The sequence below is a fragment of the Pseudoalteromonas sp. BZB3 genome (assembly GCF_040104455.1).
Lineage (GTDB): Bacteria > Pseudomonadota > Gammaproteobacteria > Enterobacterales > Alteromonadaceae > Pseudoalteromonas.
In genome coordinates this window covers 115,344-173,014 of sequence record NZ_JBECOS010000010.1, presented here as the reverse complement: position 1 = coordinate 173,014, position 57,671 = coordinate 115,344, and the positions used below count along the sequence as shown (strand labels likewise).

58 protein-coding genes and 1 tRNA gene (2 of these 59 cut by a window edge) are annotated in these 57,671 nt (G+C 40.4%); 43 read left to right on the top strand and 16 right to left on the bottom strand.

What is annotated here, in order from left to right; translation table 11 throughout:
• From rppH to ABMY35_RS11040, 22 genes are all read left to right on the top strand, one after another.
• A protein-coding gene (gene rppH, locus ABMY35_RS11145; RefSeq protein ID WP_349286262.1) for an RNA pyrophosphohydrolase crosses the window boundary here: on the top strand, positions 1–80 show its 3' end. The gene continues 448 nt to the left of window position 1, outside the view; only the last 80 of its 528 coding nucleotides appear in the window; its start codon lies beyond the left edge, outside the window; it ends in the stop codon at positions 78–80.
• A gap of 15 nt (positions 81–95) precedes the next feature.
• Positions 96–2,369, top strand: a complete 2,274-nt coding sequence (ptsP, locus tag ABMY35_RS11140; RefSeq protein ID WP_349286261.1) for a phosphoenolpyruvate--protein phosphotransferase — start codon at positions 96–98, stop codon at positions 2,367–2,369.
• A gap of 84 nt (positions 2,370–2,453) precedes the next feature.
• A complete protein-coding gene (locus tag ABMY35_RS11135; RefSeq protein ID WP_349286260.1) occupies positions 2,454–3,266 on the top strand; it encodes a sulfite exporter TauE/SafE family protein in 813 nt (270 codons plus the stop codon).
• Between the two features lie 9 nt (positions 3,267–3,275).
• Positions 3,276–4,064 carry a prolipoprotein diacylglyceryl transferase gene (gene lgt / locus ABMY35_RS11130; RefSeq protein WP_349286259.1) on the top strand — a complete coding sequence of 263 codons (789 nt, stop codon included), beginning with the start codon at positions 3,276–3,278 and terminating at the stop codon, positions 4,062–4,064.
• A 15-nt stretch (positions 4,065–4,079) separates the two neighbouring features.
• Positions 4,080–4,913 carry a thymidylate synthase gene (locus ABMY35_RS11125; protein ID WP_349286258.1) on the top strand — a complete coding sequence of 278 codons (834 nt, stop codon included), beginning with the start codon at positions 4,080–4,082 and terminating at the stop codon, positions 4,911–4,913.
• 638 nt (positions 4,914–5,551) lie between these two features.
• On the top strand, positions 5,552–5,737 hold the full coding sequence (locus tag ABMY35_RS11120; protein ID WP_349286257.1) for a hypothetical protein: 186 nt from the start codon (positions 5,552–5,554) through the stop codon (positions 5,735–5,737).
• Positions 5,737–5,925 (top strand): YrzE family protein, encoded by a 189-nt coding sequence (locus tag ABMY35_RS11115; protein WP_349286256.1) that lies wholly within the window; start codon positions 5,737–5,739, stop codon positions 5,923–5,925. The genes ABMY35_RS11120 and ABMY35_RS11115 overlap by 1 nt, the downstream gene beginning before the upstream one ends.
• 49 nt (positions 5,926–5,974) lie before the next feature.
• Positions 5,975–6,277, top strand: coding sequence for a hypothetical protein (locus ABMY35_RS11110; RefSeq protein WP_349286255.1), 303 nt, complete (start codon positions 5,975–5,977; stop codon positions 6,275–6,277).
• Positions 6,278–7,499: 1,222 nt separating this feature from the next.
• Entirely contained in the window at positions 7,500–8,027 is a 528-nt protein-coding gene (locus ABMY35_RS11105; protein ID WP_349286254.1) for a hypothetical protein, read from the top strand.
• A gap of 162 nt (positions 8,028–8,189) precedes the next feature.
• Positions 8,190–8,807, top strand: coding sequence for a hypothetical protein (locus ABMY35_RS11100; protein WP_349286253.1), 618 nt, complete (start codon positions 8,190–8,192; stop codon positions 8,805–8,807).
• Between the two features lie 14 nt (positions 8,808–8,821).
• Positions 8,822–9,256, top strand: coding sequence for a DUF4402 domain-containing protein (locus tag ABMY35_RS11095; protein ID WP_349286252.1), 435 nt, complete (start codon positions 8,822–8,824; stop codon positions 9,254–9,256).
• Positions 9,257–9,356: 100 nt separating this feature from the next.
• Positions 9,357–10,076: a molecular chaperone gene (locus ABMY35_RS11090; RefSeq protein ID WP_349286251.1), complete on the top strand. Its 720-nt coding sequence runs from the start codon at positions 9,357–9,359 to the stop codon at positions 10,074–10,076.
• 50 nt (positions 10,077–10,126) lie between these two features.
• On the top strand, positions 10,127–13,006 hold the full coding sequence (locus ABMY35_RS11085) for a hypothetical protein (RefSeq protein ID WP_349286250.1): 2,880 nt from the start codon (positions 10,127–10,129) through the stop codon (positions 13,004–13,006).
• The gene (locus ABMY35_RS11080) at positions 12,987–13,772 is read left to right on the top strand and encodes an SPOR domain-containing protein (RefSeq protein WP_349286249.1); all 786 of its coding nucleotides are present in this window, start codon (positions 12,987–12,989) and stop codon (positions 13,770–13,772) included. The genes ABMY35_RS11085 and ABMY35_RS11080 overlap by 20 nt, the downstream gene beginning before the upstream one ends.
• Before the next feature lie 54 nt (positions 13,773–13,826).
• Positions 13,827–14,450 (top strand): FlgO family outer membrane protein, encoded by a 624-nt coding sequence (locus tag ABMY35_RS11075; RefSeq protein WP_349286248.1) that lies wholly within the window; start codon positions 13,827–13,829, stop codon positions 14,448–14,450.
• 67 nt (positions 14,451–14,517) lie between these two features.
• Entirely contained in the window at positions 14,518–15,138 is a 621-nt protein-coding gene (locus ABMY35_RS11070; RefSeq protein ID WP_349286467.1) for a FlgO family outer membrane protein, read from the top strand.
• A gap of 9 nt (positions 15,139–15,147) precedes the next feature.
• Positions 15,148–15,810 carry a FlgO family outer membrane protein gene (locus ABMY35_RS11065; protein WP_349286247.1) on the top strand — a complete coding sequence of 221 codons (663 nt, stop codon included), beginning with the start codon at positions 15,148–15,150 and terminating at the stop codon, positions 15,808–15,810.
• 95 nt (positions 15,811–15,905) lie between these two features.
• A tRNA-Arg gene (locus ABMY35_RS11060) sits at positions 15,906–15,980 on the top strand.
• Between the two features lie 75 nt (positions 15,981–16,055).
• Positions 16,056–16,640: an ATP-binding cassette domain-containing protein gene (locus ABMY35_RS11055; RefSeq protein ID WP_349286246.1), complete on the top strand. Its 585-nt coding sequence runs from the start codon at positions 16,056–16,058 to the stop codon at positions 16,638–16,640.
• A gap of 5 nt (positions 16,641–16,645) precedes the next feature.
• On the top strand, positions 16,646–17,719 hold the full coding sequence (locus ABMY35_RS11050) for a DUF6136 family protein (RefSeq protein WP_349286245.1): 1,074 nt from the start codon (positions 16,646–16,648) through the stop codon (positions 17,717–17,719).
• A 154-nt stretch (positions 17,720–17,873) separates the two neighbouring features.
• Positions 17,874–20,330, top strand: a complete 2,457-nt coding sequence (locus tag ABMY35_RS11045; protein ID WP_349286244.1) for a TonB-dependent receptor — start codon at positions 17,874–17,876, stop codon at positions 20,328–20,330.
• 79 nt (positions 20,331–20,409) lie between these two features.
• The gene (locus ABMY35_RS11040; protein ID WP_130255750.1) at positions 20,410–20,799 is read left to right on the top strand and encodes a MerC domain-containing protein; all 390 of its coding nucleotides are present in this window, start codon (positions 20,410–20,412) and stop codon (positions 20,797–20,799) included.
• 84 nt (positions 20,800–20,883) lie between these two features.
• Here the strand turns inward: ABMY35_RS11040 and fadE are convergent, their stop codons facing one another.
• Positions 20,884–23,334, bottom strand: coding sequence for an acyl-CoA dehydrogenase FadE (gene fadE / locus ABMY35_RS11035; RefSeq protein WP_349286243.1), 2,451 nt, complete (start codon positions 23,332–23,334; stop codon positions 20,884–20,886).
• A 215-nt stretch (positions 23,335–23,549) separates the two neighbouring features.
• On the opposite strand from fadE, the gene ABMY35_RS11030 reads away from it, so the two are divergent.
• From ABMY35_RS11030 to purF, 9 genes are all read left to right on the top strand, one after another.
• Positions 23,550–24,674, top strand: a complete 1,125-nt coding sequence (locus tag ABMY35_RS11030) for a 4-phosphoerythronate dehydrogenase (protein WP_349286242.1) — start codon at positions 23,550–23,552, stop codon at positions 24,672–24,674.
• An 11-nt stretch (positions 24,675–24,685) separates the two neighbouring features.
• Positions 24,686–25,702 (top strand): aspartate-semialdehyde dehydrogenase, encoded by a 1,017-nt coding sequence (locus ABMY35_RS11025; RefSeq protein WP_349286241.1) that lies wholly within the window; start codon positions 24,686–24,688, stop codon positions 25,700–25,702.
• Positions 25,703–25,974: 272 nt separating this feature from the next.
• Entirely contained in the window at positions 25,975–31,398 is a 5,424-nt protein-coding gene (locus tag ABMY35_RS11020) for a FimV/HubP family polar landmark protein (RefSeq protein WP_349286240.1), read from the top strand.
• A 147-nt stretch (positions 31,399–31,545) separates the two neighbouring features.
• Complete coding sequence (gene truA, locus ABMY35_RS11015; protein ID WP_138480924.1) at positions 31,546–32,343, top strand: tRNA pseudouridine(38-40) synthase TruA; 798 nt, start codon at positions 31,546–31,548, stop codon at positions 32,341–32,343.
• A gap of 164 nt (positions 32,344–32,507) precedes the next feature.
• A complete protein-coding gene (accD, locus tag ABMY35_RS11010) occupies positions 32,508–33,389 on the top strand; it encodes an acetyl-CoA carboxylase, carboxyltransferase subunit beta (RefSeq protein WP_138480922.1) in 882 nt (293 codons plus the stop codon).
• Positions 33,390–33,412: 23 nt separating this feature from the next.
• Complete coding sequence (folC, locus tag ABMY35_RS11005; protein WP_349286239.1) at positions 33,413–34,675, top strand: bifunctional tetrahydrofolate synthase/dihydrofolate synthase; 1,263 nt, start codon at positions 33,413–33,415, stop codon at positions 34,673–34,675.
• 11 nt (positions 34,676–34,686) lie between these two features.
• Positions 34,687–35,364 (top strand): SPOR domain-containing protein, encoded by a 678-nt coding sequence (locus ABMY35_RS11000; protein WP_349286238.1) that lies wholly within the window; start codon positions 34,687–34,689, stop codon positions 35,362–35,364.
• Between the two features lie 61 nt (positions 35,365–35,425).
• Positions 35,426–35,920: a CvpA family protein gene (locus tag ABMY35_RS10995; RefSeq protein ID WP_349286237.1), complete on the top strand. Its 495-nt coding sequence runs from the start codon at positions 35,426–35,428 to the stop codon at positions 35,918–35,920.
• A 32-nt stretch (positions 35,921–35,952) separates the two neighbouring features.
• Positions 35,953–37,479 carry an amidophosphoribosyltransferase gene (purF, locus tag ABMY35_RS10990; protein ID WP_349286236.1) on the top strand — a complete coding sequence of 509 codons (1,527 nt, stop codon included), beginning with the start codon at positions 35,953–35,955 and terminating at the stop codon, positions 37,477–37,479.
• 102 nt (positions 37,480–37,581) lie between these two features.
• Here purF and ABMY35_RS10985 read toward each other — a convergent pair whose 3' ends face one another.
• Entirely contained in the window at positions 37,582–38,181 is a 600-nt protein-coding gene (locus tag ABMY35_RS10985; RefSeq protein WP_349286235.1) for a Yip1 family protein, read from the bottom strand.
• 231 nt (positions 38,182–38,412) lie between these two features.
• Here ABMY35_RS10985 and miaE point away from each other — a divergent pair, with 231 nt between their 5' ends.
• Genes miaE through ABMY35_RS10970 form a run of 3 tightly spaced genes read left to right on the top strand, consistent with a single transcriptional unit; the run spans position 38,413 to position 39,723 of the window.
• A complete protein-coding gene (gene miaE, locus ABMY35_RS10980) occupies positions 38,413–39,171 on the top strand; it encodes a tRNA isopentenyl-2-thiomethyl-A-37 hydroxylase MiaE (protein ID WP_349286234.1) in 759 nt (252 codons plus the stop codon).
• 31 nt (positions 39,172–39,202) lie between these two features.
• A complete protein-coding gene (locus ABMY35_RS10975) occupies positions 39,203–39,460 on the top strand; it encodes a hypothetical protein (RefSeq protein ID WP_349286233.1) in 258 nt (85 codons plus the stop codon).
• Positions 39,430–39,723 (top strand): ElyC/SanA/YdcF family protein, encoded by a 294-nt coding sequence (locus ABMY35_RS10970; RefSeq protein WP_349286232.1) that lies wholly within the window; start codon positions 39,430–39,432, stop codon positions 39,721–39,723. The genes ABMY35_RS10975 and ABMY35_RS10970 overlap by 31 nt, the downstream gene beginning before the upstream one ends.
• A gap of 58 nt (positions 39,724–39,781) precedes the next feature.
• Here ABMY35_RS10970 and ABMY35_RS10965 read toward each other — a convergent pair whose 3' ends face one another.
• Entirely contained in the window at positions 39,782–40,525 is a 744-nt protein-coding gene (locus tag ABMY35_RS10965) for a UDP-2,3-diacylglucosamine diphosphatase (protein WP_349286231.1), read from the bottom strand.
• An 89-nt stretch (positions 40,526–40,614) separates the two neighbouring features.
• Positions 40,615–41,106: a peptidylprolyl isomerase gene (locus ABMY35_RS10960; RefSeq protein ID WP_058030227.1), complete on the bottom strand. Its 492-nt coding sequence runs from the start codon at positions 41,104–41,106 to the stop codon at positions 40,615–40,617.
• A 183-nt stretch (positions 41,107–41,289) separates the two neighbouring features.
• Between ABMY35_RS10960 and cysS the strand changes: the two genes are divergently transcribed.
• From cysS to ABMY35_RS10940, 4 genes are all read left to right on the top strand, one after another.
• Positions 41,290–42,669: a cysteine--tRNA ligase gene (cysS, locus tag ABMY35_RS10955; RefSeq protein ID WP_349286230.1), complete on the top strand. Its 1,380-nt coding sequence runs from the start codon at positions 41,290–41,292 to the stop codon at positions 42,667–42,669.
• Between the two features lie 259 nt (positions 42,670–42,928).
• Complete coding sequence (locus tag ABMY35_RS10950) at positions 42,929–43,228, top strand: helix-turn-helix transcriptional regulator (protein WP_349286229.1); 300 nt, start codon at positions 42,929–42,931, stop codon at positions 43,226–43,228.
• Positions 43,228–43,764 carry a hypothetical protein gene (locus ABMY35_RS10945; RefSeq protein WP_349286228.1) on the top strand — a complete coding sequence of 179 codons (537 nt, stop codon included), beginning with the start codon at positions 43,228–43,230 and terminating at the stop codon, positions 43,762–43,764. Before ABMY35_RS10950 ends, ABMY35_RS10945 begins: the two co-directional genes overlap by 1 nt.
• Complete coding sequence (locus ABMY35_RS10940; protein WP_349286227.1) at positions 43,755–43,919, top strand: hypothetical protein; 165 nt, start codon at positions 43,755–43,757, stop codon at positions 43,917–43,919. The genes ABMY35_RS10945 and ABMY35_RS10940 overlap by 10 nt, the downstream gene beginning before the upstream one ends.
• 95 nt (positions 43,920–44,014) lie before the next feature.
• Here the strand turns inward: ABMY35_RS10940 and ABMY35_RS10935 are convergent, their stop codons facing one another.
• The 4 genes from ABMY35_RS10935 to ABMY35_RS10920 all read right to left on the bottom strand — a co-directional run bounded on the left by ABMY35_RS10935 (position 44,015) and on the right by ABMY35_RS10920 (position 46,869).
• Positions 44,015–44,842 (bottom strand): mechanosensitive ion channel family protein, encoded by an 828-nt coding sequence (locus ABMY35_RS10935; protein WP_349286226.1) that lies wholly within the window; start codon positions 44,840–44,842, stop codon positions 44,015–44,017.
• Between the two features lie 113 nt (positions 44,843–44,955).
• Positions 44,956–45,663 (bottom strand): LrgB family protein, encoded by a 708-nt coding sequence (locus ABMY35_RS10930; protein ID WP_349286225.1) that lies wholly within the window; start codon positions 45,661–45,663, stop codon positions 44,956–44,958.
• The gene (locus ABMY35_RS10925) at positions 45,656–46,033 is read right to left on the bottom strand and encodes a CidA/LrgA family protein (RefSeq protein ID WP_349286224.1); all 378 of its coding nucleotides are present in this window, start codon (positions 46,031–46,033) and stop codon (positions 45,656–45,658) included. Before ABMY35_RS10925 ends, ABMY35_RS10930 begins: the two co-directional genes overlap by 8 nt.
• A gap of 44 nt (positions 46,034–46,077) precedes the next feature.
• Entirely contained in the window at positions 46,078–46,869 is a 792-nt protein-coding gene (locus ABMY35_RS10920; RefSeq protein WP_349286223.1) for a crotonase/enoyl-CoA hydratase family protein, read from the bottom strand.
• Positions 46,870–47,014: 145 nt separating this feature from the next.
• On the opposite strand from ABMY35_RS10920, the gene ABMY35_RS10915 reads away from it, so the two are divergent.
• Genes ABMY35_RS10915 through ABMY35_RS10905 form a run of 3 tightly spaced genes read left to right on the top strand, consistent with a single transcriptional unit; the run spans position 47,015 to position 48,791 of the window.
• Positions 47,015–47,347, top strand: a complete 333-nt coding sequence (locus ABMY35_RS10915) for a DUF440 family protein (protein WP_349286222.1) — start codon at positions 47,015–47,017, stop codon at positions 47,345–47,347.
• A 6-nt stretch (positions 47,348–47,353) separates the two neighbouring features.
• The gene (locus ABMY35_RS10910) at positions 47,354–48,244 is read left to right on the top strand and encodes a DUF481 domain-containing protein (protein ID WP_349286221.1); all 891 of its coding nucleotides are present in this window, start codon (positions 47,354–47,356) and stop codon (positions 48,242–48,244) included.
• 13 nt (positions 48,245–48,257) lie between these two features.
• Entirely contained in the window at positions 48,258–48,791 is a 534-nt protein-coding gene (locus ABMY35_RS10905; protein ID WP_349286220.1) for a hypothetical protein, read from the top strand.
• A gap of 106 nt (positions 48,792–48,897) precedes the next feature.
• Here the strand turns inward: ABMY35_RS10905 and ABMY35_RS10900 are convergent, their stop codons facing one another.
• From ABMY35_RS10900 to ABMY35_RS10865, 8 genes are all read right to left on the bottom strand, one after another.
• Positions 48,898–49,383: a peptidylprolyl isomerase gene (locus ABMY35_RS10900; RefSeq protein ID WP_349286219.1), complete on the bottom strand. Its 486-nt coding sequence runs from the start codon at positions 49,381–49,383 to the stop codon at positions 48,898–48,900.
• A 12-nt stretch (positions 49,384–49,395) separates the two neighbouring features.
• Positions 49,396–50,310, bottom strand: coding sequence for a transcriptional regulator (locus ABMY35_RS10895; protein ID WP_349286218.1), 915 nt, complete (start codon positions 50,308–50,310; stop codon positions 49,396–49,398).
• Between the two features lie 84 nt (positions 50,311–50,394).
• Positions 50,395–51,564 (bottom strand): glutathionylspermidine synthase family protein, encoded by a 1,170-nt coding sequence (locus ABMY35_RS10890; RefSeq protein WP_349286217.1) that lies wholly within the window; start codon positions 51,562–51,564, stop codon positions 50,395–50,397.
• 28 nt (positions 51,565–51,592) lie between these two features.
• A complete protein-coding gene (locus ABMY35_RS10885; RefSeq protein ID WP_058030214.1) occupies positions 51,593–52,177 on the bottom strand; it encodes a DUF1190 domain-containing protein in 585 nt (194 codons plus the stop codon).
• A gap of 8 nt (positions 52,178–52,185) precedes the next feature.
• Entirely contained in the window at positions 52,186–52,590 is a 405-nt protein-coding gene (locus ABMY35_RS10880) for a DUF350 domain-containing protein (RefSeq protein WP_349286216.1), read from the bottom strand.
• 41 nt (positions 52,591–52,631) lie between these two features.
• Positions 52,632–52,997, bottom strand: coding sequence for a PilZ domain-containing protein (locus ABMY35_RS10875; RefSeq protein WP_349286215.1), 366 nt, complete (start codon positions 52,995–52,997; stop codon positions 52,632–52,634).
• A gap of 133 nt (positions 52,998–53,130) precedes the next feature.
• The gene (gene ettA / locus ABMY35_RS10870; RefSeq protein WP_058030209.1) at positions 53,131–54,804 is read right to left on the bottom strand and encodes an energy-dependent translational throttle protein EttA; all 1,674 of its coding nucleotides are present in this window, start codon (positions 54,802–54,804) and stop codon (positions 53,131–53,133) included.
• Positions 54,805–54,906: 102 nt separating this feature from the next.
• Positions 54,907–55,794: a DMT family transporter gene (locus ABMY35_RS10865; protein WP_349286214.1), complete on the bottom strand. Its 888-nt coding sequence runs from the start codon at positions 55,792–55,794 to the stop codon at positions 54,907–54,909.
• A 162-nt stretch (positions 55,795–55,956) separates the two neighbouring features.
• On the opposite strand from ABMY35_RS10865, the gene metA reads away from it, so the two are divergent.
• On the top strand, positions 55,957–56,904 hold the full coding sequence (gene metA / locus ABMY35_RS10860) for a homoserine O-succinyltransferase (protein ID WP_138631167.1): 948 nt from the start codon (positions 55,957–55,959) through the stop codon (positions 56,902–56,904).
• Positions 56,894–57,671: the 5' portion of a homocysteine S-methyltransferase family protein gene (locus ABMY35_RS10855; RefSeq protein ID WP_349286213.1), read on the top strand. It continues 278 nt past the right edge of the window; only the first 778 of its 1,056 coding nucleotides appear in the window; the start codon lies at positions 56,894–56,896; the stop codon falls past the right edge of the window. The genes metA and ABMY35_RS10855 overlap by 11 nt, the downstream gene beginning before the upstream one ends.

Below are 57,671 nucleotides of genomic sequence, written 5' to 3'. Positions count from 1 at the left end.
AGTTTGCGCCATTTGCGATGCCTTTTAATCGGAAAGAGCATATACCAAAAGAGCAAAATCATTGGCGACATCGCCGTTAAATTAAGGAGAAGATTGTGCTTGCGACATTACGAGCCATTGTTGAAGAGGTGGCGCAACAGCCCACATTAACTGAAGCACTTAATCGTTTTGTCGTTATGGTCAAAGAAGCACTCGCTACAGAGTGCTGCTCTATTTATTTTGCTGATTACAGCCAAGATAACTTTATCTTGATGGCCAGTGATGGACTCAACCCTCAGGCAATCGGTAATTTTAGAATTGGCTTTACAGAGGGCTTGGTTGGGTTAGTTGCACAACGCGAAGAGCCTATCAATATTGCCCACGCGCAGTCTCACCCAAGATTCAAACTCTCTCCTGAAGTACACGAAGAAGGCTACAACGCTTTTTTATCGGTGCCACTTGTTCATCAGAGAAAAGTCATTGGCGTTATTGTTGTACAGCAAAAGCAAGCGCGTTCATTTAGCAACGACGAAGAATCTTTTCTGATTACTTTATCAGCTCAACTAGCATCTCAACTTGCTAACACCGAAGCAAAATCAATTTTGTCTGTTGAAACAACTGCAAAAAAAACCTCCGTTTTAAAAGGGGTGTCTGGCTCTCCAGGCATTGCTTTAGGGCACGGTTTTGTTGTGATCCCAAAGCTTGATTTTGAAAGCATAGATATGCAAAAAAGCGATAATGTGGAGCAACAGAGAAAGCTTTTTGCACAAGCTGTTTCTGCGACACGGCAAGATTTTCATATTATGGCTTCAACATTCAGTGATTCTATGCCTAAAGAAGCCGTTGCGGTTTTTGAAGTATATCAGCAATTATTGGATGCCCGGAGTTTAGGCCGACAGGTCGAAGCGCAGCTTGAGCAAGGCTGGAGTGCAAAAAGCGCACTAAAATATGTCATTGAAAGTTTGGTGAGCCAATTTAATGCCATGTCTGATCCTTATATAAAAGAGCGGGCAATAGACGTAAAAGAAATAGGGTTACGTGTTTTGCATCACCTTATGAGTACAGAGCAAGCTGTTAAATTCTATCCAAAAGATACTATTTTAATTACGCATACATTGACCCCGACCATGTTGGCCGAAGTGCCAAAAGATCGCTTAAAAGGGGTGATCAGTGTGAATGGCTCTGCAAACTCTCATGCGTCTATACTTACCAGAGCCATGGGTATTCCAGCTGTTTGGGGTATTGAAGACATTCCGCTATTACAATTTGAAAACAAAGACATCATTCTAGATGCTTATGCTGGCCGAGTTTATATTTCGCCCACGCCTGCGCTTAAAAAAGAATATAAACAGTTACATCTTCAAGAAAGTAAACTACACGATAAGTTTGAAGCTGAACATCATTTAGAAGCTGTAACACTAGATGGCGAGCACATTAGCTTGTTAGTGAATGCAGGTTTGGATTTATCGACTGAGCAAGAAATTGCCAAATACTGTGATGGGGTTGGTCTGTACCGGACAGAAGCTTGGTTTATGCAAAAAGGCCAATTTCCGACACAAGCTGAACAAGAGCAATGGTATAGAGCAGTATTGACCCGTTATCACCCAGAAAATGTGGTAATGAGAACGCTCGACATTGGTGGCGATAAAGTACTCGACTATTTTAACTTTACTGAAGAAAATCCGTTTCTGGGTTGGCGTGGGATCAGGATTTCTCTAGATCATCCTGAGCTGTTGTTAGATCAGCTTAAAGCCATGTTAAAGGCCAATACGGGATTAGGTAACCTAAAAATTATGTTACCTATGGTGAGTCATACCGAAGAAGTAGATGAAGCACTTAAATTACTCGAGCAAGCTTACTTTGAATTACAAGAAGAGTGGGCTGATCAATTTATTCAAATCGAGAAACCAGAAATCGGCGTCATGCTTGAAGTGCCTTCTAGTATTTATTTACTGCCTGAGTGGGCTGACAAAGTCGACTTTTGCTCGGTCGGTAGTAATGATTTAACCCAATACTTACTGGCGGTTGATAGAAATAACGCGCAAGTGGCTGATCTTTTTGATCCATTCCATCCCAGTGTATTACGTGTACTTAACCAAGTGGCTACACAATGCCAAAATTTAGAACTGCCCTTTAGCTTATGTGGTGAGTTAGGCGGTGAACCTGAAGGCGCTATTTTATTGATAGCAATGGGTTATCGCCGTTTAAGTATGAATATTTCAACAATGAGTAAGGTGAAGTGGGTACTCAGGCGTTTAAAAGTCGCCGACATGGAAGCGCTTTTAGGTGAATGTTTAAAGCAATCGACTACCAAACAAGTTCACCGTTTACTTAAGAGTTTTATGATTGAGAATGAGTTTAGCGAACTGCTCTACCAATCTAAACACTAACTGTTTGTTAAGGTTTATTTCAGGTGTTTAATCAATTTCAAATCGGGTAAAATAGCGCGCAAATTATAAGAAGAGAATGCGTTCATGAATGACTTGTTACTGCTTGTCCTCTACTGTGCCATTTTGGGCAGTGGTGTAGGCTTTTTAGCCGGATTATTAGGGATAGGTGGTGGCCTTATCATCGTACCTGTATTAAGCGCTATTTTGTTGCATTTTGATGTTCTTCCAGCGGAACAAGTAGTGATTGCAGCGATTGCTACTTCTTTGGCTTCTATTCTATTTACCTCGACGTCTTCAGCTTTAGCTCATCATAAAAATGGTAATGTACCGTGGCAAGTCGCACCTTGGATCATGTCAGGTGTGGCATTAGGGGCTTTAGTGAGTGGCTTTATGGCCTCTTTTCTCCCAGAGGCGGTGGTTAGGATTATTTTCTCTGTTTGCGTGGTTTTAATTGCTTTAAAAATGCTCTACAGCAGCAGGAAAACAGCGACACAGTCTTCGAGAACTTTACCAAATGGCCCTATTTTAACTTTGTTTACCAGTATTACAGGCGGCCTTTCTGCGATGATTGGTATCGGAGGGGGCGCGTTACTTGTACCCTTGTTGACGTTTTTCTCAATGGATATGAAAAAAGCCATCGGCTGTGCATCCGCTTGTGGTATCGTAATCGCTTTATTTGGGTCGCTTGGTTATATCAGTGCAGGAAGTAAGCACTTTGAATTGACACAAGGCTTTGCTGGGTTTATTTATTTACCGGCTCTTGTAGGCATTGTCTCAACCTCTTGGTTTATGGCGCCAATAGGCGCAAAGTCGACGCAATATTTACCTGTTTCAACAATAAAAAAAATCTTTGCAGCGCTGCTCATAGTTATCGCTGCTAACATGATTGTTAATTAAGGAAAGGCTATGGAGTTTCCACAAATTGATCCCATCATTTTTTCGATTGGGCCTTTAAGTGTCCGTTGGTACGGACTCATGTATTTAATCGGCTTTGCGTTTGCAATGTGGTTTGGTAAGCGTCAAGCGGCAAAACCAAACTCAGGTTGGAAAACAGAAGAAGTTGATGACTTATTATTTTACGGCATGATAGGTGTGATATTAGGTGGTCGTGTTGGTTATGTGCTTTTCTATCAATTTTCCTATTTATTAGAAAATCCACTTTACCTCTTCAAAATTTGGGAAGGGGGCATGTCGTTCCATGGTGGTGCCTTAGGTGTGATCACCGCCATTTTCATTTTCGCTTGGCGCACTGAACGCTCACCTTTTGCGGTTGGTGATTTCGTTGTACCTCTTGTCCCTGTTGGACTATTGGCGGGTCGTATTGGTAACTTTATCAATGGTGAACTATGGGGCCGCACGACAGATGTTCCTTGGGCGATGGTATTCCCAACTGGAGGGCCATTACCGCGTCATCCATCGCAATTATACGAAGCTTTCTTCGAAGGCCTAGTGTTATTTATTATGCTCATCTGGTTTGCTAAAAAGCCACGCCCTACGGGCAGTGTCGCTGGCTTATTCTTATTCGGTTATGGTTTCTTTAGATTCTGTATCGAATATTTCCGCGAACCTGATGCCCATATTGGTTTATATGGTGGCCTGATTTCACAAGGTCAAATTCTATCAATGCCAATGATAATTGCTGGTCTTGGTATTATGATTTGGGCATATAAAACCCAACCCGTTGCACAAAAGTAAGAGTTATAAAACGCTATGAAACAATATTTAGAGTTAATGCGCCATGTCAAAGAGAATGGCACTAAAAAAGAAGATAGAACAGGCACAGGTACAATCAGTGTGTTTGGTTATCAGATGCGTTTTAATCTGCAAGAAGGCTTTCCGTTAGTCACCACTAAAAAGTGTCACTTGCGTTCAATTATTCATGAGTTACTTTGGTTTTTGAATGGTGAAACAAATATTCAGTACTTAAAAGATAACGGCGTAAGTATTTGGGATGGTTGGGCAACGGAAGAAGGCGAGCTCGGCCCTGTATATGGCGCTCAATGGCGTTCATGGACTGGCCCAAATGGGGAAGTAGTCGACCAAATTAAAGAGCTGATAGAACAAATTAAAACAAACCCGGATTCACGTCGTTTAATCGTAAGTGCTTGGAACCCGGCATTATTGCCTGATACTCAGTACTCTCCAAGTGAAAATGCGGCTATGGGTAAGCAAGCTCTGCCGCCATGCCATACACTGTTCCAATTCTACGTATTAGACGGCAAGTTGTCGTGCCAGCTTTATCAACGCAGTGCTGATATTTTCTTAGGAGTACCATTTAATATCGCAAGCTATGCGCTGCTAACCATGATGATTGCTCAGGTGTGTGACTTAGAAGTTGGTGACTTTATCCACACTTTTGGTGATGCACATTTATATCTTAATCATTTAGAGCAGGTTGATGAACAATTAAGCCGTACGCCTTTCCCTAAACCAAATATGAAAATAAATCCAGAAGTGAAAGACATTTTCGGCTTCAAGTTTGATGACTTCGAACTTGTTGATTACCAAGCTCACCCGCATATCAAAGCACCAGTTTCTATTTAAAATAATAAAGCTAGGGTTACAATACCCTAGCTTTATTAAAACCATTAAAAACACCTCAAAGTAAAATCTACAAAACTTCTTAATTATCTATTTCAAAGAAACATGTCCCTTAGAATTTAAAACGTTTATTTTTAATAAATGGCAATAATGATTTTGTTTAATTAATCTGTATTTTTATTTGTTAAAAATTACGAGATAATTTTTGTTTTTCTTTATATTGAATTCCTAAAATTTATTTTTAAATTTCATCTTGTAAATATTTCATAGTGTTTTAAAGTTTATTTATTTCATCATCTTACTGCTCGTATTTGCGTTTTTTATGTTTTTTTAAAGGTTTTATTTAAATGCTAATTTGACGTTTTTGTTACAGCATCCTACCTTTTAATTATTCAAGAAGTGGCTTTTTATATTGTAACTTTATTATTGGTCTTCTAGTTATTTATAACTTTTGAGGAAAGTAGTTTTTTTAAAAATGGATTTTCTTTACTCGTTATATTTTTGCGAGTCTAGGAGAAGGGAGGCTAGTTTTAGTCAGCTTAGAATGAAACTAAAACTAGCCAAATTAAACGCTATTAAATAAGGATAGCACTTAACTGTTCCGAGCCTGTCAGAAAGTTCGGATATATGGAGTATATACTATGCGTGAATTAAACGTAAAAGAAATAGAGGAAGTTAATGGGGGCCATCCAATTATTTGGCTAGGTGGTTATGTGGTTCGATATGCAGCGAAAAAGTTATTAAGGCATTCAGCAACAAAGGCTTTTGCAGCAGCCACAGGTGGAGGTTATGCAGGTGCAAAAGGTTATGACATAGGTAATAGCTAATGAAAGAGCTATCTAAAACAGAATTAAGTTATGTAAATGGCGGCTGGGTTTTAGTTATCGCAGGGATTGCCGGAGCTTTCGTTGGTGGCTATATCGCTGGGAGACAAGCTAAAGAGAAGCGGCTAATTAAGGATAGTGGAGCCAATTATAGGGATTATTGTAAAGATAACCCTAATAATTGCGCTTAATTTTAGTACTTGGAGTTACTAATGTAACTCCATTTTTAGGAGGCTTAAAATGAAAAAACATTGCCCGAAATGCAACGCTGAAATAAGCCAAAAACAAATTGATATGTTAAAGAAACAAGAAGTTATTTTGTGTAGAGATTGTTTTACTTATTTAAGGGTTTATAGGAAGAGTATACCTTTTATTATGGCAACAATTGGTGGTTTAGTTGGTGTTTACGGTGCTAGTAGAGGGGTGGATACTACATATCTTGTATTGTTTATGTCCATATTCTCATTGTTTTTTTATTTTATATTCACCCGATTTATTGGGTTTTATTATAGCTTGGAAGAAGTGGATGAAAATGAAGTTTAGTAATTCCTGCATAGGTTTTTCTGATTTACTTTTTTGAAAATTTAACTTTCATTTTTTAAATGGTATTTTCAATGCAGTTTTTACTTGTTTGTTATTGGTTAAATTGGCTTTCTAGTTAAGTTTGAAGGCTGCTTTAATAAGCAGCCCACTCGTAGTAGTTTGTAATATGAAACAAAAAACACTTGTTAGGATCGCTTGCTTTACTTCATTTTTAAATCTTTTCTTAGGGTTTTATCTATATTCAGCTAATTTCAAGCTATCAATAGTACTGTTCTCAGGGAGTATATTTTCGTTATTTTTAATGGACAATCCAAAGTTGTTATTATGTAAGAGTATAAAAGAGATTGATGAGCTTATTCCTCATGCCAAGAGTAAAATATATTTATTTTTACCTATATCTATTTGCGCGTTAATGTTTTTGTTTGAATTATACTCTTTGATAAGTTGATTGGTATTAATATTTAAATGTTATTACTAGGTATATGGATGTTTAACATGAAAAAATATTGCCCGAAATGTAACGTTGAAATGAAACAAAAGCAAATTGATATGTTAAAGAGACAAGAAATTATTTTGTGTAGAAGCTGCTCTACTTACCTAAGAATACATAGGAAGAGCATACCTTTTATTATGACAATAATTGGTGGCCTAGTCGGTGTTTACGGTGCTAGCAGAGGATTTGAAGCAATAGAACTTACCGTATATATGTCTATATTTTCATTGTTTTTTTATTTCATATTTACCCGGTTTATTGGAATTTATTACAAGTTGGAAAAAGTTGATAGTAATGATGCTTGACTTTTTAGAAGGTTTTTAAGTGTTTGCTGATATGATGAGTTTTTAGAGCGGAGAACTATATTATTTATCCTTTTTTATTTTCTTTAGTTGTTTTGGTTTTAATTATTTCGATAAAAAACAAAAAAGTTAAATTTATAGTTACATTACCATTTATGTTGGTTGGTGCAGCGAGTATTTTTGATCGAGTAACTAATTACTTTAATTAATCAAAAGAATAAGTGTAATTTAGTGTGTCATGGCTCAGAGTCTGTTGGCACACTTCTATTCCTATCTTAATATGACTTAGTAGTTGAAGTTATATTCCGCTTAACTCGCTCTCTAGAATCTGAAACTTTGTCATTGTAAAATATCAAGAGATTTAATTTTTTGTCTGATCTTAAGAGGTTTTATGCTGAGACACATTGCGTTACTTGTTATTTTTTGTGTGTTAATCGCTTGTACAAGCCCTCATAACTCATCTGTTTCAATAACTCAACCAAATAAAAAGACTGCTGATGATGCCTTTTTAATAGAGCTTCAGAACAACAAAGAAGAATTGAAGCGTTTGGTTTCTATGGAACAAGATCTTAAAGTCTTGATTGCTGCGTTATCTGAACAAAGTGATTTACAAAGCCTTCCGACTTCTTTGCGTACTAAACCAAAAATTGAACAACACAAGATAGATAAAAAGCTTCATCTAAAAAATTCACACACAAAAAAAACGCATGGGTTCAAGCTAAGCTTACAACCAGTATTCAGTGAAAGCAGTGCCAAGGCCCAACTTAACAAGGTTTATACACATCTACCTAAATTAGAGACTCTTTTAACTAGCACAATATTAAAACTAACCCAGAGGTCACAAAGTAGATTTGTGCCTACTTTAATGACTGTAAAAAACAAAGATGATGCAACTAGGCTCTGTGCCTTTATTAATAACATTGGCGTATTGTGCACAGTTGAAGAAAATAGATAATAAACTAAAGTACTAAATTTAGAATTATAGCCCTTTTCTGTTATATTGATTTTTCTCAAGAAGCAATTACTACTTTCTTGATGGTTATCAAAGAGTTTAAAGGAAAACGAAAACTCATTAGATTAACAGGGCGCTTATTAGCATTTAATTAAGGACACGGTTATGACAAAAAATTTTATCGCTCTTTCATTAGGGTTATCTCTTTCATTTTTCACTATCTCATCGTTCGCAAGCACACAGACTCAAAATGTTGATGCAAAAGTAACTGTTCAAAACACGTTTAAGCTCGAAGTAAAGCAGACATTAGATTTTGGTACAGTGAGAGCAGTATCAAAGGCATCTTCAGCGGCAGCTTTAAGTGTGCCTGCAAACCCGAATTTACAAATTTCAACAACGGCTGCTGGCGGCTCTGATCCAGCTATTATGGATATTTTAGATTCTGCCTCGGCACAACCTGCTCAGCTTACAATCGCAGAGGCCACGAAATACACGCCATTAACGATTGAATTGCCAGATGTTGGTACGACACCGGTAGAGCTTGCGACAACTGGACCTGGTACAACTCCAGTGTTTAAGATCACCGCATTTACGCTTTATGCCACAGTGGGCCAAAACGCTAACCAAGACATCGCAATAACAACAAACCAAGGCACAATCACCACAGATGGTTCTGGTAACGCAGAGTTTAACTTAGGTGCGACGCTGACGACTGATGATATTGATGGAGAATACGTAGATGGTGAATATACAGGTACAGTTGCTGTTACAGTAAGTTACTAAAATAAGGTCAGTCATTGGTTAGAAGTATATTTTTGCTTTCTTTAGTGAGCACATCAGTATTCGCTGATGTGCTTGAATCACTTGATTTTGGCACCATAGTTGTCGCAAGTAATGACAGAGTAAGTACTCTTAAATTGCCTACTAATAGTGCTATGTCATCAACCAATGACATACATATTATGGAAAGAGGCCATCCTGCAAGGCTCTTCTTTGAGGGTTTACCGGCCAATACCTTAATTAGCTTTAGTAGTTCAAATATGAATTATGAGTTAAAGGGGAGTGTGGCATCATTTTCTATTAACCAATTACTATTCAAGCCTACGGTTCAGACTAATGCATATGGTGAGATTGAGCTGGTTATCGGCGCAATTTTACAAACCTCCGGAGACGGAGCTGTATATAACGATGGAGAATATCAAGGCTCTGTCAGTATTGAACTCTCATACTAATTTTCTCGATTTTAAGGCTACCACTTTGTTTAGATACCTTTCTGTTTTATTTATATTTTTAGCATGCCTTTCATCTTCGTTTGCTGCGAGTGCAAATATTTTGATTTCACCCACCAGAGTCGCTTTCGAAGAAAGACAAAGAGCAGAGCGATTAATAGTGGTGAATAACTCAGATAAAGTGCAGAGCTACCGATTATCTTGGCAAGAAAGAGCTGCTTTGCCTGAAGGAGGGTATAAAAACTTAGAAGGCATCCATGATAAATCTTTAAGTTCAATGGTGAGAATGAGCCCAAGCCAAATACGCTTAGCACCAGGTCAAAAACAAATTATTAAACTCTCAGTGCGACGAACTAAAACACTCGCGCCGGGAGAATACCGCTCTCACTTATTATTGAGTGCCTTACCTCTTGAGCAGACATCTGCGGGTGTAAAGGGCATTAATATAGACATACAAGTTAATTATTCATTACCCATTATTTTACGAGTCGGAAGAGAAACACCTGTTGTTTCATTGGCAGGGCTTGACCTTAAGCGAGCAGAAGAAAACGATACACTTAAAATCTCAATGGTAAAGCAAGGTCACTTTAGCAGCTTTGGAAAGGTCGAGGCTTTTTTTACACCAAGCGGGAAAGCTGAAAAACAGCGAATTGGAATCATTGAAAATTACAGTATCCATTCAGAGCTTGAGCGGGCTTTATTACCAATGACACTCCTTGATGGATATCGTTTATCTGGTGCTGGCAAACTTACGCTTAAGTACTCAGGACAAAAAGAATATCAGGGAGAGGTATTTTTCGAACAGCAAATTGATATTAACTAATCATCGTCTCTTTCGTGCGCTTTTACTTGCCTTATCTCAGTATCCTGTTATTGGCTTCTTCTGTTATATCAGTTGAGGCTTCGACTGATGTACGCTCAGTGATCAAGTTACTGAGCTCTATACAAAATACCTTATCGGATGCAAAGAACACCAAGACAAGCAAACAAATAGATGCCCAATCAGGAGAGCATATCCCTGTCGGTGAAGTGCTGTTTTTATCAGCAAATTTAAACCAAAACTATATTGGCGAGCTAACGGCAATTAAAAACCCGCATGCGTATTATGTTGAGCTAGAGAGCTTTATAGATTTATTTTCTCTGCCAATATCTTATACAAACAATAAAGCTGAAGGCTGGTTTAAAGATCCTGATAATCGTTTTTTACTTGACGCTGAATCATATCAGTTAGTGCTTAATAGTGAAAAGCAACAGCTTGGGCAGACCGCACTGTTGTTTGAGGGTGGGTCACTTTATGTTGATATTCGCCAGTTACAAACATGGTTTGATTTTGAATTAAGCACAGACTATGTTCAGCAGTCTTTAACAATCCAAGGTAAAGGCTATTTTCCTGTTGAACAAGCACTAGCCAGACAAGCTCAGCAAATTAACACTACGTCTTCGCAAGGTGGTGCTTTATTTCCAGAGGTTGAAAGCAGTTACCAAGCCTTATCTACTCCTTTATTCGATTTAAATACCCGCTACAGATTTTCTGATAATGATCATTTATTAAGTTATGCACTGACGGGGTCAAACGAATTAGCTTATTTACGGTCGGAATATTTCTTATCTGGAGAGAGCGGAGATCTAATTCAAGACTCAAGGCTTACCTTTAGTCGTCAATCTCCCCAAGGTGCACTTTTTGGTTTGAGTGCTAGTGAGATTAAGTTTGGTGATATTCAACCTATTTTATTTGGCGAGCGCGCAATTGGTAGTTTATCGCAAGGGGTGAGCTTAACTAATGCTCCGCTGCTAGCTAAAACGAGCTCAGGGCGTGTGTCAATTAATGGAGTTGCAGACGATGGCTGGGACATAGAGCTGTATCAGAATGGCATCTTGATAGATCAAAAACTCGATATTCAAGCTGGGATATTTTTTTTCGACAATATTGAACTACTGTTCGGTGAAAATATTTTTGAAGTCGTTAAGTATGGGACCGAAGGCCAAGTTGAAAAATACACTGAGCGCTATTTCAGTGAGGGTGTCGAACAGGTAGGGCAAAGCACCTATGCTATTTCAATCAATAGAGATGGCAAGCGTGTTTTAAGTGATACACAAAATGGTTTTGATGTTGGTGAAGTCAGGCTCTCAGGTCGATTTGAACATGTTTTCTCTCATCAACTAAGTGCCTATGTCGGGGCTTCAAGATTTACCGAAGAGGCTAATGCAACTCAGGAATTCGCGTCAGGGTTAAGTTATAAACCTAATGGAAGGATGTTGTTCAACTTGTCACATCAAGGTCGTAACTCTGAAAATTATTTGAGTGAAGCCACAGCTAGGTTGTTAGTATCAGAGCAACGTTTTAGATTCGCATTAAGCAGAGAACGTTTTTCTGAAGTCGCTGTGAATACGCTTAAAGCAACTCTGGCTGGTGATATTTATAAAAAACAGCGCACACGATTAAACTATTTAACTAGTCTTGAAGTGACAAATACGAATGGAATACGCGCATCTCGGTTGAGTCATGATCTTAACTATCGCTTTTCAAAATACGCTTTGGGCAATCAACTTGACTGGTATTGGCAGGGTACAGATGAGTATGGCTCTGGGAACTTAAACTTTAAAGCTAATTTAAGACGTTCATATGTCAGGTTTAACCTTGGTTATTATATTTACCCAGAGTTGAAAGTAAGTAATTACTCAGCTGACTTTATTCGCAACTTCAATAATACCTTAAGAGGGCAACTCAGGTTTAAGCGTGCCTTTGATTCAGGCCTCGAAAGCACCGAGCTTGGGCTTAACTTCTCTTTTGATGACTTTATTTTAAACACGTCAGCGCAATATGACAGCGATGATGATTGGCAGCTACAACTGTCTACTAGGTTTAGCTTTGGTTATAACCAAATGAATAAACAGTTTTTTGGCTCTAAGCAAAGGCTCTCAGATAAAGGCACCATTATTGTTAGAGTTTTCTTTGATGAAAATGACAATGGCATCTTTGATGACTCAGAAACGCCTTTAGAAAATGTCACAGTAAGAGCCATACAGTCGTATCGAAAAGCAAAAACAGATGAGCGGGGCGTGGCTGTTTTAGCTGGTGTTATGGCAAATCGTCGCACTGATATTGAAGTCGTCGAAACCAGTTTTTCAGATCCTTTCATGTTGCCAGCTAATGAAGGTTATTCACTTACACCCAGGGCTGGGGCAATGGAGTCATTAGATATTCCTGTCGTTTATTCCGGTGAAATTGAAGGTGTTCTATACCATGAGAATGGCAAACCGATTGTGCACACTAAGCTGCAATTAAAAGATAAGCATAAAGTAGTCGTGGCTGAAACGATATCTGAGTTTGATGGCTATTACTTGTTTACAGATCTTAGGCCAGGAGAGTACGACATCTTTGTTGATGAACATAAGTTAGAAACAAAGCAGCTAGGGTATAACACGCAAGCAAAAGTGACATTGTCACCTCGTGGTGATGTGCTTTCTGACGTTAATATTCAGCTCAAAAATTTACAGCGCTATTCAGGTTATGTTGCAGTCGTTGGTCAGTTCAATAATTTAGATATTTTGAAGGCGTACTGGCAGCTTGTGAAAAATAAATGGCGCAACATTCTGGGTGTTTCGCCGTTCTTTATAAAACAAAACGATGGTTCATGGTTGTTGTCTGTTTCATATGATTATGACGATAAAGATAAAATCACCGCACTGTGCGTAGATGCAGTAAGTAAAGGGTTACCTTGTGAGGTTAAATATGTTCAGTTCACACAATAATAAATCACAAATAAAGGCATGCTTCTTACTTTTAGTGTGTGTAATTACGCTTAATGGCTGTGCTTCAATGTCCAAAGAGCAGCAAGCAAGCTCAAACGGTCAAACAGTCACTTTAACTCAGCAGGAGTATTTGCAACTAAAAGAAATGGCTCGACAATGGCAAGAAAACAAGGCTGGCATAGACCGCTTACTCGCCTATGAGCAAACTTTGGGTGTTTTAGTGCGTGATTTAAATCGTCTTGTTGCAAATAATGATAAAGCAAACTTCACTTTGGCCGATAATAACCTACACAAGCAAGGCAAAAGTGAAGAGTCAGCGGATAAGCCAAACAGCACACTTATTTCGCAAGCGCAACGAAAAGACAAAAAAGAAGAGGTCGTTATTTCCCTCTTTAAGGTAGATAAACCGGTTCAAGAACATGCAGTGGCTTCCGCTCAGCCTGCTTTGGATACAGTTGCGACTCAGGAACCGAGCAGTAACTTATCAACTGCAAAATATTCAGTGCAGGTTGCATCGGTAAAAAGCAGAGAAAAAGCAAAACAAGTGTATGAAACATTGAGAGTAAAGCTAGCGAATTCTGACCAAGAAATACAAGAAGTGAGACTTGAGCCTAAACAAATTGGTCAGCAACAATTTTATCGACTCAAATTTGGTGCGTTTGCAACAAAAGAACAAGCGCAAGCAGTCTGTTCGCAATGGCAGAAATATCAAGTGAGTTGTTTTGTTTCACAGTTTGGCGGCCTTAATCAAAGAGATTGGCTGTAGTTTCTTGTGGCGTGATTCTTGCTGTTGCAAAGAAAAGAGTTATGCGGAGTTGTCATGCGCCTGTGTATATTAGCCCTGATCACGATATTAAGTGGCTGCCAGTTATTAAATGAGATTAAACGAGAAGAAGAACTTGCTAACCCCAAAGGAGTAGAGGGGTCTTTACCTATGGAGGTAAAGGGCATGTCTAGTTTCTCACTTCATCAATACACCAGTAACCTCGCTTCGCAGTTATATCGAGGTGAGGCGGGCAGATTGAGAAATGCCAGCATTGCCGTAATGAGCTTCACTATGGCAACTGAGTTGGGGCAAAAAACTGCCGTTCAACAAAGCAGTGGACTGAGCCAGCAAATTCAAGAAAGTCTGATAACCCAAATGACGCAATTGGGTTACAGCATGGTTGAGCATAGACTGAGTAATTCAATCACTGTCAGTGAACGTTATGAAGATATGCTGACTCGAGACCTCAATAGCCTTCGAACTCGTCAAAACATTGACTACGTGATCCTTGGTACGATCACACGACAAGAGCATGCAAACATGATTAATGCACGCTTGGTTAACGTGCTTAACGGGCAAGTGATATCAGCAGCTTTCACCGAGGTGCCGATTAATGTCATGTGGACAGACGAAAAAGTACAAATGCGCAACGACAAACTATACCGAGCAGAGTATTAATTAGGAGCAGAACATGAAAGCACTGTTAACATCATTATTAGCATTATCTGTTGTGGGCTGCGCTGCAATGCAAGAGAGTTATGAAAGTAATGCGCAAACTATCCATTCGAGCAAAGTAACGCGTAGTATTCAGTCACCTCTCAATACCAATCAGTTTTTCCAAGCAGAAGCACCGGATCAAAAGCAAATGTTTGGTGCTCACAATGGTCCTAAGAAAAATATTAACCATTATGTTCGCGGTATGATGCAAGACTTAGCGTCGAACTTAAAATATGTAAATCAAAACACGCCATTGGCTGTTGCCAGTTTTGTATTTTTGGATGATAAGTACGACGAGGGTACGCTACTGGGTAACCAGATCTCAGAAAGCTTTATGCATGAACTTTATCAATACGGCATTCCTGTTATCGACTTCAAAACAACTGGCTACATGCGCGTCACGCCAAAAGGCGATTTCGTATTCAGTCGTGATTATCTAGAACTAGATGAAGAGCAAAACTTCCAGTATGTGATGGCTGGCACTTTAGTCAATCACAAAGGGGGTGTATTAGTTAACGTCCGTGTGGTTGGCTTGCAAAGTAAAGCTGTTGTGGGTTCAGCCCAAGGTTTAATTCCTCAAGCCGTATTAGATGCGCTAGGAAGTAGCGAGCGCACTGACGGTATTATGCTGAAATCGAGCGCGCGATAGGGGACCCTTATGAAATCTCTCATTTTGCTTTCAGTGCCAATTGCATCACTTATGTTATCTGGCTGCAGTTTATTAATGGGACAGCCAACCATGAGCCAATCTGTGGTTGTGATGAATGAGCAGTCAATGGTCATTGATGAGATGACTGCTCAAATGCAGCCTGAGCCTGAACTCGAAGAAATGCAGCAAACCAAGCCCGATTATGTGCCGATGAACCATTTTGTAAAACTCGACAATTATGTGGAGCAGATGGCCATTGAGTTATCTGATTTACTTAGTGAAACACAGAATATGTCGACAGAGCTCGCTGTGGCTTCATTTGTACGTTTAGATGGAACATTGCAAACCAGTGATCAGTTAGGAAACCAACTTGCTGAAACATTTATGCATCAACTACATCGCTTCGGCTACCAAGTTGTCGATACTAAACTAATGGATAACGGACATATTTCTCGTACGGGTGATTACGTATTCAGCCGGAAGTCTAAAACAAAGTTTAACTCTGATGATGCTGAATACGTGCTGTCAGGCACTATGCTTTATCGTGAGAAAGGAGTGCTAGTGAATGCGCGTGTTATGTCGCTTGAAAGTAAGAAAGTCATCGCAACATCAAGTAAAATGATCCCTTGGTATGTGCTAAGGTCTGAAAACATTTTAGTGTCTTCACGATAATCTAATTTGAATTCTCGTCGCTTAAAATTTAGTTTAGTAAGCCCTGTGGGCTTGAATCTGAGCGATTAGCTATATATGATAAATATCAATGGCTTGGCCTCTTAGTTAAATGGATATAACGACCCCCTCCTAAGGGGTAGTTACAGGTTCGATTCCTGTAGAGGCTGCCAGTAAACTTCTTTTATTCTTCCCGTATCTTTATCCCGAAATATGCTACAGTCATGCTCTTCAAAAAGGAGTACCGTGTGATTGAAGTAAAAAATCTTACCAAGAGCTTTGCGAATAAAATCGTTTTTCAAAATTACTCAAGCGCTTTTAATGCAAATAAGCTGTGTATTGAAGCCGAAAATGGTTTGGGGAAAACAACATTATTTACCATTATTGCTGGCCTCGACCCTCATTACAGTGGTGACATTTTATTAGATGGCGAAAAGGTTACGCAATTACAGAATCAGGTTGCTATAGCCTCAGATAAAATCCCTTTTCCTACATTTTTAACAGCGAAACAAATATTAACGCTCACACAATCTAGTTGGCAATGTGAATGGCCAGAGCAGCTATGTGAGATGTTACATTTCAAGCAGTTTCTCGATACTAAAGTGGGTGAGCTGTCATCAGGTAATCAAAAGAAACTGCAATTAATTAATGCCATGATGCGTCACTGTGATTATTTAATTTTAGATGAGCCCAGTGCAGCGCTTGATGCCGATAGTGTAAAAGCGTTACTTGCATGGATTGAGCAATATAAAGGGCAATTAATAATTAGTTGTCATGAGCCAGAACCCTTCGTTGAAATTGGCTTCGATAAACAGCCATTGTTTGTAGAGTAAGCGTTATGAAACATTACTTTTCATACCGGCATCAGGCGTTTAGCCTCGCCATCAATGAGCTATTCAAACAGCTTCAGCAATTCGTGCTTATGCTCATGACGATGTTTTATGTATTTTTACCTGGGCTTATTGCTGGCTTATTTTTTGGCTTAGGTAAAATTGTACAAAGCAGCAGTGAAGTGGTCAGTATGCAAGTCGGTTTGGCATACTTAATTTTTCAGTCCTTATTACTCACGGTGTTAAAACCTGCGATTTTAGACCTAAAACATCGCACTTTTCATACCACATTACTTAAAAATAAGTTACCGCAAATACTGAGTGATATTGCAACTTTGGTAATGTGCCATTTATTGTTCGGTTTGAGTGTGTTCTTAATGATATCAATGGGGGCAGACAAGCTAAGCCGTGCACCACATTATATTGCATTTGCCTTTACTCAGCTTAGCTTTGCGCTTGTATTAATGTATAGACCTGCAGCAGTCATCTGGGCAAGTATGCTCGCATTTTCTGGCCTATTCGTTTTTGAATCAACTTTGGCATTCTTTTTAGCGCTAAATGCATTGCTATTAATTTCATTATATTTACCAAAACGGCTCAATTTTTCTTATCACATAACTATCACGCCTTGGTCGTTTTGGCTGAGCTATTTTAAAGATAATATTTGGTCACTCACTTGGCGCTTTACCATGAGCGGTTTAGTGTTTTGGGCGGTTTATATTATAGTAACTGAGCGCTCTGATCTTGTGCATTGGTATGCATTAGGTGGTGCGTTAATAAACCAATTATGGTGGTCAAGTTTATTTATAGAGACGAACCAGCATGTTCGAGAGCATCAACTATTTTGGAAGACTTTAAATCAGTTCACGCAAATAAAACGAACTCAGTATATGTACTTGATTGCGCTATCGAGCATGTTTACTTTACCTATGCTTAGCCTTTTTTCATCGCATTTGAGTATGTGGATGAGCTTATTGATCACGCCTTTTGTGCTGATGTTTTGTAAGAATAGGCCGCAATTTATGGCTGTGGTCTGGGCTTCATTGGCAATTAGTTTCATCATGCTAATGGTCATCTTTTAATATGAATTTATGTAATTGAACTTAAGGCCCGAAAGGGCCTTTATTGTTTTTAAATAATAATAATTCTTAAAACGGGTTTTAGCAGCTCAAGAAATAGTGTATTTTAGGTATGTTATATTGTATCAATTTTAAACCTATTCTTCTTGAGGCACTGATGTTTAAGTTATCACCCGTAATGTTGCTACTTTCAGCAGCACTTCCTTATACTGCAATTGCAAACCAAGTTTCAGGCACTGTTTTAGATAAGAATAATCAACCAGTTGCTAAAGCTAAAGTTTCTATTATGGGCAGTTTGCAAACTGTTGAAACTAATTCAAAAGGTGAATTTGTTTTAGCTGACATAAAGCCTGGAAAAGTAGAATTACATGCAGCAGCTTCTGGCTTTGCACATTTTAACTCGAGCTACGACTTAACTGAATCAGGGTTAAAAAATATAAAAGTGTCGTTGACACCTTCAGCTATTGAAGTGATTGACGTAGTTGCAAGTCCATTTCATGCATCAAACATGGAGTCAGCTACGCCAGTGAGTGTTTTATCAGGCGATGCGCTTCGTAATCAACAGTCTGCAACTTTGGGTGACAGCTTAGCCAAAGAGGTGGGTGTACATACTAATTTCCATGCTGGCGTGGCGAGCACACCAATTATCCGCGGCTTAAGTGGCTCTCGTGTTTTAATTACCCAAAATGGCTTAGATGTAAGCGATGCTTCTCGTGTTGGCCCTGATCACTCAGTGTCATCAGAAGCATCAACGGCTGAGCAAATTGAAGTACTCCGAGGCCCTGCAACCTTGTTTTACGGTAGTGGTGCAATTGGTGGTGTTGTTAACGTTGTTGATAAACGCGTACCAAGAGAAGTCGAGCAATCTGGGGAATGGCTAATAGAGCATGACTCAGTAGATAATCAGAAACTAGCATCGGTAAATATTAATGCTGGTAGCAATAATATCGCCGTGCATTTTGATGGTTTTTATAGAGAGTCAGATGACTACAAAGTACCAGTAACAGATGAGCAAGGCAGCGATAAAATTGCCAATAGTGGCGAAGAATCAAAGGGTGCTACAGCAGGTGCAAGTTATATCCTAGATAATGGGTATGTGGGTGTATCTGTTGGCAAGCTAGAACGTGAATATGGCATTCCTGGACATAGCCATGGTGATGAAGAAGTACCTGTGTTTGCTGAACTTGATCAAGACCGGATCCAGTTATTAAGTGAGCTGCAATTTACAGATAGCCTCATTGATAGCTTACACACACGTGTTGCTTACACAGATTATGAACATGCTGAAATAGAGCATGGAGTAGTGGGTACTATTTTCGCTAATGAAACAGTTGAAGCAAAGTTTGATGCACTTCATCGTGATATGAATGGCTGGCGAGGTGGCTTTAGCCTTCATTATAAGCGCAGTGATTTTTCAGCGCAGGGTGCTGAAGCATTTACACCGCCATCAGAAACTGAAACCTTGGCATTTGCTTGGATGGAAGAGCGTCATTTTGACGATGTTTTATTACAATTAGGTGCACGAGTTGAACGTGTAACTATTGATGCACCGAAAGTCATGTTGCCTGAAGTTGAGCTTCATGTGCATGATGACCACGACCACGACCACGACCACGACCACGACCACGACCACGACCACGACCACGACCACGACCATGACCATGACCATGGCGCCGAGGGTCGCGTTTTCGCAGTCGATCAAGAGTTTAATCCTGTTAGCCTGTCTGCAGGCTTAGTGTGGGACTTTAAGCCGGGCTATAACTTAGGTGTATCGGTTTCTCGCTCTCAACGTGCACCTTCCGCTGCTGAACTATTCTCATTTGGGCCTCACATCGGCACTCGTACTTTTGAAGTTGGTGCAATGTTTGATTTGCACGAAACAGAAAATGTGCACTTTGATTTTGATACAAAACAGAGTGTTGAGCTAGAAACGGCGAACAACATCGATCTAACTTTTAGAAAGCTTGAGGGAGATTTTGGTGTTGTAGTCAATGTATTCTATAACAAAGTTGATAATTACTATTATCAGACACCGACAGAATTTTTTGCGCCAAGCGGTCATGAACATCATGATCACGGTGAACATGGTGAACATGGTGAACATGGTGAACATGGTGAACACGGCCATGGCGATCATGAAGGTCATGATGAACATTCTGACGAATTACCTGTATATGTTTTCAAAACAGATGATGTCACCTTATATGGTTTCGAAGCACAATTTGCTTGGCAAGTAACGAACGAGCTAAAAACTGAGTTCTTCACTGATTATGTGAATGCGAGTTTAGATAAAGGTGGTGATTTACCTATGATCCCACCACTGCGTTTTGGCACTAAATTTAACTATCAGACAGGTCAATTCAGTGCAAACCTAGACGTTATTCGCTATCAAAAGCAAGATAAGATTGCCTATCTTGAGACAGCCACAGATGGATACACTATGGTTGATGCGTCTATTGCCTACCATTTGCCTGTTGGTGATCATGAAGTTACTTTCTATGCAAAAGGTCACAACCTGACAGACACAGAAGCGAGAGTGCATAGCTCATTCTTGAAAGAGTTAGCGCCACGACCTGGCAGAAGTTTCGCTCTGGGTGTTAGAGGCGTCTTTTAAGTAAACTATCGATTGCGGTACCTAGTGTAAACTCAACAGCTAGGTATCGTTTTTAGACAATAGGACAAGGCAATACATAATGAGAGATTTAACCAGTAAGTTAGACAAGTTTGCGATCAGTTTTTCTGCACTCTGTGTGGTGCATTGCTTGCTACTTCCTCTAATTACGGCACTTTTACCGGCAGTGAGCGCGATGTTTTTCAGTGACGAATCGTTTCATCGTTGGTTACTTTTGGGGGTTTTACTGACTAGCTTAGGAGGCCTTACTTTAGGGTGTAAAAAGCACAAGCAGTGGCAGCTATTTGGATATGGTTCTTTAGGTATAACTGTCCTTTTATTTGCTGCTTTTTTTGCACACGATTTAATGCCTGCAGAAGGCGAGAAGTTACTAACTATTTTTGGCAGTTTAATCGTCGCTTTCAGTCATTATAAAAACTTTAATGCGTGCCAAACTGGAAAGTGTCACTAATCTGAAATCAGACCTACAAGTAAACGAAGAATTAAATATAAAAAACGCCAGCATTTGCTGGCGTTTTTTATATTAGTAGCAAACTTATGCTGCGCTTGAGTTCGTCTCAGTCACGCGAGCTTTGCCAGCTAAAAGGTCAGCTGGGTCAAAGTCATCTACGTTAATAACTGCAAGACGTTTAACTTCAACAGCTGCAAGCTTGTCAGCTTCATTTTTAGAGATAATACCTGCTTCAAGTGCATCTGCAGCCACTTTGTCTAATTGCATGAATGGTATTTTCTGACCTTTTGCACGACAAATCTTATCGAACAATGGCTCAATATCTAAGATATCTTTGAGCGTTTGTTCTTGTTTGCCAATAAGGTTTAACGGTTCATCAGTTGTGTAGATGTGTGCTGCTAAACGATTACGAGCATTATTTGGTGTTTGCAGTAAATGCGCTATTTTTTGCTCCAGTTTATCAGTCGGCTTGCGAACAGGGCGACCGAATGGGAATAGCATTAATTTAAGCGCGAAACGCAATGGTGCAAATGGCATATTGTTGATTAGATCTGCCAATGCACGCTGACATAGATATAGGTGTTCTTGACAGCTCCACTGTACAAACGGAAGATCTTCGATTTGACGGCCTTCATCGTTATAGCGCTTAAGCGTCGCAGACACTAGATATAGATAGCTGAGTAAGTCACCCAAACGTGCAGAAATACGTTCTTTGCGTTTTAGTGAGCCACCAAATACCGCCATGCAGATGTCAGACATAAAGGCTAAAGCCGCACTGAAGCGTGCTGCGTTACGATAGTAATCAGCTGTTTCGTCATTGAAAGGTACTTTCGTAAAACGAGCACCAGTTAATGCAAGCCACTTAGTTCGCACAAGGTTCGAAATAGTGAAACCAATATGGCCCATTAGCGACTTATCAAAGCTGTTAAGCGCTTCGCGTTTGTCTTCCATTGATACCGCATTTAGCTCAGCAAGTACGAATGGGTGGCAGCGAATAGCACCTTGACCATAAATGATCATATTACGAGTAAGAATATTTGCACCTTCAACGGTAATCGCAATTGGGGCGCCTTGGTAGCCACGGCCTAAATAGTTGTTAGGGCCTAAACAGATACCTTTACCACCATGGATGTCCATCGCATGCTTGGTAGAGTCGCGCATCTGCTCAGTTAAATGGTACTTAAGAATAGCTGAAACAACAGATGGCTTTTCACCTAAGTCGACAGCACCTGTCGACATTGTAACTGCAGCGTCAGTGCTGTAGGCATAACCACCTAATTTAGCCAATGCTTCTTCGATACCTTCCATCTTACCGATTGGTAATTTGAACTGGCGACGAATACGGCTATATGCACCACTTGCAAGTGCCAACGACTTGATACCACCTGTAGAGTTTGAAGGCAGTGTGATAACACGTCCCACAGATAAACATTCAACCAGCATGCGCCAGCCCTGACCAGCCATTTTTGCGCCACCAATGATGTAGTCGATAGGCACGAAAATATCTTCACCTTGCGTTGGACCATTTTGGAATGGCACGTTTAGTGGGAAGTGGCGACGACCAATTTTAACACCTGGTGTGTTAGTTGGGATCAGCGCACACGTAATACCAGGCTCTTTGTCATCACCCAGTAAACCATCAGGGTCACGTAGTTTAAACGCTAGACCTAATACAGTCGCAACAGGGGCAAGCGTGATGTAACGCTTATTCCAGGTTAAACGAATACCTAGCGTTTCTTCGCCGTTCCATTCGCCTTTACAAACCACACCGAAATCAGGAATTGAAGAGGCGTCAGAACCTGCTTCAGGAGACGTTAATGCGAAACATGGAATTTCATCACCTTTGGCAAGGCGAGGTAGATAATGGTCTTTCTGCTCTTGCGTACCATAGTGCTGTAGTAGCTCACCCGGACCTAACGAGTTTGGTACACCAACGATTGAAGATAGAAGAGTCGATTTACTGGTTAGCTTTTGTAGCACACAAGATTGCGCATAAGCTGAAAATTCAAGACCGCCATATTGCTTCTTGATAATCATCGCGAAGAATTTGTTGTCTTTTAAATATTGCCAAACGTCTTCTGGTAGATCTGTTAATTCGTGCGTTGCTTTCCAATCGTCAAGCATTGCACATACTTCTTCTACCGGGCCGTCTAAGAAAGCTTGTTCTTCAGGCGTTAAACGAGGCTTAGGGTATTGATGAAGCTTACGCCAGTCTGGGTTACCGCAGAATAAGTCTGCTTCCCACCAAGTAGTACCCGCATCGATTGCTGACTTCTCGGTTTCTGACATAGTTGGTGTGACCTTTTTAAATGCTTTGAAAAGCGGGCCACTGATATACTGTTGACGAATATTACTTAGTGATAAAGGCAATACGATGGCTAAGAAAATAAGCCAAGATAAAGCACCAAATGCACCAGCAATAGTACCGACTAGCAAGGTTGCCCCAGCTACCGCTACGCAGCTATGCCAGCTAGCTCTGTGATAGCTAGCGACACTGAGTAGCGCGATTAAAATTAATACAAAAATCAGAGTCATATTGTTTTCCTTGTTATGGTGGTCTGACCACTAAGCTTTAGACTAGCTCTAACTGCTAATGATTGCAAGTCATCTGATGAGTTTGAAATTTGCACGATTTAACAGTTTTGTCCAGTTATCTGGCCAATAAAAACTGTCTAATCAAAGTCACTGAGTCGCAATTTATTGATACCGCGGTTACAATGCGCTTTTGCAGTTACCACGGAAAAAAATAGATGAAAATTTTGGCAGATCAAAATATGCCTTTAGTTGAGGAATATTTTGCTGATTTAGGCAGTGTAACGAGATTTGATGGGCGCAATGCCAAGCCGGAACAAATCGAAGACGTTGATATCTTATTGACTCGCTCGGTAACAAAAGTTAACGCTGAGCTATTACAGTATGCTAGAAAGCTAAAATTTGTGGGTACTGCAACCATAGGTATCGATCATATTGATACTGAATTACTTGATGACAAGGAAGTAGCATTTAGCAGCGCGCCAGGCTGTAATGCCATTGCTGTGGCAGAGTACGTGATCAGTGCGCTTTATGCCTATGCACAAGAAACATCAACAAGCTTGCAAGGTAAAACGCTAGGGATTGTCGGAGTAGGCAACATTGGTCAGTGTTTACGTGAAAAACTGCAAGGCAGTGGCATCAATTTATTGTTGTGTGACCCAATTAAATTTGAAAATGGTGAACTTGAAGAACACATTGAGCTAGACGATCTATTAGCGCAATCTGACATAGTGTCATTTCATGTGCCATTAGTTAAAACAGGTAAACATAAAACCTTGCATTTAATTGATTCAGCGCGTATTGCAAAATTAAAAGAGAATATGCTGGTCATTAATGCCTGCCGAGGCGAAGTCATCGACAACCAAGCACTTCTTGAAAGCATGCAAGCTGGAAAGCAGTTGGAGCTAGTGTTAGATGTATGGGAAAACGAACCAAACATTTTAACTGAGTTATTGCCTTTTGTACGTTACAGCAGTGTGCATATCGCAGGACACACCCTTGAGGGCAAGGCACGTGGTACGCAAATGCTGTATCAAAAAGTGTGTGGTCTATTAAATATTCCAGCAGAGAAACAGTTAAGTGACTTTTTACCAAAACCTGTGTTCACAGAAGTCACATTACAAGATAATTTTACCCAAGGCGACTTAGGTCGACTTGTTCATCTGGTTTACGATCTTAGACGAGATGATGGCATTTTAAGAAAGTCACTGTCAGAGAAGGGTTTTGATCACCTTCGTAAGTCTTATCCAGTAAGACGAGAATTCAGCACAGTAACAGTAAAAAATAATGGTAGTCAGTTTGCGGAACAACTCGCAACACTTGGTTTTACAGTTTCAGAATAGGATGAGGTCAAATGTCTCAGAAATTTAATGTCGCCGTGCTTGGCGCAACAGGCCTTGTTGGTCGTCAAATCATCGAAACATTAGCAGAACGTAAGTTTCCAGTTGATCAGCTTTTCCCACTTGCAAGCAGTAGAAGTGCGGGTGAAGAAATTGACTTTAATGGCGAAAAAGTGACGGTTTTAGATGTAGAAGAGTTTGATTTTTCGAACGCACATATTGGTTTATTCTCTGCAGGTGGCAGCGTATCTGAAAAATATGCACCCATCGCCGCAGAAGCGGGCTGTGTTGTAATCGACAATACCTCACATTTTAGATACGACTATGACGTTCCATTGATTGTGCCTGAAGTAAACGCACATAACTTGGCAGACTTCAGAAATCGCAACATTATTGCTAACCCTAACTGTTCTACAATTCAAATGCTGGTGGCACTTAAGCCTATATACGATGCTTATGGAATTGACCGTATCAATGTATCTACTTACCAAGCGGTTTCTGGTGCTGGTAAAGAAGCGGTTGATGAGCTGGCAAAGCAAACAGCTAACCTAATGAATGCACGTCCGATGGAAAACGACATTTTCCCTAAGCAAATTGCGTTTAACGTGATCCCACAAATCGATGCTTTCCAAGAAAATGGCTATACCAAAGAAGAAATGAAAATGGTGTGGGAGACGCAAAAGATTCTAGGTGACAGTTCGGTAATGGTGAACCCAACAGCTGTACGTGTGCCAGTGTTCTTTGGTCATGCAGAAGCCATTCATTTAGAAACGCGCATACCATATGACTTAGAGCAGGTTAAGCAGTTACTTAACGATGCTCCAGGTGTTGAACTCATTGAAGACGAAAGCGATTACCCAACGCCTGTTTCAGACGCTAGCGGTAATGATACTGTGTATGTTGGTCGTTTACGCGCTGATATATCTCACCCACATGGTTTAAACCTATGGGTGGTTTCTGATAACACTCGCAAGGGTGCAGCGACTAACAGCGTGCAAATAGCTGAAGAGTTAGTAAATAACTATCTTTAATTCGCAATGACAAAACCCTGCTTCGGCAGGGTTTTGCCGCTTTTTACAGCTGCCCGTTTAAAAACCAGCCAATATATTGACTATAAACAATATTCTTTGTTCACATCTTCTCATACTTTAGTACGCTCTAGGCACTATTTATCAAAGCTTTGCCATAGATATTCCAATGTAACTGGTTTATAGTTTGCAGTTGGAATAGAGCTTGCAAAAGCCACCATTAGCAATATTTTAATGTTTAGCACGATGTTGGACATGATATCTAAAGGATCAACATGCGCGGTTTAGTGTTTATTTGTTTCTTTGCATTTGCATTGATAACCATACCAGCCTACACACAAGACGGTACCATTTTAAAGGGCCCTAAGAATGCCGATTATGGTCAAATGGGCCGCTCTATCGGCCCAATAAAGCCCTCGGATACTCTGTGGCGAATTGCGCAAAAAATTAGGCCAGATGACGGCTCTGTTACTGTTTATCAAGTAATGAACGCCCTTTATCGCAAAAACCCCAATGCTTTTTTAGATCAAAACCTAAATCACATGCGCGATGGCGCATATCTCAAAATACCGACCATTGCAGAAATGCGTCGAGAAAATCCTGCGATAGCAAAGCAGCGCTCAGATCAAGACGATGATTTATGGGAGCTAAAAAAGAGCGGCATGCTCGACAACCAAACCATTGAAGAAGCGCAAAAAAAAGTTACTCAAGCACGAAAAATCGATGTTGACAATGCACAACAGCAACTCACTTCGCAGCTTAAGTCATTGCAAATGGAGCAAGATGCTAAGTTACAAGAGCTACAATCACAATTTAAGAACTCGGTTCGCAGTGTTGAAGAAATACTAGAAGAAAACAACAAGCTAAAAGGCCAGCTAACAAATATTTCTGAAGAGCTGCAAAATGTTCGCAATCAACTAGGGCAAGATTCTGAAATTCAACAACAGTTACAGTCGGTCATCGAACTTCAAAATGCCTTGATCGAACGTCAAAGAGCACAGCAACAAGAAGAACAAAGTGCTGATCTTCTCTCAAACCCCGTGATGATTGGGGTACTGGCAACTTTACCTGCTTTATTAGTGATTGGTGGTTTAGTGATGTTCTTGCGTAAACGTAAGAATGCTAATAGCACTGATGACGAAGATGATTTCCTACCCCAAGCACCAGCTGCAGCAGGAGCCGCCGCAGCCGCGGGAGTCGCAGGTGCAGCTGCGGCTGATCCTCTAGATTTAGATGTACCGCCGTTAGAGAGTAACGTACCAGTTGAAGATAGTGTACAGCTAGACGATGACATCTTGCCTGAAGACGACGACATGATGTTTGATTCTTTAGAAGATGATAGCTTTGAAGCTGGTAATGATACGCTAGACCAAGATGAGCTAGATAGCTTGTTAGGAGATGATGTTGCTTTCGATGATGGCTCTGAAGGTGATGATTTAGACGACTTCTTACAGCAAAACTTCGATGCAGACGACTCGCTCGATGATATGGTTGACTTAGATGGCGGTAGTTCAAGCAGCGACGATATTTTAAGTTCTGATGACCTTGATGATCTATTTAATGAAACCGACGACTCATCTGATGACGAATTAGACGTGAGTGATGATGCTTTAGCTGCACTAAGTGAAGAGCTAGCCACTGAGCAGCAAGAAGATGTCGATATAGATTCAATATTAGATGAAGCAGCGACAGAAGAGATTGAAAGTGCTGACGACGACTTTGATTTAGATGATATTGACAACTTAATTGATGAGGTTGCAGATCAGCTCCCAAAGGATGAAAGTTCTGAAGGAGCAGATGAAGACTTCGATCTGGATGATATCGATAACTTGCTAGATGAAGTCGCGCAAACTGATGAACCTGCAGTTGAGATTAACGATGAAGACGATTTTGATATTGATAATATCGATGATCTTTTAGACGAAGTAGGCGGTGCGGTAGAAGAAAATTCAGATACAGTACATGATGATTCACAATTAGTAGATGCCGATGATGTTGACAGTTTGATTGATGATGTTGCTTCAGATGATCTTGATACCGATGACATAGACGCGCTACTAGATGAAACTCAAGGGCAAGATGAACTTGATAAAGCGCAAACAGAAGAAGCCGATGTTGATTTAGATGACATTGATTCTTTAATAGCAGAATCAAACCAAGATGATTTATCGATTAATATAGAGCAGTCAGAATCAGATGACTTGGATATTGATGATTTAATTGATGAACCAGACTTCGAAGAAGAATTAAATGAAGAAGCCGTTGAGGAAATTACAGGAGCGAATGACCCTAGCGAAGAAGTTGCATCTTCAGAAGATGACATCGCACTCGATGATCTAGATGACCTCCTTCAAGATGGCTTAGTGTCAGAACCTGTATCAGATGAAAGCGAGCTTGATGCAGCGCTGGATGAATTAATCGACGAGCCAGATTTTGAAGAAGTATTAAGTGTAGACACTGTTGATGTACTTCAAGAGACAACTACACCTGAAGCAACAGAGGAAGTTGCAACTTCAGATGATGATATTGCACTCGATGATTTAGATGACCTTCTTGAAGATGATTTATTAACAGCTCCAACATCTACAGATGAAAGCGAGCTTGATGCAGCGCTTGATGATTTAATCGACGAGCCAGACTTTGAAGAAGGGTTAAGTGAAGAAACTGTTGATGAAGTTCAAGATACAGCTACAGCTGAAACAACAGAGGAAGTTGTAACTTCAGATGATGATATTACGCTCGATGATTTAATCGACGAGCCAGAATTTGAAGAAGAGTTAAGTGAAGAAACTGTCGATGAAGTTCAAGATACAGCTATAGCTGAAACAACAGAGGAAGTAGTAACTTCAGATGATGATATTGCGCTCGATGATTTAATTGACGAGCCAGACTTTGAAGAAGAGTTAAGTGAAGAAACTGTTGATGAAGTTCAAGATACAGCTACAGCTGAAACAACAGAGGATGTTGTAACTTCAGATGATGATATCGCACTCGATGATCTAGATGACCTCCTTGAAGATGATTTATTAACAGAACCAACATCTACAGATGAAAACGAGCTTGATGCAGCGCTAGATGAGTTAATCGACGAGCCAGACTTTGAAGAAGAGTTAAGTGAAGAAACTGTTGATGAAGTTCAAGATACAGATACATCTGAAACAACAGAGGATGTTGTAACTTCAGAAGATGATATCGCACTCGATGATCTAGATGACCTTCTTGAAGATGATGAATTAACAGAACCCACATCAACAGATGAAAGCGAGCTTGATACAGTCCTTGATGACTTAATCGACGAGCCAGACTTTGACGAAGAGATAAGTGAAGAAACCGTTGATGAAATTCAAGAGACAGCCACACCTGAAACAACTTGGGAAGTTGTAACTTCAGAAGATGACATTGCTCTTGATGAGTTAGATGGTTCCTTTAAAGGTGATTTAATCGATGAACCAGTTGATGAAGCTCAAGAGTCAATTGAAGAGAATCAAGCCGAAGAATCTACAACGTCTGAAAACGAAATATTAGAGCCTAAACCTATTGAGCAGAGTATTGTTGATGAGCTAAATGCGATGAATCAACATGCTTCAATAGATGTTGATGATGACATACCGATGGAGCCAGAAGCTCAAACACCACAGGCCCCTTTGAAAAGCGTTGATGAAATGCTTGAGGAGCTAGAGTCTGAAGCTGAGTGGCAAAATGATGCTGAGTATGACGCAGAAGTGGAGCTGGGTGATGATCCGCTGTCAGATGACATTGATTTATCATCTGAAGAAGAGTTGCCAGAAATTGATACGGTTACACCTAGTGCTGAATTAGAAAGTTATCCAGAATTAGATTTAGATGAAGAACTGGATGAGGATGTTCTAAATATCAGTGAAACTGAGCAGGAATTATCGCAGGCATTAGAAGCAGGTGTATCATCAACTAGCGCACTTGACGATGATTTACTCACAGATGATGAACTTTCTTTTGATGATTTATTAGAAGATGATAATGGGCCAGAATTAGGCGGTTTATCTGACACTGATAATGAGCAAGAAGTCGAAGACTTTCCTGAGTTTGATGAAGACGCCACGCTAGAAGCTGCAACAGAAGAACAAGCGCTAGAAATTCAAGATACACCAGCTCAAGAAGAAGCAATTCAGGAAGAAGTTGAGTTGCCTACTGAGGATGAGTTACCTGCTGACAGCATCGAAGATGTGCTTGAGAACGAAGATTTCCCGGAGTTTGACGAAGACGCCGCGCTAGAAGCTGCAATAGAAGAGCAAGCGCTAGAAATTCAAGATACACCAGCTCCAGAAGAAGCACATCAGAAAGAAGTTGAGTTGCCTTCTGAGAATGAGTTACCTGCTGACAGCATCGAAGATGTGCTTGAGAACGAAGATTTCCCGGAGTTTGACGAAGACGCCGCACTAGAGGCTGCAACAGAAGAGCAAGCGCTAGAAATTCAAGATACACCAGCTCAAGAAGAAGCACATCAGAAAGAAGTTGAGTTGCCTTTTGAGAATGAGTTACTAGCTGACAGCATCGAAGATGAGCTGGAAATCGAAGACCTCCCAGAGTTTGACGAAGATGCCGCACTAGAGGCTGCAAAAGAAGAACAAGTGCTAGAAATTCAAGATACACCAGCTCAAGAAGAGGCACTTCAAGAAGAAGTTGAGTTGCCTTCTGGAAATGAGTTACTTGCTGACGGCACCGAAGATGTGCATGAAATCGAAGATTTTCCGGAGTTTGATGAAGATGCCGCGCTAGAAGCTGCAACAGAAGAACAAGCGCTAGAAATTCAAGATACACCAGCTCAAGAAGAGGCACTTCAAGAAGAAGTTGAGTTGCCTTCTGGAGATGAGTTACTTGCTGACGGCACCGAAGATGTGCATGAAATCGAAGATTTTCCGGAGTTTGATGAAGATGCCGCGCTAGAAGCTGCAACAGAAGAACAAGCGTTAGAAATTCAAGATGCACCAGCTCAAGATAAAGCCATTCAAGAGGAAAACTCTGAGCTACCAAGCGACGATACGTCAATAGCTGACAGTATTGAAGATGAACTTGAAGGTGATATTCAAACTGAGCAAGCTTTATCGGCTCTTGAGGCAATATCACCAGAGGCGTTTTTAAACGAGCTTGATGATCTTGCTAACAACGAAGAAGTTGAACCACCTATTGAACTAACCATTGATGAAGCGGCGATTGAAGATCAATTTATGTCAGAGATTTCTGATACTGACTTTGACGCTTTGCTCAATGATTTAGCTGAGCCAGATCCAATCGATACAGCATCATTAGATGACGTTGAGCTTAATTTCGATGCGCTATTAAGTGAAGAGTTAGATAAAGATCTTGGCACATTAGATGTTGCAATTGAAAGCGATGAGGTTTCTCAGCCAGACGTTGAAGAATATCTAGAAATTGATGACTTACTCGCAGAAAGTGACGACTTTGAATCAGAAGAAGAGCCTTATCAAGAAGCGAATATGGATGTTGGTTTAGGTGATTTTGATGACTTGCTTGCAGGCGAGAATGCCCCTGATGTTGATTTAGAAGCCGACGGTTTTTCTGCAAAACTAGATTTAGCCAGAGCATATATAGAAATTGATGACAGTGAGAGTGCACTCGCCATTATCGAAGAAGTTATAAATGCAGGTCCTGAATCAGTCCAAGCTGAAGCAAGTTCACTAAGAGAAAAAATACAGTCTTAATGTATATGCTTAGTTTTGGTCATTTAAACAACCACTAATAGAGGAGGCGTTAGCCTCCTTTATTTTTTCTAGCGCTCAGTTCTCTCTTTAATTCAAAGTCGCGATGGCTTAGAATGCTGCGCTAGTCTAGACAGAGGTAATAAATTCATGCGTGTAGCACTTGGTATCGAATATAACGGCGCTCAATACAGTGGTTGGCAAAGACAGTCTCATGTAAACAGTATTCAACAAGAGTTAGAAACTGTTCTGTCTCGCATTTGTAACCATGAAGTCGAAGTGGTGTGTGCAGGTCGAACAGATGCAGGTGTTCATGCTACTGGTCAGGTGGTGCATTTCGATACTCACTCAGAGCGAGATATGAGCGCATTTACCTTAGGTGCTAACTCGCAACTGCCTGACGATATTGCGATCCAGTTTGCGCAAGTGGTCGATGATGAATTTCATGCTCGTTTTAGCGCGACAGCACGCCGTTACCGTTACGTGATTTACAATAATCCTTATCGACCAGGTATTTTAAGAAGCGGTGTGACGCATTACCACCATCCGCTTGATGAAAAACTGATGCAAGCGGCTTGTCCTGTTATGTTAGGTGAGCAAGACTTTACTTCATTTCGTGCTGTGCATTGCCAATCAAACACGCCATTTAGAAAAATGCTGCACTTAAGTGTCGAGCGTGTAGGTAACTTTGTTATCATCGACGTGAAAGCCAATGCCTTTTTACACCATATGGTGAGAAACATAACAGGCACTTTGCTTGATATTGGCACGGGTAAATATCCACCTGAATGGATGGCAGAATTATTGGCACTCAAAGATAGAACTCAAGCAAGCGCCACAGCAAAGCCAAATGGATTGTATTTAGTCGATGTTGATTACCCAGAGCAATGGCAAATACCGTCGACACCACTTGGCCCTTTATTCTTACCAGATACTGAGATTGAGTAATTTTAAAGCGAAAGCTTGGGTTAGTTAATGAATTATGGCTGCTTATTTAAGACTTATACGACCAGTTTTTTATACCTTTGTCTAATAAATCATGGTTTAATGAGCTCAGTTTGTCTGAATGAATACAGACGCCACAACACAGAATTAGCATAAGAGAATTGCAAATGAGTTGGTTAGAAAAAATCTTACCTAGAACCACCAAATCATCAGGTAATAACAAAAAAGAAGTCCCAGAAGGTGTTTGGGCAAAATGTTCATCATGTGATGCAATTTTGTATAAAGCAGAATTAGAAAAGTCACACAACGTATGTCCTAAGTGTGACCATCACATGCGTATTAGCGCACGTCAGCGCCTTGAAATGTTTTTAGACGATGCTGATCGTAAAGAGATTGGCATCGAGCACGAGCCACAAGATGTGCTTAAATTTAAAGACTCTAAAAAATATTCAGACAGAATTACAGCAGCGCAAAAAGTAAGTGGCGAAAAAGATGCACTTGTTGCGATGACGGGTCGTCTTAAAGGTATGCCGGTTGCTGCTGTTGCTTTTGAATTCTCATTCATGGGTGGTTCAATGGCATCAGTGGTAGGTGCGCGTTTTGTTGACGCTGTAAACGAATGTTTAGAGCACAACATGCCATTAGTATGTTTCTCTGCATCAGGCGGTGCGCGTATGCAAGAAGCACTTATGTCATTGATGCAAATGGCTAAAACAAGTGCAGCATTGGCTAAAATGAGTGAAAAAGGCTTACCATTTATCTCAGTGATGACCGATCCTACAATGGGTGGTGTATCTGCTTCACTGGCAATGCTTGGTGATATCAATGTTGCTGAGCCAAAAGCACTTATTGGTTTCGCAGGTCCTCGTGTTATCGAACAAACAGTTCGTGAAACATTACCTGAAGGCTTCCAACGTTCAGAGTTCCTACTTGAGCATGGTGCAATCGACATGATTGTTGACCGTCGTGAAATGCGTGACACACTAGCACGTAATTTAGCGAAGTTTATGGACTTGCCATCTACTGAACAAGAGCATAGAGTAGCGTAAATTTTTTAATTTAAGCTGTTTTTATGTCACAAAATATACCTTGCCAATCATCAAGCCTTGATGATTGGCTTTGTTATTTAGAGCGTGTTCATCCTGCCAATATCGAAATGGGTTTGGAGCGCATCAAACAAGTTGCTGATTCGGTTAACCTTCTCAATTCTTCCTCGAAAATCATCATGATTGCCGGTACTAACGGTAAAGGTACCACCGCACGTTGCTTAGAAAGTCTGCTACTCGCTCAGGGTTACTCAGTAGGTACGTATGCTTCACCACATTTAATTCGTTATAACGAACGTGTTCGTGTAAATGGGAAAGAGTTAAACGATCAATATCATGTCGATGCTTTTGACTTGTTAGAAAAAGGCCGGGGCGAAACACCTCTGACTTATTTTGAATTTGGTACGCTTGGCGCTCTGGCGATTTTTAAACGCTGTGAAGTCGATTATGTTTTACTTGAAGTGGGTTTGGGCGGTCGATTTGATGCCACCAATATTGTTGAGCCGATCGCAAGTGTCATTACAACCATCGACCTTGACCACAAGGAATACTTAGGTGATACCCGTGAATTAGTTGGTTATGACAAAGCCGGTATTTTCCGCGCTGATAAACCTGCGATAGTGGGAGACTTAAATATTCCCCATACAGTCACTGAGTATGGTGATGAGATTGCAGCTGAACTCATTCTATCTAAGCGCGACTTTTTCTTTGAACCAAAACAGTCGTCGTTTGTTTGGCGTTATAAATCGCATTCGTTTGAGTTTGAAAAGCCAAGTATTCCGGCACAAAATGTCGCCACAGCTTTGACATTACTGGCACGTTTAGAGTTGCTTCCTGAGCTATCAGTAATTGAAAGATGTTTAGCTGATTTAAAAGTCGAAGGGCGTTTTCAAAAGCTAAGTGACTCACCAAAAGTATTTACTGATGTTGCACACAACCCTGAATCAGCACGCTACTTAAAGCAAAAATTAGTAGAGTTGAAGCAGCAAGGGTTTAAAATCCATGCATTAATCGCTATGCTTGCTGATAAAGATAAAGCCAGTGTAATCAATGAAGTGTCTGAACTAATTGATTTTTGGTCATTAGCGTCTTTAGATGGCCCACGTGCAGAGCAAGCATCGAACTTGTTACCTTTGCTATCGCAAGAACAACAGCAAAGCGCAAACATGTTCGATTCGGTCCATATGGCACTCGATAGTCAGTTATCACAACTTGATGACCAGACGGCAATGATTGTATTTGGCTCCTTCTTTACTGTTGCAGAAGCAATTCAGTATTGGCAAAAATAGAGAGATAAGCTGTGAACTCAGGATTTTTAAACCGTTTGGTGGGTACTAGTATTGTGGTGGTCGCTGCAATCATTTTTATACCGAATATTCTTGATGGTGAAAAGGTTCACTTCAAAGACGGTTTTAAAGCCATTCCTGAACGCCCTGAGTTCACTACGATTGAAATTCGGCAAGAGATTGACGCAAAAGCTGAGCTTGCCCCTGAGATTAAACCTGAAGCTTTGTATGATGAGATTGCACTTGACGCTGAGCCTGTGTCTACAGAAAAGGTTGATAGCTCAGAAATAAAAGAATCTGTGAACACAGCGGCAAATGATGCAGTCTCACAACAGACACAAGTTGTAGAAGAGGCAAAACCAGAGGTTGAAGTAGTAAAGCCTCAACAACAAATTGTAGAAGCAAGAATAGACTCTTTAAAGCGTTCAGAAACGGCTAATTTAACCAGTATGGCATACGTCATACAGTTGGGTAGTTTTTCTCATAAAGCCAATGTTGAAGCTCTGATGAAAAAACTAAGAAATGCAGGTTTTACTGCATTTACACGACCTATTAAAACCCGTAATGGGGAGTTAACCAAAGTATTTGTTGGCCCTCAGTTAGATAAGGCCGATTTAGAACAAAAATTGCCAGAGTTAGAAAAGCTTACAAAACTAAAAGGCCGACTAACCCAATTCGATATAACAAAATGATCTGGTAATTGACTCTTGGCTCTTATAGAATGCGCCCCAAATTAACGACTTGTTGGTTATTATGAACTGGGTTGATTACGCGATTCTCGTTATAGTTGGTCTTTCCACCTTATTCGGACTAATGCGAGGCTTTGTAAAAGAAGCAATGTCATTGGTTGTCTGGATCAGCGCATTCTTCATTTCTAGTTTATTCTATCAATATCTAGCAACCTTCCTTACATCCATTTCAGAACCCCTTTTAAGAAATGCGGCCGCAATTGCCATATTATTTTTTGCGACCATACTATTGGGTGGGCTTGTTAATTATATTCTGTCAGAACTTGTACAGCGTACAGGCCTGTCAGGCACCGACCGTATCATAGGTATTGTGTTTGGTGCACTTCGAGGTGTATTAGTCGTGAGCGCCTTACTGTTTTTTCTGGATGCGTTTACCGGTGCACCAGATGCACCTTGGTGGACAGCATCAACTTTGATCCCTGAATTTAGTTTTGTTATTGAGTGGTTTTTCTCTTACTTAGAAGACAACTCTAGCTTTTTAAATTCAGTGAACCGTTAATCGGAAACCGTTAATCGGCGAGGAAAAATTTAATGTGTGGTATCGTTGGTATAGTCGCAACATCTCCTGTTAATCAGGCTTTGTATGACGGCTTAACTGTTTTGCAACACCGTGGGCAAGATGCAGCAGGCATCATCACAATCGATAACAATACGTTTAGCTTAAGAAAAGCAAATGGTCTTGTTAAAGATGTGTTTCATACCCGTCATATGAAGCGCCTTCAAGGCAATATTGGTATCGGCCATGTGCGTTACCCAACTGCAGGCTCTTCAAGTTCTGCAGAAGCACAGCCATTTTATGTAAACTCTCCATTTGGTATTGCCTTAGCGCACAATGGTAACCTAACAAACGCAGAAGCGCTTAAAGAGTTATTATTTAGCCAAGCTCGCCGTCATGTAAACACAACTTCAGATTCTGAAATTCTTTTAAACATTTTAGCGCATCAACTTTGCAAATCAGGTAAGTTAAAGCTTGAAGCTGAAGATATGTTCAGTGCAATTTCAAATGTGAATGATCTGGTTGTTGGTGGTTACGCAAGTATTGCGATGATCATTGGCCACGGTATCGTGGCTTTCCGTGATCCGAAAGGTATTCGTCCACTTGTATATGGTAAGCGTGAAACTGAAAGCGGTACTGAATACATGTTTGCTTCAGAAAGCGTTGCACTTAAAGCGGACGGCTTTGAATTTGTGCGCGACGTAGCGCCTGGTGAAGCAATTTACGTAACTGAAGATGGTCAACTATTCTCACAAATGTGTGCTGTTAATACACAACATGCACCGTGTATTTTTGAGTTTGTATACTTCGCACGTCCTGACTCTGTAATAGATAACATGTCAGTTTACGCGACACGTGTAAATATGGGTACGAAGCTAGGTGAGAAAATCGCTCGAGAATGGGCTGATAAAGACATCGATGTAGTTATTCCAATCCCTGAAACGTCATGTGATGTTGCGCTAGAAATTGCAACGGTTTTAGACAAGCCATACCGTCAAGGCTTCGTTAAAAACCGCTATATCGGTCGTACATTTATTATGCCGGGTCAAGAAATGCGTAAGAAATCTGTACGTCGTAAATTAAATGCTATTGATAGAGAATTCGAAGGTAAAAACGTATTACTTGTAGATGATTCAATTGTACGTGGTACAACTTCAGCTCAGATCGTTGAGATGGCTCGTGAAGCAGGCGCGAAAAACGTATACTTTGCTTCAGCTGCACCAGAAGTTCGTTTCCCGAACGTATATGGTATCGACATGCCATCAGCTGCAGAGCTAATTGCACACGGTCGTGAAGTAGATGATATCAACCAGAGCATTGGCTCAGACGGCTTAATCTATCAATCTATTGAAGATCTTATTGCTGCAGTTCGTCAAGAAAACCCTGAAGTAACAGAATTCGAAACATCAGTATTTGATGGTCAGTACATCACAGGTGATATCGATCAAGAATACCTAAATCGTATTGATGCATTACGTAATGACTCTGCAAAATCAACACGTGAGCAAGCAATGTCTGCTTCACTTGAGTTACATAACCAAGAAGAGTCAGAAGGCGAGTAATTATTTAATTATTCACTTCTATTAGACATATAAAAAGGAGCGATTATTCGCTCCTTTTAACTTTTGGATAAAAGCAAAAATTTAGGGACTCAACAGAGCACCCTAACTAAAGGTAGGGCTAATTATGCCATTAGTCCATAAAATAGCCGTTCCAGCCATAATAATTACAATTAAGACCAATCCACAAGTCACTACAGAGCTGGCATAGATAAAGCCTCGCTCCTCAGGGATGTGCATTAAAATAGGCACACCGGTATAAAGTAAGTAAACAGAGTAAGCCAGTGCGGCCATACCGACAGTCACTACAAACCACAACTCAGGAAAAACAGCAGAAACAGCTGACATAAATAACGGCGTAGCTGTATAAGCTGCAAGTTCTAATGTTTGTGTATACGTTGGCTTAGCTCCGAATGTAACCGCCATCCAATGCGCTAAATAGGCTAAAGCAAATACTCCCATAATCAGTGCAAAATACATAGCGACACCAATCAATAAGGCACTTTCATGTGTTAGAAATGCGACGTCTGATGTGCCGATGCGCCAGCCAATGTGTACAGAAGAAATGTATCCCATAATACTTGGGATTAATGCGATAAGCGCGATATGGGATAAACTATACTTCATGCTCTCATGACGATTATCTATAGTTTGCCACTCTTCGAGTGGGTGAGCGTACAAGCCCCATAAATGATTTAAAATCATAAGGCCTCCTTATCAGAATTTGGCAAAGGGTGTGTGTTTTTTATACATCTTTCATAGTTATTTATGCGTAAGAAGCATTTCTTTGTCAAGAAATGGTTAAACTTTCGTCTAATTGAAAAGTTTTGAATTCTTTGAACGCAATAATCTTCCTTTGATCCAATGCATTAGACTTAGCCAGTTTTATGATACTATTCGCGTTAATTTTTATTAGAGTCACTTTGAGAGTCAGCCTTGGATAAGCTTTTAGAGCCAATAAATCAATTCTTGCAATGCGAAACCCCAACTAGTTGGATTGAAGCAGCAAAAGACCCTAAAAACCTACCAGTCATTTTAATTGACCATATGGTCTGCGAGCTAAAAGCAGCACAATCTGCTATGTATTTAATTCGTAAATACGCAGTTGATAAAGACAGTGGCGCGGCGCTTCTAGAGTGGCTTAAGCCTTATGAAGATTTTACTTATCGAAAAATTGGCAGTTGGCAAGAGCTAGCAGATTGCAATAAGCTGAATAAATCAATGGTGCCTAAAGCACAGACTGCTTATGGCCAAGATTTAATTGATAAAATGGTCTTGCTTATCAAAGAAGAGTTACATCACTTTTATCAAGTATTAGAGATAATGCATGACTGTGGCGTTGAATACGAATATTGTGCATCAAGTCGTTACGCAAGTGGGCTACTTAAACATGTTCGCACGTATGAGCCAGAAAAACTCATTGATAAGTTGATTTGTGGCGCTTATATCGAAGCCCGCTCTTGTGAACGATTTGCAAAGCTAGCACCACATGTAGATAAAAAGCTTGGTGATTTTTACGTGTCGTTACTGCGCTCTGAAGCGCGTCATTATCAGGACTACCTGACGCTGGCAGAAGAGATTGCAAGGAAAGGCATATCTGAGCGCGTCGCATTTTTTGGTGAGGTAGAAGCTGAACTAATAGCCTCTCCAGATGAAGACTTCAAATTCCATTCAGGTGCGCCGAGGCAAGCTTAGAAAAGTTTAAAAGACAGGTATAAGGGATTAAATGTCAAAAGCAATTATTTTACTGGGCGGACCAAATAATGCACAAGGGGAGTTGTCTGAAATTGTTAAATCACGATGTCAGACAACTTTCCAATACCATTTAAATTATCCAGAGTTAAAGATCCTTTGTACCGGTGGGTTTGGTGCGCATTTTAATGTGACTGAACACGCTCATGCAGACTACATAATAGCTTACTTAAAGCGTTGGGTGTTTCCGATACTCAATTTTTGCCGATCGCCGAAAGCCGTTTTACGCTAGAAGATGCTTTACTTACAAAGCCAATTCTAAAACAGGCTGCTATTTCTGAAGTTGCACTGATCACTTCGAGTTTTCATATGAAAAGAGCAAAGTACATTTTTAATCGTCTTTGCCCTGAATTTTTGCTTGAATGTGTCGAAGCGCCAACGCCTGTTTGTGAGTATGAACTAGAAAAGTTATTAGCGCATGAAGTAAGGGCGTTACAAAGAGAAGCTGAAAATATAGATAAGCTGTTGGCCGATATTGAAACAAAAACTCAATAAATTAGGTCAAATAGAGGACACCAATCACGGTTGCTATATTCAATCTTTTACTAAGAAATTATCCGGTAAATGGTTTGCCTTGATGCAGCGTTTGTTCGTTTTCTGTGACCACTAAATAAGAGCTTTGCGAATACCAATCACCGAGTACCGTTCTGGTTAAGGTGTCGCTATCTTTTTCGATTGTGTGCACATTTGGTCTGTGTGTATGACCGTGGATCATGTGTTTTACATTGTGCTTTGCAAACATGTCCAAAACTGCGTCAGCAGTCACATCTAGAATATCTAATGGTTTGCCTTTTTGGCTTTCGATACTTTTTTGGCGCGCTTGTTTCGCGACTTTTCTTCTATAACTGAGTGGCATGGCGAGCATCAGTTTTGGCCACCACCAGCCGCGACTTTTCTTGCGGAACTTTTGATAGGCAATGTCTTGAGTGCACATTTCGTCGCCGTGGAGAATGACAGTAGGTGTACCGTATAAATCAATGACTTTTTGTTCAGGTAGTAACGTTATGCCTGCTTGCTTAGCATATTTGCTCCCAAGTAAAAAATCTCGATTACCATGGGTAAAAAATACTGAAATGCCTTTGTTTGACACAGATTTTAAAAGCGAGGCAACTTCGTCGGTTAGCACTGTATGACCGTCATCACCTATCCATACTTCAAAAAAATCTCCAAGAATATACAAAGCATCGACGTCATTAGTCATATGTGTTTCAAGAAATAGCTTGAATGCATTGGTGATGTCAGGACGGTCTTCGGTTAAATGTAAGTCAGAGATGAAGTAGGTTTTGGGAGATGCCATTCAAAAAGCCTAGAAAGAAAATGAATAGTGAGTAATGAAAAAAGGCAAGGCTAGGTGCACACCTAGCCTTAGTCGCTTAACATTAAGATTTAAGCTACAGTCACTTTCTCGATGATCACATCTTCAAGTGGAACGTCTTGGTGGAAGCCAGCAGAACCTGTAGCAACAGATTTGATCTTGTTTACGATGTCCATGCCTTCTACAACTTCACCGAATACACAGTAACCCCAACCCTGCGAAGTTTCGCTTGAGAAGTTTAAGAAGTCATTGTCGTTTACGTTGATGAAAAACTGAGCTGTTGCTGAGTGAGGATCTGGTGTACGTGCCATAGCAAGCGTACCAGTCTTGTTGCTGAGACCGTTGTTTGCTTCATTTTGAATTGGTGCCTGAACAGACTTTTGTTCCATACCTTGAGCGAAACCACCACCTTGAACCATGAAACCGTCGATTACACGGTGGAAGATAGTGCCGTCATAAAAACCTGACTTCGCGTAGTTTAAAAAGTTTTCAACTGTTGCAGGCGCTTCTTCTGCAAAAAGGTTTACTTTGATTTCACCAAAGTTTGTTTGAAGTACAACCATTGTGGTTACCTATTCGATATGTGTTTATTAAAGGAATGTATTTTATAGCAGAATATAAATCGGTTAAAGCTTTGTGTTAATGGCGTATTTATCGGGAAATAGCTGCATTCGGGTATAGAGCAGGGCGAATTCAAGTGTTATGATTGCGGCTTATGTCTATTATTGGATTAGGAAACAGACTCAATGTTGCAGATATACAACACACTTACTCGTGAAAAAGCGCCGTTTAAACCTCTCGTCGAAGGCAAAGTCGACATGTATGTGTGTGGTATCACCATTTATGATTTCTGCCACGTGGGTCACGCGCGTACTTACGTTTCATTTGATGTAATGAATCGCTACCTTCGCTATTTAGGGTTTGATGTCACATATGTACGTAACATCACCGATGTAGACGACAAAATTATTAAGCGTGCTGCTGAAAACAACGAAGAGATTAACGATTTAACGGTTCGTATGACCAAAGCAATGCATGAAGATTTCGAAGCATTGAACATGTTACCAGCTGATATTGAGCCAACTGTAACGGGTCACATGAATGAGATCATCGACATGATCGAACGCCTTGTTGAGAAGAAACACGCCTATGTTGCACAAAACGGTGACGTACTATTTGATGTGTCTACATTTGAACAATACGGTCAATTGTCTCAGCAAGATTTAGATATGCTACAAGCAGGTGCACGAGTTGAAGTGGCTGAAGGCAAAGATGACCCACTAGATTTCGTACTTTGGAAGAAAGCCAAAGCAGGTGAGCCTTCTTGGTCATCACCTTGGGGCGAAGGTCGTCCTGGCTGGCACATCGAATGTAGTGCAATGAGCCAAAAACATTTAGGTGAGCACTTCGATATTCATGGTGGTGGTTCAGACTTACAGTTCCCGCACCATGAGAATGAAATTGCCCAGTCATGCTGCGCGAACAACGGTAACTACGTAAATACTTGGATCCACACAGGCATGGTACAAGTAAACAAAGAGAAGATGTCTAAATCTTTGGGTAACTTCTTTACAGTGCGTGAAGTATTAAAGCAATACGACCGTGAAACAGTACGTTACTTTTTAATTAACGGTCACTATCGCAGCCAGCTTAACTACTCACAAGAGAACTTAGATCAAGCTCGTTCTTCTCTTGAGCGTATTTATACAGCGTTACGTGATGTTGAGCTAGTTGAAGTTGATTACAAGCAAACAGAATTTGCCAAGCGTTTTGAAACAGCGATGAACGACGACTTCAATACACCAGAAGCGCTGCCAGTCATCTTTGAATTAGCAAAAGAAGTCAACTTGCTAAAAGAAAAGGATGCAAAAGCGGCGGGCGAGCACGCGTTTATTCTTGTGAAGCTTGCTGACGTGCTAGGTATTGCACAGCAACAGCCAGAGCAATTCTTACAAGGCGACCAAGACGATGACGAAGTCGCCAAGATTGAAGCGTTAATTGAGCAGCGTTTAACAGCGCGTGCGAATAAAGATTGGGCTGCTGCGGATGCAGCGCGTGATGCGTTAACGGCGATGGGCGTTGTACTTGAAGACAGTGCAGGTAAAACAACTTGGCGTAAAGCATAAATCTAAATCAGCTATTAGCTAAAAACATAAAAAAGGCTCGATATTGATATATTGAGCCTTTTTTATGTTTGCCTTAAAGTTAATAAGAACTCTTTTTATTTTTTAGTATGATAAATCATTGTCTAATGAAGTACCTAAAGGGTGTTTCAATTATGAAACTGCTCTGTTACTATGCTGTTAATTTCAGTCATCTGTGACTCAACTCTTAAAATTGTTTTATTGAAAAGCTTAGGACCTAGCTTTTCATGGATAGGAAATAATGAAAGCAACTGAGCGCAAAAGGAAAACCTTTAGCTTCAAGGTTGAAGCGCAACGATTCGTACGTCAAATTAGGCAAGAGTTAGGCTTAAGCCAAGCTGAGCTTGCTAAACGTATGATATCTGAGTGCGACCAATCAACTATCTCAAATTGGGAAAGTGGTAAGAACGAAATTCCCCTCAGTAAATTTATCGACATACTGTTGATCAGTGGTCGCGATCCTGCCTCATACTTTGATATTTTCGGTAAGAAAAATGACAAAGAAAATAAGAATAATAAAGATGTTGAAGAGGTGAAATAATGACTATTCCACATTTAGATTGGTTAGGCCCAATTGTTTGCCTTTTTACTTTAGCTGTAACTTGGAAAGATATAAATATTAGGTACTTGTTACTTTGCTGTTTATTATCCTCAGTTATTGGTTTATCAACATTAAGCTGGGCAATGACGAAGCCAATATTGTTTTATCTATGGTCTATGAGTATGTCAGGACTGTTTTTTATATTTGTTTTTGGTAGACGGTATTGGGCTTATAAATTCCAAAAGATCAGTTTTTTTACAAAAGCTTATGAACAACATAGATATACACTTCAAGAAGCTACACTACTAATTGTTAGCCTTATTTGTATATTTAGTAATTTTATTACATTTATTGAAGTGTATTTGTATTGGATAGACTGGCTAGACAATGCCTATTACAAACTTTATGTACGAGACTTTCTTCAGAAATTTATGATAGTTATCTCAACACTGGTTTGTTTTTCACTTGTATTTAAATCTAATAGAAAATATATCAAAAACATAAAGTCTGAAGAGGAAGATAAAGAATGGAATTAAGTAAACAAAGCTTAAGGCTAATTTTTGGCGGTGGTATTATTGTTAGTGGTTCAGATTCTCCTGAACTGCCAAAGAAGAGTCAAGCAGTTGAACCGAATCAAGTTGAATCATCTTCATCTGATCCAACTGCTCCTGTGGTACCACCTAAGCCTTAACTTAAGCAGTTTTTAAACAAAATAAAAAAGCCGTTCGCTTCGAACAGCTTTTTTTATTTTTTAACCATTTATTAATCATCAAAAAGATGTTTAATCTAGTCGTTATTATTTATCGTTACCACCCGTTGCGGGAACGGTATTTCAATATCAGCGGCTTTAATCTGCGCATAGATTTGTTGGTTAATGTCTAATTTAGTATCAATCAGCTCAGTTGTAGGGGCCCAGTAGCGATAACTAATAATCACAGCGCTATCATCAAAGCGCTCTATGCCAATTTTAGCATGCGGATCGTTGGCCACTTTGTCATGATTTGAGAGAATGTTCTTGATGACGTTAATGGCTTTATCGCTGTCTTCACTGTACGCAATGCCGATTTCACCCATTACTAATGAATTATTAAATGAGTTGTGTAACACTTCACCAACGATGTGCTTGTTAGGAATTGTGATCTCGACGTTTTCTTCATTGATTAAAATGGTATGGCCCAGCTCTATCATTTTAACCTGACCAGATTCACCCTTAACAGAAATCGTATCACCGACAACAAATGGTCGCGTAGCAATTATCGCAAGGCCCGACCCATAGTTTGAAAGCATTCCCTGTAAAGCCAAGCCAGCACCGAGTGAGGCTGCACCTATCGCAGCAACAAACGGCGTAATACTGATCCCGAGTTTTCCGAGGGCAATAACCACAAACATCACAATAAGCAGCACTTTCACCACATTGGCAATAAAGTTGGTTAATGCAATATCAATATTATGCTTTAGTAATAAACGTTCCACCGTTTTAGAGAGCTTCTTAGAAACCCACAAACCAACTATGAGGATTAAGATTGCAGCAGCCACTTGCATGCTGTAGTTGACTAAATATTCTTTAATAATGGTGTAGTAACGTTCAACTTGTTCTATTTCTTGTTGGATCACGGTCAATACCTAATAAATTTAAAACAAATAATGGAGTTAATCAGAGGTTAGCATAAGAAATCAAATAACCCATTGTTTTATAACACTTATGAGTTGCTTTATTCTTTAAAAAATCAACCACCAATTAGCTGCGTCATTATAGTATAAAGCGTGGGCACCCAAATTGCGGTGATCAATGCACTGATTATCATGGCTGCTGAAGCAAAAGCACCAGCCTGAGGGTGGTGTTCAATCGCAGCTGCGGTGCCGATACCATGGCATACTACTCCAAGAGTGAGGCCTTTTACTCTTTGATCTTTAACCTTGAATAGATGCAACAAAGACAAGCCAAACACAGCACCAAACATGCCGATCAAGATAACCATAAAGGCGGCGATAGCAGGAATGCCGTTTAATTTATCTGTGATAATGAGTGTTATTGGAGTGGTCACTGAGAGCGCCATTAAAGAGTTTAACAGTTCATCAGGTACAGCAAAGAGTTTGCATAGTATGAAGGCGATTAGTGTGGCACTGGTTACACCTATAAAACCACTCAGTAATAGCAAGCCCAAACTGCGCTTAATTTCATGCATTTGCTTATAGAGTGGGTAGGCGAGTGCGACAACTGCCACTTCTAGAAAGAAATGAATGGGATAACTGGCTTTGGAAAAGTCCTGATAATTAATATCTGCAAAAACCAGTACTGCACTCAACATCACAATACAAAGCAGCAGAGGGTTAAGTAGAGGAGAGGGAAATTTACTATTCAGTTTTCTTGAAACTAAAAATAGCCCAGTAATGAGTGCACAAACAAACAATGTAATAAACAAGTCACTAAGCATGCTTACCTCTTAAACTAGCAATGAATGAAACCAAGACTAGCCCTATCAAAGGCACCAGCAGCAATACCAGCAACAAGAATGACCAATGAGCCGCAAAGACGCTTATATGCTCAACTAACCCAACACCCGCAGGTATAAAAAACAACGCTATATATTTCAAAATAGGCTGGCAAGCAGGTGCAAGCCAAGATTCTTTCACGATATTCGTCATTAATAAGACAAACACAATCAACATAGCCAATAGCGAGCTAGGAAAAGCAATTTGAAAATATGAGGTAGTTAGCTTTGAGATAAATAAACAGCCAACCAGCAACATCAAACTAGCGCTGAATTTAAACCAAGCTAAAAGATATGTTTTAGTATTTTTCATAGCCCAAGTATAAAAAAGTGCGCAAGCATGTCGATGCTACCTTCTTACCATTTTCCTCTTTGATTATATGGTTTGGCTTCGTTCTTTGTCGCATTGTGCATGGCGATACGGGTATTTTTACTCAATAATAGTTTGATTTGCGACCAAGTTTCTTTAGCGAGAATACATCTGCGGTTGTAATGAAAGCTTGCTTGGCTCAAGCGTTTAATAGCAGAAAGCGCATCTGGAGAGCGCGTTTTGAGTTGCTGTATTATCTCACTGCAGCGCTTTTCAGGGTCTTCTACTATTTCTGTGATCAATCCAAGTTTAAAGGCCTGTTTAGCATCAATTTGCTCTCCTTGGCTACTCAGCAATAAGGCTTTGTCGTACTGCGTTAAGCCAAGTAATAAAGGTGCGCTGCCCATGTCAGGGCACAAGCCCCAGCGTGATTCCATAATGGCAACTTGTGTGCTGCTTTTGGCGATGCGCATATCGGCACCTAGTGCAATATGAAAGCCCCCACCAAAACTATTACCTTGCATGAGAGCAATAACAGGTACAGGGATTGTGTGCCAGCCAAGCACGACTCTCTGTACTAGATTAGCGTTCCCAGGCAGCCATTTAAAAAGTAACTTAACGATGTTCAGAGGCTTTGCCATGACAGACTTAACATCTAGCCCAGAACAGAAATGCGCGCCCGCTCCGCGAATAACAACAGCGCGAATTTCACGCTGTTTTTTGATTTTTTTAATGCATTTATCAAGCTGGATAAACATTTCAACACTTAATGCGTTTTGTTTATCAGGGCGGTTCAGGGTGACGTAAGCAACATTGTATATTATTTCGAGTGAAACCATAGGGAACCTGTTTTTATTATAGCTTTAGAGTCAACACTCTATATGGCTTTGTTTGCCATGTAAATTCATCAATTCGACTCAAGACCATAGCCAAGTAATTGACGGTTTTGTATTATAGCGACAATATTTGTTAGTGAGACTTTCTATGCCTGCACGTCTTTGTAGTATTGAAGAAGCAACCCATCAAGCTTATGAAATTTTTCAAGAGTTAGCACCACAAAATTTATCTGAGTTAGATATTGCTGAATTTAACCAACATCATGAAGAGTTTGGTTTTATTGAAGACAGTGAACCCGATGATAGCTGGCAAGAATTTGTATCTCTTGAAAGTGATCTTGAAGATTTTGTACAAGTTTTAGTGGGTATTGAATACGAAGATGGTGATGAAGTGCTTGCTAAAATTCTTATCAGTCGCGATTTGGATGCGCCGTTCTGTCATGTGTTATGGAAGCAAGAAGCCGAAGAAAACATTCAATAGATAAGCATGATAATAAAAAAAATAAAAATACCGGCACTCATAGCTGGTCTCTGCTTTGCTACTTTCAGCAACCCTACCTATGCTGTAGATCCATTTGAAGACTTCCATGAATACGGAGAGCTATCAGATGAAGAAATACATGAACTTCACAAAGGTGAGTTTTTATATGGTGATACTGAGTTTGGTTTGATTATCAACAAAGGTAACGCTGAAAATACTGCATTTAAGTTGAAGGGCAATTTGTATCAAGATTTCACCCACTGGCGAAATCACTTTAAGTTTGATGGTCTTTACCGTGAAGACACTGATGCAGAGACTGGGACTGAAACGGTATCAGCGGAGCGTTACTTTGTGTCAATGCAAGGTAACTATAAAATTGGCGAAGATAATGAGTCGTTTTTCTTATACGCTGACTACGAAGACGACGAATTTAATGGTAAAGAATACACTGCCACCTTTGCGCTAGGGTATGGAACGCGTTTATTTGAAGGTAGAAAGAACACCGTTGATTTAGATATAGGCCCAGGTTTATCAATAACGCGAACCAGTGACGAAATTGATGTGTTAGAGGGTGCAGATCGTGTCCAGCAAGGTCAATTATTACGTTTGGCATTACAGTGGGAACGCAAAGTATCGGAGAGAACGCGCTTTAACCAAGATATCAGTATTGAGCGTTCACTATCAGGGTTAAATACTCGAGTTTTGAGCGAAACGGCACTGGTTACTCAAGTTTTAGGTGGAATTGGTTTTAAAGTAGCTTATACCTATAGACACAACTCACAGCCTGAAGAGAATAAGCTTAAAAAAGACACTGAAATCAGCGCGACATTGATTTACAGCTTTAGTGGTGGACTGCAAGATTTTACGCGTCCGACCCCAGTTAAAATTGAAGATTAATTAAAGAGAGTTTATGTACAAACATACACAATTTGCATGGGTGATATGGGCAATTTTATTGTGGATTAGTAGCTTTTTAGGCGTTGCTGCGCAATTAATTGGGTTAAATGCGGGCATCGTTGGGTTTGCTGTATTACTCGTTTTGGTTGCTATTGCTTTTTATGGCCTAACTGTTGAAGTGAACCAAAACAGCCACTCAGTCAGTTTTTGGTTTGGCCCAGGAATTGGTAAGAAAACACTAAATTTTGATGATATAGAGTCTGTGAGAGCGGTTCGTAACTCGTTACGTCATGGCGTAGGAATGCGCATTAGTCATGATGGGTGGGTGTATGCAGCTGCTGGTTTCTCTGCCATCGAAATTCTGCTAAAGGATGGCACTAAATATCGTGTTGGTACAAATGATCAAGAAACCTTACTTGCAAGTTTTCCTGAAGCGTTAAGGTATGTTCCTGAAGTGATTAATACGCCTGAACAAACTGACATTGATGAAGATGACGAGGAACATGAGCCAGTTAAAAAGCGTAAAGATCCATTTGATTTTAGTTAGACATAGTTAGCTCATTTAGTCTAAATAAAAAATAGCGCCTAACATAACAGTGGCGCTATTTTTTTATTTAAAGCTTAAAGCTTAAAGCTTAAAGCTTACAATTACATTAGTGGTCGTGACCACAACCGCCTTCTGTATGTACATGACCGTGCTCAAGCTCTTCAGCGGTTGCTTCACGCACATCAACGATTTCAACATCAAAAGTAAGTGTTAAACCCGATAGCGGGTGATTACCATCGATCACAACTTCATCACCTTCAATACCAATGATGATCACCGTGTGCTCACCTTCGTCTGTGGTCGCTCTGAATTGCATACCCACATCAATGTCCATGCCTTCGAACATTGATTTCTCAACAACCTGCGTTAGGTTATCGTGACGCTCACCATAGCCTTGTTCTGGCTCAATAGTCACAGAGAAAGTGTCTCCAGCTTGTTTGTCTGCAATAGCCGCTTCTAAGCCAGGTACTAAGTAACCATGACCTGAGATGATCTCAAGCGGTTCGCCGTCGTAGGTGTTATCTATGGTATTTTGCTCGTCATCCATTACAGAGAAATGCATTTTTACAACGGCGTCTTTAGTGATTTTCATAATAGGATCCAATTATTGATCTTCAAGAGAATAAGGAAGAGGTTGGATTGAAACCAACTGCTCTGGAGATTGTTTTAACCTAAGTGTAGCATCTGATTGTGTATCATTTGGTAATACAGCCAGTGCAGAGTAGGTGTTTGAGTTACGATTGAAAACTTGGCAAATGATTTTGCCTGCACGACGCCAATTGTCTTCAAGTTGAATTTCTAAATCTGAGTCTTCAACTGCTAGAGAAGCATCGCCTTGTACTATGTACATAGCGCGTTTGTTTTTACCTAAATAACGCATACGTGCAACGGTTTCTTGACCTGTGTAGCAGCCTTTTTTAAAGCTAATACCACCGATTGCTTGAAGGTTGATCATTTGTGGTACAAACTCTTCAATGTAGTCACTGCTCAGAGCAGGCTCTCCGGCTAAAATGGCTGCTTCTGCAAACTCAGTTGCATCGTCTTCAAGCGTGATGTCATTTGGCAATTTTGCGTCATCATTTAATAAAACAATCAAACGAGTTTCATCGAGTTTCAGGGCAATACCGCCTGCAAACTCACAACTATTTTGTTCTTCTGAGAATGTGATTTCAAACTGCTCACAGGTTGCGGAAAAGTCGTTGGTTAAAAGCCCGAAAAGTTTTGGACTTTCGTGAAGCTCTATTTCAACTTTAGCGAAAACACCATATTTCTTAAGCTCTCTCGCTGAAGCTTCACATTCAGCGGGGCTACCTAATAAATAAAACTTTGATTGATGCTTAAATAGCTTAAATGCACCCCAAAGCTTGCCCTTAGGTGAGCAATGACCTGCCCATAGGAATTGTTGTTCGTTGATTAAATTCAAATCTTGTGTCAGTTGGCCATGTAAATAGTTAAGCTGATCTTGGCCTGAGACTGAAATGAGATGTTGGTTCAAAGGAAAAGCACGTGTGTGCGACATAGTATTCATCCCTATGAAATGATTTGTGTTAATGTTAGCGCATTTGCCAATTTGCTTAAATGGCTATAACTTAAAAGCTGCAAATTAGCCCAAGATTATATGTGGTATGAAGCGGCTTAGATCTTGTGTGATCAAAGAGCTGTCTTCTCGAATACTCATAGCCACAGCTTCATCTTTTACCATCCAGCTCCCAATTAAAGGATAGTTGCCATCAAAGTTTGGTAAAGCATGAAAAGCTTGATAAATAAAACCTTCATCACCATAGTCGCCGCCAGAGCTTGCCAGCGTTTTACCTGCTTTGGAAATTTCTATATTTGCCCCTTCACGAGAAAAAAGCGGCTTCTTAACGATACCAGCGGCCGTATCGAGTTTGTGTTTATCTTTCGAAAAATAAGCTGGTAACAGGTTTGGGTGGCCTTTGTACATTTGCCAAAGTAAAGGCAAAATAGCCTTATTTGAAATGATGGCTTTCCAAGCAGGCTCTAACCACTGCATCTTTAAATTCGATAAAACAGGTGCGAACTCATCGGTAAACATAAACTCCCAAGGATAGAGTTTAAACATCCAACTTATGGGGTTATTGTTCAGGTCGGTTAATTGATTGGCGTCATTGAGTCCAATGTCTTCTACAAAACAAAAGCCCGTTTTTAAACCCGCCTCCATGGCACAGCTACGCATGTATTCGACTGTGCCTAGGTCTTCTTCTGTGTCTTTACAGCACGAGAAATATAAACGTTGAGCGCGATGAAACCTATGTAGTTGTCGAAAATGCTTTATCAGAGCTTCTTGTAAGGCATTAAACTGGTCGCTTTGCCTTGGCAGTTGTCCAGCATCGACCATATCTTCGAGCCAACGCCATTGAAAATAGCCAGCTTCAAATAATGAAGTGGGTGTATCAAAATTCGCTTCGAGTAATTTGGCTGGGCCATTACCGTCGTAACTAAAATCAAAACGGCCGTATAAATGCGGATCCCGTCTAAACCAAGAACGACGAATTAAATCCCATTGCTGTTCAGGGATGGCAAATAGCTGCATGAGTTCATCGTCGTCACAGACCTTAGAAACCAACTCCAATAACATTTGATTGAGCTCGACACTCGGGTCTTCTATGTCTTGCTCTATTTGCTGTAAAGTAAATTGGTAATATACGCTTTCATCCCAATAAGTTTCACCGTGCATGGTATGAAAGTTAAAGCCAGTTTCTTTGGCGAGTTTTTGCCAGTGTGGGCGAGGCGGGGATGATCTTCTGAACATAATGTGAAACTAGAGGTTAAGCTTTCGCTTAACCACCCCAACTACTTCTTGAAGCACTACGACCAAAACCACCGCGTTTACGAGTAACGGGTTTTCGTTTTGCTTTGTAGTTAACTTTACTTGATTTGACGAGCGTAGAACCACTGCTGCTCGCACTGGCCACATAGTCATTGTTAGAATTACGATAGCTAAAGAAATCGTCACGGCTACGGTATAGAGGTTTGGCACCTGAATAGTATTTGCCGCCTAACATGGCACGCTTATGTTTGCGTTTTTTCTTTAGGGCATCAAGTCCTTCATCAACGGCTTCAGCGACTAAACCTATCATAAAGCCAGCCATTAAAGGCTGCCAAATCCCGCCATTTGATTCACATCTATCGAAGCCGAAATCACCTTCACACAATTGCTCGGTGGCGTAACGCGGGGCTTCATTTAAATGTTGTTCAAGTGCTTGTTGATACTCAGCTTGGCAGGTTTCTAATTCAATACCAAAAGAATTACATTCCATCGTATCTTGGAATAATAAAGCGGACTCTTCACTATCACCACAGCCGGCTAATGAGCCTGTGGCGCCCATGAGTAAAGTCAGTTTAATGTGCTTGCTACGTTTCATCAGGCCTCCTAGTAAGTCATACAGGCGGCGTTTAAAACTCCCGTAGCCAGTGAGGCTGCACCCAAAAATAAACCAGCACTCAAATGTTGTGCTTCAATTTTTTCAGACAGCTTTGGCATGTATAAACGAACAGTAAAGAATGTAACTAGCTGCATAACCCCGGCAATCACACCCCAAACAGCAAAGTCTAAAAGTGACACAGCATTCACCGCTGCACTAGCGATAGGTAAAATAAAACCAATTAATGTACCGCAGAACGCGACCGCAGCAGCAGGGTTGTTTTCTTTCATTAAACGCCATTCACAGTGTGGCGTTATGTAGGTGTATACAAACAAAAAGCACAGAGTAATTGCATAGCCAATTACGAAATAACTAATAAAAGGCAAAAATCCTTGTAAAGATTCCAAAATCATTTTTTATCTCTTCTTATATTTGATAGTTAATTTAAATTTATTTAAGCATTTTTAAAGGCAAGTTGTTCGATTTCTCGATGCAGTACAGCATCATCGCCCACATTGAGTTCAATCAAGCGTTTCAGGTGCGTCACACTCTCAAGGTCGATTTGATTACAGTGAAGGCCTAAATATTCACTTTCGACATGTCTTACTTCGACTTCCATTGAAATCAGTACATCACTGTCTGGTAGATGAAACTTTAGGTTAGCGGCTTCACCTTGAAGGGGTACATAACCCACAGGCAAGGTGATCAATGCGCCTTTTAATGAAAGGTCGAGTACTTGGCAATTGTAATCACCACTGGCAGTCATTAAGGTCGCCGGGTTTGAAAACAAAATACGCGTAAAACGTCTGCGTTCTTCCATCATCATTCTCTCAATATTCTAGATTATCTAAGCATAGATAGTAATACACTTAGGCTCTAGTGTAAAAAAAGCCCTGCATAAACAGGGCTTTTAATATCAATGATTTGCAAAAATTAGCTAATGCGTGGATTATTTAGCCAATTTTTTTGTACTTAATACGCTTAGGCTCGGCAGCTTGTGCGCCATAGGTCTTCTTCAGCCAAGCTTCGTACTCTGTATAGTTACCATCAAAGAAGTTCACTTGACCTTCGTCACGGTAATCAAGAATATGTGTAGCGATACGGTCTAAGAACCAACGGTCGTGTGAGATACACATTACACAGCCTGGGAATTCTAAAATCGCGTTCTCTAGGGCACGAAGTGTTTCAACGTCTAAGTCGTTGGTTGGCTCATCCAGTAGTAAAACGTTACCGCCAGCTTTTAAAAGCTTAGCTAGGTGAAGACGGTTGCGCTCACCACCAGAAAGCTCTTTTACAAACTTTTGCTGGTCGTTGCCTTTGAAGTTAAAGCGGCCAACATAGGCGCGGCTTGGGATCTCAAAGTTACCAATTTTAAGTACATCTTGACCGTTAGAGATTTCTTGGAAAACAGTGTTGCTGTCGTCCATGTTGTCACGGAACTGATCAACCGCAGCGAGTTCTACAGTTTCACCAACATCAACAGTACCAGCATCTGCTTGCTCTTGGCCTGAGATCATTTTGAATAACGTTGATTTACCTGCACCGTTAGCACCGATAATACCAACGATTGCACCTTTTGGTACACTGAAGCTTAGATTGTCGATAAGTACACGGTCACCATAGCCTTTAGTTAGGCCATTTACTTCAATTACTTTATCACCTAGGCGAGGACCCGGTGGGATAAATAGTTCGTTAGTTTCATTACGCTTTTGGTAATCACTTTGCTGAAGCTCAGAGAACTGTGCCATACGCGCTTTAGATTTAGCTTGACGACCTTTAGGGTTTGAACGAACCCACTCCAGCTCTTGTGCAATCGACTTTTGACGTGCCTTTTCAGCTTTTTCTTCTTGCTTTAGACGCGCATCTTTTTGCTCAAGCCAAGAAGAATAGTTGCCTTCCCAAGGAATACCATGGCCACGGTCAAGCTCTAATATCCAACCAGCAACATTATCTAAGAAGTAACGGTCGTGGGTAATAGCTACAACGGTGCCTTCGTAGTCGTGTAAGAAGCGCTCTAGCCAAGCAACAGACTCTGCGTCTAAGTGGTTGGTTGGTTCGTCTAGTAATAGCATATCTGGTTTTTCTAGAAGCAGACGACAGATAGCAACACGACGACGCTCACCACCAGATAGGTGTTCAATCTTTGCATCCCACTCAGGTAGGCGAAGTGCGTCAGCAGCGCGCTCTAAAGCATTGTCTAGGTTGTGGCCATCATGTGCTTGGATAATAGCTTCTAGTTGACCTTGCTCTTTTGCTAGAGCGTCAAAATCAGCGCCATCCATTGCATATTCAGCATAAACTTCATCAAGGCGCGCAAGAGCGTTTTTAACTTCGCTTACAGCTTCTTCAACAGTTTCACGAACAGTTTTGTTTTCGTCTAATTGAGGTTCCTGAGGAAGATAGCCGATTTTAGTACCAGCAAGTGCATTCGCCTCACCTTCAAACTCTTTATCAACACCTGCCATGATGCGTAAAAGAGTCGATTTACCTGCGCCGTTTAGACCAAGTACACCAATTTTCGCACCAGGGAAGAAAGATAATGAAATATCTTTTAAAATCGTACGTTTAGGTGGCACCACTTTGCTAACGCGGTGCATTGAATAAATAAACTTATCTGGCAATGCCATAGATGAAACCTTTCATGTTCAAAATTAACTTGCATATTGTAGAGTTTACCTAGCGATTTCGTCAATCAAACAGCAGGTTATCTCTCTTTTAAACTCATGAAATTAACTCAAAACCAACAACGCTACACCAGAAAAAGCAATTAACCCACCCAATATCATATTCCTTGTCATGGGTTCTTTGCGCAGGGCACCAATGGTCATCACCATCAGTGGGGCGGTTGCGAAAATAGTTTGTGCGATAGCCGGATCGGTATGTTTGACTGAAATAAGCTGCAACCAAAGGCCAATAAAAGTGCCAAAAAACACCGCGACAAAAAGCCATTGCTTTTGACTTATGCCATTCAAGGTAATGGCTTGTTTGAGATTTTGTTCTTTTAGACATGCGACAACGCAAGCGACAGCCAGTGTGCCTGAAAATAAACGAATAAAAGCAGCCCACAAACTACCAATTTGTTCAGCATTCATCGCACCTTTTGACATCACCATACCTGCCGCTTGGCAAGTGGCTGCAAGCAACGCAAAACCAACTCCTTTGATGTAAATGCTGTGTTCAACTTGAGGTAATGGACTTTTAGGTTTAATTGCCAGCAAAACGCCTAAAGTTGTTATTATAATACCTAGCCATGCAAGGCCACTCAGCCATACGCCGAGCAATACAATATTTAGTACACCTGCAATGGCTGGCGCGAGTGATTCAATGACAAGTGTACGTGCTGGGCCTATATTTCTAAGTGCAGCGAAATAAGCGCTATCGCCAATAGCAATACCCAAAATGCCGCTGACAATAAGCCAAGCCCAAGAGCTGGTTAATTGTGGTAAAGGGCTGGTAGGCATAATTAGCAAAATTAATAACATCAGTGCACAAGCAATAATGCCTTTACTGACATTTAGTTGCAGGGGCGATAAATGATGGCTAAAGCGTTTGTATAAAATTGTAGATGACGCCCAGACTATGGCTGCGCTGATTGCGGCAAGTTCACCGATCCCCATGTTTTTCTCTTTATATAATGATGTTTGACGCGTGAATTATCTAAGTAAATTTTTCAGTTGCAAACAAATGAGTTGAGATTTTAGACATCTAAACATCTAGAGGTTGAATTTTTCGGCTTTACGTTCATAATGACAGCCATAAATTAAGTTGGGGGAAATTGTATGCCGATCACCGTAAAAGATGAGTTACCTGCTATTGCTACACTCAGACATGAAAATGTCTTCGTGATGCCGAAATCACGTGCAAGAACGCAGGAGATCCGTCCGATGCGCTTGGCAATTCTCAACCTCATGCCCAACAAAGTTGAAACCGAAGTGCAGTTTATTCGTTTGCTTGCGAATACCCCGCTTCAGGTTAACGTCGACTTATTACGATTAGATACGCACCGTAGTTCAGAAAATTCTGAGCAACACTTAGATATGTTCTATCGCTACTTTTCTGATGTAAAAGATGAAAACTACGATGCCATGATTATCACAGGTGCACCGCTGGCTCATCTGGAATATGACGATGTCATTTACTGGCAAGAACTCAAAGAGTTATTTGATTGGGCTGAAAACCATGTGACCTCAACATTATTCTCTTGTTGGGCAGCTCATGCGGGCTTGTACCATCATTATGGTTTAAAGCGTGAACTGCGTGACGATAAACTATGTGGCGTATTTAAGCACCGTTGTTTGTTTGAGCATGGTGCGCTAACTCGTGGTTTTGACGATGAGTTTTTAGTACCGCATTCTCGCTATGGTCACATTGAACTAGCTAAAATACAAAATACGCCTGAACTTGCTGTGTTGGCAGGCTCTGAAAAGGTCGGTGCGTATTTAATTAAAAACCAGTCTGGCAGTCAGGTGTTTTTAACAGGCCACCCTGAATATGATGCTGATACTTTGCAAAAAGAATATTTACGCGACCTAGCCAAAAGCCCTGATGCGCCTAAGCCAGAAGGGTACTTTCCGAATAACGATGCTGAACAAAAGCCGAGTAAAACATGGCAAAGTCATGCCTTTTTGTTATTCTCAAATTGGCTGAATTATTACGTTTACCAAACTACTCCATACGATATTAACCTAGTTAGCCAAGATGTAAGGACTAACAACTATGCCGAATAAAAGTGCAGCCTTAAAAGAGGCTTTAAAACAACGAATTCTTATTTTAGATGGCGCCATGGGTACCATGATCCAAGAGTATAAATTTGAAGAAGAAGATTATCGCGGCGAGCGCTTTAAAGATTGGCATGTGTTAGTGAAAGGCAATAACGATTTATTAAGCCTAACTCAACCTGGTGTCATTACAGATATTCATCGTAAATACCTAGCTGCAGGTGCTGACATTATTGAAACAAACACCTTTAATGCGACTACTATTTCGATGGAAGATTACGAAATGGGCAGTTTGAGTCGTGAAATCAACCTTGAGTCGGCTAAATTAGCACGTAAAATTTGTGACGAGTTCACCGAAAAAGAGCCACACAAACCGCGCTATGTAGCGGGTGTACTAGGTCCAACATCTAAAACATGTTCAATCTCACCAGATGTGAACGACCCGGGTTATCGTAATATTACCTTCGATGCATTGGTTGAGGCCTATATTGAGTCGACGCTTGCTTTGATTGAAGGTGGTGCAGATTTAATTTTGATTGAGACGATTTTCGACACTTTAAATGCCAAAGCTGCGTCATTTGCCGTAGAAGAAGCGTTTGAACATGCGGGTATTACGTTGCCAGTAATGATCTCAGGTACTATTACTGATGCTTCTGGTCGAACACTGTCAGGCCAAACAACAGAAGCATTCTATAATTCAATTCGTCACATTAAACCTATTTCAATTGGTTTGAACTGCGCATTAGGTCCAGACTTATTACGTCCTTATGTTGAAG

Coding starts and splice junctions, on each gene's coding strand:
- ABMY35_RS10930 (WP_349286225.1), bottom strand. CDS start 45,663: ATGCTTAGTGACTTGTTTATTACATTGTTTGTTTGTGCACTCATTACT.
- ABMY35_RS11135 (WP_349286260.1), top strand. CDS start 2,454: ATGAATGACTTGTTACTGCTTGTCCTCTACTGTGCCATTTTGGGCAGT.
- ABMY35_RS11120 (WP_349286257.1), top strand. CDS start 5,552: ATGCGTGAATTAAACGTAAAAGAAATAGAGGAAGTTAATGGGGGCCAT.
- ABMY35_RS10880 (WP_349286216.1), bottom strand. CDS start 52,590: ATGATTTTGGAATCTTTACAAGGATTTTTGCCTTTTATTAGTTATTTC.
- ABMY35_RS10995 (WP_349286237.1), top strand. CDS start 35,426: ATGAACTGGGTTGATTACGCGATTCTCGTTATAGTTGGTCTTTCCACC.
- ABMY35_RS11070 (WP_349286467.1), top strand. CDS start 14,518: ATGCAAGAGAGTTATGAAAGTAATGCGCAAACTATCCATTCGAGCAAA.
- purF (WP_349286236.1), top strand. CDS start 35,953: ATGTGTGGTATCGTTGGTATAGTCGCAACATCTCCTGTTAATCAGGCT.
- ABMY35_RS11075 (WP_349286248.1), top strand. CDS start 13,827: ATGCGCCTGTGTATATTAGCCCTGATCACGATATTAAGTGGCTGCCAG.
- ABMY35_RS11125 (WP_349286258.1), top strand. CDS start 4,080: ATGAAACAATATTTAGAGTTAATGCGCCATGTCAAAGAGAATGGCACT.
- ABMY35_RS10950 (WP_349286229.1), top strand. CDS start 42,929: ATGAAAGCAACTGAGCGCAAAAGGAAAACCTTTAGCTTCAAGGTTGAA.
- ABMY35_RS10940 (WP_349286227.1), top strand. CDS start 43,755: ATGGAATTAAGTAAACAAAGCTTAAGGCTAATTTTTGGCGGTGGTATT.
- ABMY35_RS10985 (WP_349286235.1), bottom strand. CDS start 38,181: ATGATTTTAAATCATTTATGGGGCTTGTACGCTCACCCACTCGAAGAG.
- ABMY35_RS10875 (WP_349286215.1), bottom strand. CDS start 52,997: ATGGAAGAACGCAGACGTTTTACGCGTATTTTGTTTTCAAACCCGGCG.
- lgt (WP_349286259.1), top strand. CDS start 3,276: ATGGAGTTTCCACAAATTGATCCCATCATTTTTTCGATTGGGCCTTTA.
- ABMY35_RS10910 (WP_349286221.1), top strand. CDS start 47,354: ATGATAATAAAAAAAATAAAAATACCGGCACTCATAGCTGGTCTCTGC.
- cysS (WP_349286230.1), top strand. CDS start 41,290: ATGTTGCAGATATACAACACACTTACTCGTGAAAAAGCGCCGTTTAAA.
- ABMY35_RS10890 (WP_349286217.1), bottom strand. CDS start 51,564: ATGTTCAGAAGATCATCCCCGCCTCGCCCACACTGGCAAAAACTCGCC.
- ABMY35_RS11020 (WP_349286240.1), top strand. CDS start 25,975: ATGCGCGGTTTAGTGTTTATTTGTTTCTTTGCATTTGCATTGATAACC.
- ABMY35_RS11065 (WP_349286247.1), top strand. CDS start 15,148: ATGAAATCTCTCATTTTGCTTTCAGTGCCAATTGCATCACTTATGTTA.
- accD (WP_138480922.1), top strand. CDS start 32,508: ATGAGTTGGTTAGAAAAAATCTTACCTAGAACCACCAAATCATCAGGT.
- ABMY35_RS11030 (WP_349286242.1), top strand. CDS start 23,550: ATGAAAATTTTGGCAGATCAAAATATGCCTTTAGTTGAGGAATATTTT.
- ABMY35_RS11110 (WP_349286255.1), top strand. CDS start 5,975: ATGAAAAAACATTGCCCGAAATGCAACGCTGAAATAAGCCAAAAACAA.
- ABMY35_RS11045 (WP_349286244.1), top strand. CDS start 17,874: ATGTTTAAGTTATCACCCGTAATGTTGCTACTTTCAGCAGCACTTCCT.
- ABMY35_RS11040 (WP_130255750.1), top strand. CDS start 20,410: ATGAGAGATTTAACCAGTAAGTTAGACAAGTTTGCGATCAGTTTTTCT.
- ABMY35_RS10900 (WP_349286219.1), bottom strand. CDS start 49,383: ATGAAAATCACTAAAGACGCCGTTGTAAAAATGCATTTCTCTGTAATG.
- ABMY35_RS10885 (WP_058030214.1), bottom strand. CDS start 52,177: ATGAAACGTAGCAAGCACATTAAACTGACTTTACTCATGGGCGCCACA.
- ABMY35_RS11050 (WP_349286245.1), top strand. CDS start 16,646: ATGAAACATTACTTTTCATACCGGCATCAGGCGTTTAGCCTCGCCATC.
- ABMY35_RS11080 (WP_349286249.1), top strand. CDS start 12,987: ATGTTCAGTTCACACAATAATAAATCACAAATAAAGGCATGCTTCTTA.
- ABMY35_RS11115 (WP_349286256.1), top strand. CDS start 5,737: ATGAAAGAGCTATCTAAAACAGAATTAAGTTATGTAAATGGCGGCTGG.
- ABMY35_RS10920 (WP_349286223.1), bottom strand. CDS start 46,869: ATGGTTTCACTCGAAATAATATACAATGTTGCTTACGTCACCCTGAAC.
- ABMY35_RS10895 (WP_349286218.1), bottom strand. CDS start 50,310: ATGTCGCACACACGTGCTTTTCCTTTGAACCAACATCTCATTTCAGTC.
- ABMY35_RS11025 (WP_349286241.1), top strand. CDS start 24,686: ATGTCTCAGAAATTTAATGTCGCCGTGCTTGGCGCAACAGGCCTTGTT.
- ABMY35_RS10965 (WP_349286231.1), bottom strand. CDS start 40,525: ATGGCATCTCCCAAAACCTACTTCATCTCTGACTTACATTTAACCGAA.
- ABMY35_RS10975 (WP_349286233.1), top strand. CDS start 39,203: ATGTCAAAAGCAATTATTTTACTGGGCGGACCAAATAATGCACAAGGG.
- ABMY35_RS11100 (WP_349286253.1), top strand. CDS start 8,190: ATGACAAAAAATTTTATCGCTCTTTCATTAGGGTTATCTCTTTCATTT.
- ABMY35_RS10945 (WP_349286228.1), top strand. CDS start 43,228: ATGACTATTCCACATTTAGATTGGTTAGGCCCAATTGTTTGCCTTTTT.
- ABMY35_RS10915 (WP_349286222.1), top strand. CDS start 47,015: ATGCCTGCACGTCTTTGTAGTATTGAAGAAGCAACCCATCAAGCTTAT.
- ABMY35_RS10925 (WP_349286224.1), bottom strand. CDS start 46,033: ATGAAAAATACTAAAACATATCTTTTAGCTTGGTTTAAATTCAGCGCT.
- metA (WP_138631167.1), top strand. CDS start 55,957: ATGCCGATCACCGTAAAAGATGAGTTACCTGCTATTGCTACACTCAGA.
- ettA (WP_058030209.1), bottom strand. CDS start 54,804: ATGGCATTGCCAGATAAGTTTATTTATTCAATGCACCGCGTTAGCAAA.
- truA (WP_138480924.1), top strand. CDS start 31,546: ATGCGTGTAGCACTTGGTATCGAATATAACGGCGCTCAATACAGTGGT.
- ABMY35_RS10905 (WP_349286220.1), top strand. CDS start 48,258: ATGTACAAACATACACAATTTGCATGGGTGATATGGGCAATTTTATTG.
- folC (WP_349286239.1), top strand. CDS start 33,413: ATGTCACAAAATATACCTTGCCAATCATCAAGCCTTGATGATTGGCTT.
- ABMY35_RS10960 (WP_058030227.1), bottom strand. CDS start 41,106: ATGGTTGTACTTCAAACAAACTTTGGTGAAATCAAAGTAAACCTTTTT.
- fadE (WP_349286243.1), bottom strand. CDS start 23,334: ATGACTCTGATTTTTGTATTAATTTTAATCGCGCTACTCAGTGTCGCT.
- ABMY35_RS10865 (WP_349286214.1), bottom strand. CDS start 55,794: ATGGGGATCGGTGAACTTGCCGCAATCAGCGCAGCCATAGTCTGGGCG.